This is a genomic window from Thermodesulfobacteriota bacterium (genome assembly GCA_040753795.1).
Lineage (GTDB): Bacteria > Desulfobacterota > Desulfobacteria > Desulfobacterales > Desulfosudaceae > JBFMDX01.
The window spans coordinates 230,687-288,357 of sequence record JBFMDX010000001.1 but is presented as its reverse complement, the minus strand read 5'-3'; the positions used below and the strand labels follow the sequence as shown (position 1 = coordinate 288,357).

Genomic DNA, 57,671 nt, shown 5'->3' with positions numbered 1-57,671 from the left:
CGGCATTCTTCAAAATTTTCCGGGCGTGCTCGTAACCCATTTTCAGCTTTTCCCGGTCCCCTTTCACCAGCCGTTTCCTGATGCCTTCATGATCGGTCAGGCATCCCCCCAGATCGTCTCTGACCTTAACCATGATCCGAACGACATTCTTATGGGAAAAACACCGGTGGGGCCGGAACCCGGACAGGGAGAAGATGGTGTTGAGCATGTTCGGCAGGGCCATATCGGTCATGACAAACCCTTCCTCACCAAAATGAATCCCGGCGGACATGGGAATCTCATTCTCATCCTTGACGCCATCCACATAGCCGGCCACGGAAATGAGCGGGTCAAAGAAGAAGTCATAGCCCGCCTCCCTGATGCCGCTCTGCCTCAGGATCAGAGGGGACCCGATGCCGCCGGCGCTGACGACGACTTTTTCCGCGAAGGCTTCACAGGCGGTGCCGCCCTGGGTATAGCGTACCCCCACGGCCCGACCGTCTTTGATGATCACTTCTCTGACCCGGGCGTTGTTGATCAGCTCAGCGCGATGTTTAACGGCATCATCGACAAAAATCCGGGCGTTCCATTTGACATCGTTGGGATCGCCATAATAAAAATTGCCGAACTTCTGGGTCTTCCGGTCCCATCGCTCCTGATACATGAACTTGTTGAGCTTCTTCCAGTCATACCCCAGTTCCCGGGCGCTCTTCATGATAAGCTTGGCTTTGGCGCCCATCACCTCATCAGACAGCGGCCCCACGGGAACTTCCTTCTTAATTTCATCGGCCTCTTTAGAGGCATCAATTCCGTAAGATTCCAACATCTTAAATGGGATATCAAAGCAGGTTCCGTAATAGAAGACGGAACTGCCTCCGGTGACAATACCCCGCACCATGCCGACCAGCTCGCTGGTAAACAGCATGCTCTTAAACGGGAAGCACTGCATCAGGGCATATTGCCAGAACACGCCGCGCAGGTTGGGATACGAGCCGCGCTCCAGCATCAATACGGATTTACCCGCCCGGGCTAACTCTCTGGCGACGGTCGCCCCTCCCGGACCGGTACCGACTACAATGACGTCATATCGTTTACTACTGGCGTTCATCTGAACCTCCTTTATTACTTACCAACGAAGTATATACGGAATTTACGACCAACATCTTGTCGATTGTCGACAATATTAACCGGGCAATCCCGCAAAGTCAAATAAAAAAAAATAAAATCCTTTTCCCTGATTCTTTTCCATCAGCGAACAGTTTTAAAACTATTTGATAATAGAATACAATCGTGGTAACTGCAAAGTTAAAAGATCAACCTTCTACAAAGGGGAGACGCATGTACGACAGAAGCAAATGTGTTTTATGCGGCCAGTGCCGCGACCGGTGCCTGTATATTGGCTATGAACCGGGAACCGGTGCTGCTGCATGGAAAAAACTGGTCAACGGCGAACCTGTCTCCTGGCTTTCCCAATGCATTACCTGCTTTGCCTGCAACGAATATTGTCCCCACGGTGCCCGACCGTTTGACCTGATCCTGCAACGGATGGAGGAAAGAGGCGATTATGTGGATCCGCAGCTGCTTTCCATGGCGCAACAGATGTTCACGCCGAGAAAGCCGTTCACTCCTCCCCAGGCCGGTCGCCAGGCCCTGTCGCTGTGCACGATTTACACCACCATCCCCTGGGCTTTTTCCGGATCGTTGTTTGAGGGCTTGACGCCGTTGAAGGGAACCCATTTTTTCTGCAACCTGATCTACCCCCACATGGGTAACGAAACCCTGATGCGCGAACGCCTTGCGCCGCTCATCGACCGATACGCCTCAACCGGCGTCGAAGAAATCGTTTTTGTCCATGATGACTGCTATGCCGTCATGACCGACGCGGCGGACCGCTTCGGTCTGAAGCTGCCGTTTAAGCCCGTTCATCTGTTCGAGCATCTCCGCGACCGGCTGCGGGCCCGCCAGGCCGACATTCAGCCCCTGAACCTGAAAGTCGCCTATCAGCGGCCCTGCGCCTCCCGACTGACCCCATGGAAGGAGCCCCTGCTGGACGAAATTTTCGAGTTGATCGGCCTCACCCGCGTGAACCGCCGTTATGACCGGGACAACGCCATGTGCTGCGGACAGGACATGCACGGTATCCAGAAGAGAGGCGACAAGTTCCCGGCCTTCAAAATGGAAAATATCCGTGATGCCCGCCAGGCCGGAGCCGAAGCCATGGTTTATCTCTGCCCCATGTGCCTGGACGCCCTGGGCAAACCGGCCCGTGAAAACGGGCTGCGCAACTACATGATTTCCGATCTGTGCCGGCTGGCCGTGGGTGAGACGCTGCCGGACGAGGCGAATCAAGTCCTATACGGCTGAAGCGACTTCACCAAACGAAATGCCGATGTCCCGGGCGGTCTGAATGCTGTCGCTGTCCAGGGGCACACCCCGGAAGGATCCGACCACCGTTTCCAGGGGAACGGCGTCGATTCGCGGGGGATTTAAGGCCACCATGTGACCGAACTTCTTTTCTTCCACCAGCCGCATGGCGGCCGCGCCGAACCGCAGGGCCAGCAGCCGGTCAAAGGTCGTCGGTGACCCGCCGCGCTGCAGATGGCCCAGCACCAGTGAGCGGGTGTCCTTGCCGGTCTTCTGGCTGATGGCCTCGGCCACGGCATTGCCGATTCCGCCCAGCAGCACGTCCTGGCGGCCCTTCTCGCCGCCGCCCCGGTGCGTGATCTGCCCGCCGACCGGCTTGGCACCCTCGGCCGCGACCACAATGGCGTAACGCGTCCCCTGCAGTTCGTCCTTCATGATATGATCGCAGACCACGTCGATATCAAACGGAATTTCCGGGATCAGAATGGCCCTGGCCCCGCCGGAAAGGCCGCTGTTCAGGGCGATCCAGCCGGCATGCCGGCCCATGACCTCCACCACCATGACCCGGTCGTGGGATTTGGCCGTGGAATGAAGACGGTCAATGGCCTCCGTGGCGATGCTGACGGCCGTATCAAAACCAAAGGTGGCCACCGTGCCGGCCATATCGTTGTCGATGGTTTTGGGCACCCCGATGACGGGTATGCCCTTTTTGAAAAAGTCATGGGCGATCTTCAGGCTGCCGTCCCCGCCCACGGCGATCAGGCAGTCAAACCCCAGGCGTTTGAAATTGCGCACCACCCGGTCAGAAACGTCCCGGGTTTCCACCTCCCCGGCCGCGTTTTCCACCGGCATCTCAAAGGGATTGCCCTTGTTGGTGGTGCCCAGAATGGTACCGCCGATACTGGAAATATTTTTCACCTTGTCCGGCGTCAGCTGCATGATTTCATCGGTATCCAGCAACCCCTGGTACCCCTGGCGGATGCCGTATACTTCCCAGTTGCGGTTCCAGGCCGACATAACCACCGCCTCGATGACCGCGTTTAGCCCCGGCGCGTCTCCGCCGCCGGTATTGATGGCAATGCGCATTCTTCCTGACATGATACTCCCTCCTCAATGAATTTATTTTAACATAATCAGTTGGAACAGAACCATACCGGCCATTGCCAGCATTGAAAAAACAAAACCGGCGGCCATGGCCGCCGCCATATAGATCAGCACCCGCACAAACAGCCGTTCAAAAACCGGCGTATTCGCGGGAAGGGCTTTCATAACACCGACGGTGATAAGCGCGTGGATGGGGATGAAAAGGATATACATGGGAACGGCAAGTAGTTGAATCCGGCTTTCCGCCTCCCCGGGGGCCAGGGCGGACGGCATTGCCCGGCCGGCCAGAAAAGCCGTCAGCAGCGTGGCCGCCGCGAAGCCAGCGGCCAGCGGCAGAAACCATTGCCAGCGGAACCCCCTTTTTTCAAACAGGGCCGCAAAAACCGCTATATATATTATCTGGATGAATCCGTATATCATCACATCGTCAGCGGTTAAAACAAAATGCAAAAAGAAGGAATCATTTAATTTCAATATCATAGCAGGCATGCCCTAAGGTGTCAACAACCCTTTGCAGGCTGACACACCGCTCCGTAAAATTCTTGACAAAAAACCGGCTTTATTCTATTGTTGAACTTTATTCAATAAATGAACCTCGTTGCAGCAATTTGATCTTGCTGCCGTAAAAAATTTTTATTACGAACCTTGAGACCGGAGGGCGCTTATGGATTTTGATCTTTCCAGGGAACAGACCATGGTTCGCAAGGAGGTCCGAGCCTTTGCCAGGGCGGAGATCGCGCCGATCGCCTCCGAGCTGGATGAAAAAGAAACTTTTTCCCCGGAACTGACCCGCAAGATGGGCGAGATCGGCCTGCTGGGCATGTTCGTGTCCGGCCAGTACGGCGGTCAGGCCATGGATTATCTTTCCTACATCATCGCCGTGGAGGAGATCGCCCGGGTGGACGGCTCCCAGGCAGCCACCATTGCCGCCGGGAATTCCCTGGGCATCGGACCGCTTTACTATTTCGGCAGCGAAGAGCAGAAGCAGAAATACCTGCCCAAACTCTGCCGGGGAGAAGGGCTGTGGGGTTTCGGACTGACCGAACCCTCGGCCGGTTCCGATGCCGGCGGCAGCAAGACCAATGCCGTCAGGGACGGCAATGAATGGGTCATCAACGGCTCCAAGATCTTTATCACCAACGCCGCCTGCGAACTCTCTCTGGGCGTGACCGTGCAGGCTATCACCGGCGTGCGGGACAACGGCAAGCCGGAATACAGCTGTTTTATCGTCGAGCACGGCACGCCGGGCTTTGAGGCCAGGGCCATGCACGGCAAGATGATGTGGCGCGCCTCCAACACGGCCGAGCTCTATTTTAACGACGTGCGGGTGCCGGATAAAAACCTGCTGGGCAAAAAAGGGGACGGGTTCCATCAGATGCTGGCCACCCTGGACGGCGGCCGGCTCTCCATCGGGGCCATGGGCCTGGGTGGGGCCGACGGCGCCTTTGAGCTGGCTTTAAAATACGCCCAGAAAAGAGAGCAGTTCGGTCAGCCCATCAGCAAGTTTCAGGCCATCGCCTTTAAGCTGGCCGACTGTGCCACGGAAATCGAGTGCGCCCGGAACCTGCTCTACAAAGCCTGCTGGCTGCGGAACAACCACCGGCCCTTTGCCAGGGAGGCGGCCATGGCCAAGCTCTACTGTTCCGAAACCATGGGCCGCGTCGTCGACCGGGCCGTGCAGATTCACGGCGGGTACGGTCTGATGAAGGATTATCAGGTGGAACGGTTTTACCGGGACCAGAAACTGCTGGACATCGGTGAAGGCACCTCGGAAATTCAGCGGCTGGTGATCTCCCGTTATATCGGATGCTAACGGGCGACATCCGTCGGAAAGACAATGAAAGGAAACACGCCATGGATAAGCCATATGAACCGCCGCATATCAGCGTCGACTATTTTGAAGACCTGACCGGTGAAATCAAATCGGGGGCAACCGCCGTCAGAGAGGAACGCGTCGGGGAACGCATCCAGCGGTTGCGGACGGACAAGGGCGTATCGCTGGAAGCCCTTGCGGATGCCACCGGCTGTTCAGCGGAAGAACTGGCGGCCTATGAAAACGGTACGGCCCAGCCTCAGCTCGGCGCCCTGATGAAACTTTCCCGTGCCCTGGACACGGTCTTCGGCAAACTGCTCTCCGGCGAGGGCGACAAGGATTTCGCCGTCATCCGCAAGGAAACCGGCATTCCCGTGGAGCGGTCGGCCACGGAAGGGCAGAAAAAGGTCTACAGCTATTTCAGCCTCGGCAGCCGTGTCAAGGGCCGGCACATGGAGCCGCTGATCGTCCACCTGGAGGAAAGCCCCCACGGCAAACCGTCGGTCCATGACGGCGAAGAGTTCATCCATGTACTGGAAGGCAGCGTCAGGTTGGTTATCGATCGGGAGACGCATGAACTGGAGCCGGGCGACAGCGTCTACTACAAATCAACCGTGCCCCATTTGATCGCCTCCGCCCGGGGCAAAGCGGTCATTCTGGCGGTATTATATGAATAACCAGCTTCTCTGGCAGCCGTCACAGGAAAGAATCGAATCCACCAACATGTTCCGGTTCATGGGCCGGATCAATGAAAAATACAAGACCGCCCTGGCCGCCTACCCGGAACTTTACCAGTGGTCCATCGACCATATCCCGGAATTCTGGGCCGAAGTGTGGGATTTTGCCGGCATCGTTCATTCCGCGTCCTACACCCGGGTGGTGGATGATCCGGCCCGCCTGCCCGGGGCCAAATGGTTTGCCGGCGCCAGGCTGAACTTTGCGGAAAACCTGCTGCGATACCGGTACGAGCGGCCGGCCATAATTTTTTCCTGCGAAGGCGGGCCGGTCCGGCGGCTGACCTATGCCGAACTTTACCGCCAGGTCGCCCGCACGGCCGCGGCCCTGTCCGCGGCGGGTGTTCGGGCCGGCGACCGGGTGGCCGGGTTCATGCCCAATATCCCGGAAACCATCATCGCCATGCTGGCCGCGTCCAGCCTCGGCGCCACCTGGTCCTCCTGCTCACCGGACTTCGGCGCCAAGGGCGTGCTGGACCGGTTCGGCCAGATCGCCCCGAAAGTCCTGTTCGCGGCCGACGGATATGTTTTCAAGGGGAAGGCCATCGACAGCCGTCCCCGGGTCGAGGAAATCACGGCCAGTCTGCCGGATTTGAAGCGCGTCGTCATCGTTCCCTACACCGCCGCGGAACCCGACATCAGCGGCATCCGCGACAGCGTGCTGCTGTCCGACTTCCAGGACAAAACGGCCGAGACGATGGACTTTGTCCAGCTGCCCTTTGATCATCCCCATTACATCATGTATTCCTCCGGCACCACCGGCCCGCCCAAGTCCCTGGTCCAGGGCGCGGGCGGCGTGCTCATTCAGCAGCTCAAGGAACTGCTCCTGCATACCGGCCTGAAACGCGAGGATAAGATTTTTTATTTCACCACCTGCGGCTGGATGATGTGGAACTGGCTGACCTGCTCCCTGGCCACCGGCGCCACGGTCATGCTCTTCGACGGCAACCCCTTTCACCCGGATCCGGGAGTACTGTGGCGTTATGCCCAGGACGAAGGGTTCACGGTCTTCGGCACCAGCGCCGGATACCTGAACGCCCTGGCGGCCACCGGGTTGAAACCGGCCGAAAAGTTTGATCTTACGCGGCTGAAAACCATGCTTTCCACCGGTTCTCCATTAAGCGACGAAGGATTTCGTTTCGTGTACCGGGACATCAAGGCCGACCTGCAACTCTCCTCCATTTCCGGGGGCACGGACATCAACAGCTGTTTCGTGCTGGGCAATCCCATCGGCCCGGTTTATGCCGGAGAAATCCAGTGCCGGGGCCTGGGCGTCAAGGTCAACGCCTGGAACGAGGACGGCCGGCGCGTTTATAACGAACCCGGCGAACTGGTCTGCGAGGCAGCCATCCCCTCCATGCCGGTCTTCTTCTGGAACGATCCGGACGGGAAGAAATATCATAGCGCCTATTTCGACCGTTTTCCCGGCGTCTGGACTCACGGGGACTTTATTTCCATCAATGACCACGGCGGCGCTGTCATTTACGGCCGCTCCGACGCCACCCTCAATCCCGGCGGCGTTCGCATTGGCACCGCTGAAATCTACCGCCAGGTGGAAGCCCTGGAAGAGGTCGAGGACAGCCTGGTCATCGGCCAGAACTGGAAGAACGACGTGAGGGTGATTCTCTTTGTCAAGCCGGCGCCGGGACACGTTCTGGACGATGCACTGAAACAGAAAATTCGGGAGGCCATCCGGGCAAACGCCTCGCCGCGGCATGTGCCGGCCAAAATCCTGGAGACGCCGGACATCCCCTACACGCTGAATATGAAAAAAGTGGAGCTGGCCGTCAAGCGGGTGGTGGAAGGCGGTAAGGCCACCAACCGGGATGCCCTGAAAAACCCGGAATGCCTTGATTATTTCGCCGGCCTGGAGGAGTTGCGCCGGGATTAGCCTTACTGTTAGTGATGGCGGGTATATGTGCCGGCGGATTTAAGGACAGGCTTAAATCCGCCGGCTTTTTTCAGGGCACCGCTAAAAATTGCCTTTTGGCTCGATGCCGGCGTTGCGCTCAAATTTTAATCCTCGGAGTACTTCGCCTTGACCTCGAACTAAAATTCTAATTTTTAGAGATACCCTTTACACGTAGCGAACTGTTTAACGCGAAGTAAACTTGTCGGTCGGCAGGTCGTCAACGGGAACGCCGGGCAGGTCTTCGGCCGCGTGACCGACGGCGATAATCGAGAGGACCCGCACATGTTCCGGGAGAGAAAGCAGCCGCTGAACATACTGCTCGGCGGTAAGATGCTCGTCGTGATGGCGCTGGCGGATCTGGACCCAGCAGCTGCCCAGGCCGATGGAAGCGGCGGCCAGATGGGCGATGACGGCCGCTATGGCGCAGTCCTCAATCCAGACATCCGACTGGGTGCTGTCCCCGCAGACCACGATACCCAGGGCCGCGTCCTTGAGGAAGCCGGCCCCGTGGGGCTTGGCCCGCGACAATTTTCCCAGCAGGCCTCGATCCTGGACCAGAACAAAGGACCACGGCCGGATCTCACGTGAAGACGGGGAACGCAGCAACGCCTCCTTGAGGATGTCCAGATGTTCCGGCGTGATCGGCCGGTCCCGGTGATACGCTCTGATGCTGCGACGTTTTCTAAGGGTTTCTATCAACGACGGTATTAGACCTTGAATTTTCCCATCAACTCCGTAATATGCGCGGCCATGCGGCGAAGCTCATCGGCGCTCTTCTTGACCTGCTGGCTGTTCTCGTTCATCTGCTGGGAATGGCCGCTTAAGGAAACCACCTTGCGGGATACGTCGCCGGAAACAATTGAATATTGAGCCACGCTGGTGTTAACCTCGGAAACGCCCTGGGATATCTGCGAGACATTGCTGGCGATCTCTTTGGTTGATGTGGACTGTTCCTCGATGGAGGTGGCGATGGTGGAGACGATTTCATCGACGCTGTTAATCACGTTGATAATACGGCCGATCTCGTCCACCGCCTCGACGGTGATGTTCTTGTTGTCCTCGATCTGCTTGATAATCTGCTGGGTGGCGGCGGCCGTCTGGCGGGCCAGATCCTTGATCTCACTGGCCACCACCGCGAACCCTTTGCCGGCGTCTCCGGCCCGGGCCGCCTCGATGGTGGCATTCAATGCCAGCAGATTGGTCTTTTTGGAGATTTCGGTAATCACCTCGGTGACGGACCCGATGTTGGTGGCGGCGGAATTCAGGGTGTCCAGCTTGCGGGAAACGTTTCCCGCCTGATTCACGGCGTTGGCCGTAATGCCCCGGGCAGTTTCGGTGTTGCTGGTGATTTCGTCCACCGTGGACGTCATCTCCTCAATGGACGAAGCGATCAAAGACACGTTCTGGGAGGTTTGCTCCATGGTGCTGGCGATGCTCGTCATCCGCCGGCTCATTTCCTCCGACGCCAGGGCCACGGAATTGGCATTGGCCGACATCTCCCCTGTTTCCGTGGTCATTTTATCAGATAGTCCGGACAGGTTATGAGACGCCTGGTTGAGCGAGCCCATACTGCCGGTCACGTCATTGACCAGCTCCCTGAACTTGTTCATAAAGGTCGTAAACCGGGTACTTAAGACCTCACCGATCTCGTCCTCCCGGCTGTACTTAATATCATCGGTTAAATCAACGGCTTCCTGGGAGATGCTCTTTAGCATCAGCGAGATGTTAGCGTTGGAGCCCAGCAACTCATCCTTCAAGGCGGTTATCCGGTCGGCCAGGCCCACGGAAAGCAGGGCCACGAAAAGCACCGACCCGACCTGGACCGCCCACTCGGTAAAGGCGTTGACCGGCAGCAGACCGAACGTTTTAAAGCAGTAAAGCAGTACGCCCAGAAACAGGAAACCGCAGCTGATAATAATAAACCGGGAGTTCCTTGTAATTCCGATGCTGATGGCGCCGGACGCGACCAGGGCCACGGTCATGATAATCACCAGAACGATGGCGATCTTGATGCTGTAAGCATAAGTGACCACAAGCGACAACAGAGCCCAGGCCAGGCTGGGACCGATAATGAAGAACTTCGTCACCTTGTCCACCAGGGTATCCGGATAGAGGTCTCTGATGTTCAAGAAGGTCCTTAAGAACAGGGTAATGAAGACCACCGACAGACACATAAACATGGGCAGACATTTGTTGGCCCACCACACGGAGTTCGGCCACAGGTACTGAAACGAAAAACCATTCAGCGTAAACTGGAACAGGGTGTAGGAAAGAATAAACAGGACCAGATAAATATAGCTTTTTTCGCGGATCAGCACATACAGCACCATATTATAGATGACCATGATCAGCATGGCGCCGTAATACAGCCAGAAAAAGGGATAGACCTTGTGAATCTTTTCAAGATAAGCCTTATGGGATTTCAGGACAGGCTCGAAGTTAAACGAGGTCGCGGTCTCAATGCGGACCAGATAAGTGCTCAATCCCGGCGCCTGTTTTATCAGAAAAACCAGATCCCGGTCTTCGATCTCACGCGTGCCGAAGGGATAGGCCGTGCCGCCTTTTATCGGCGGCGGATAGAGACCACCGGCCTGGGGGATGTAAAGCTCCACGTGGTTGAGCAGGGGATAGAGAATGGTGAAATACCAGTCTCTGGTTTCATCCAGGGTATTGTTGACCGTGAACCGGAACCAGTAGGCCGAGGAAGTAAAACCGAAACTCAAGGCCACCTTGTCGGACTGGGTCCATTTGGTCTTATCGCTCAGAATATCGGATAACTTCAATTGTCTGCCCGGGTCTTCGACATACTCGACCTGGTCCCCGAAAAAAACCGTACCGGTTGAATCGTCAAGGGGAACAGGCGCCGCCTGTGCCGGAGAAAAAGCACAGAAGCAGACGACGGCCATGGTCAGAAGCAGGGAATAGACCGCATGAGAGCTGTTTCGTGTTTTCATCATCGCATTATCCGTTCATCTGATTAACCGCTGCCGGCTCCGGCTATATTTTGAATGGCTTGTTTTTATTATCAAAAAAACACCCGGGTTTTGCAAGAGAAAACACCGGATCAGGTCCATTTTATCTCCGGCTCTTTTCTATCCGGCATACGGTGATAGGTAAACTTCGGGTAGCCCAGCATCATGGCGCCGAAATTGGCTTCTCCGGCCGTCAGGCCCAGGGCGTCTTTAAGCGGCTGCCACTGCATGGCGGCGGCATTGAAAAATCCGTTCCAGCAGGTGCCCAGTCCGAAGGCGGCGGCGGCCAGATCAAAATAGGTCATGGCAATGGTGCAGGCGCTTTGGGCGGAAATATCGGAAACATCGGCGTTGGCCAGGACCAGATGAGGCGCGCCCCGGCTGACCGTGTCCACCCCGAACTCCCAGGCCGCCACTACCAGATCCAGATGCATGGCGCCCGCCAGGCGGGGGTGCTTTTCGACCATGAAACGCATCCACTCGATCACCAGGCCGCTCAACCGCCGGACGTCTTCGGCCCGGTAAATCACCTGCCATTTGACCGGTTGCCGGTTATGGCCGGTCGGAGCGCAGCGGGCCACGCGGATCAGCCGTTCAATCACCGCCCTGTCTACCGGCTGCTTTTTGTAGTTCCGGATAGACCGCCGGTACCGCAAAAAATGCTCCGCCTGTTCGGGGGAAAGCAGCCACTGCCGGTTGACCGGCAGGCACGCTTCGGGTTTCAGCAGCCGGTGGGATAAAGCGCCGGTAGGACATACGGCCACGCAATGGCCGCAGTTGATGCACAGCGCGTCGGCGCCGGGAATCGGCACCGGCCACCCGGTGGCTTTCATATCAATGATCTTCAGCGGGCATTCGGCGGCACAGATTCCGTCTTTATTGCATTTGTCCCGGTTGACTTCAAATAACGGCATGGCTGAATTCCCCTTTCATCTGTCTATCACCCCGCCGGCCACACTATATCCGGTCGCTTCGACCCGGCCCTCACCGCCCGGACACGTCACGAATCAATATCGCCGCGCAGAGCCGACACCACCCGCTCCATGGCCCGGTCCACGTTCTCATAACTGTTAAATGCGGAAAAACGGATGTACCGGGAGCCGCAGCGACCGAAACCCGCTCCCGGCGTGCAAACCACGCCGGCCTTTGTCAGCAGGCGATCAAACAGCTTCCAGGAATCGGTTTTCCCTTCCACCCAGATATACGGCGCGTGCCGGCCGCCGACATAGGACAGGCCGATTTCATCCATGGCCCGGGTGATGCGGTCGGCGTTTTTCATGTAATAATCGATGGTCTCTCTGGCCTGGGATTTCCCCTCGTCACTGTAGATCGCCTCCGCCGCCCGCTGGACCGGATAGGAAACGCCGTTGAACTTGGTGGTATGCCGGCGATGCCACAACCCGTGCAGGAAATGGATGTTGCCCCGGGAATCAAAGGCGCGGCAATCTTTGGGAACCACGGTAAAGGCGCAGCGGGTGCCGGTGAATCCGGCGGTTTTGGAAAAACTGCGGAACTCCACGGCCACCTGGCGGGCGCCTTCTATCTCATAGATCGTGCGGGGAAGTGCGTCGTCCCGGATAAACGCTTCATAGGCGGCATCATACAAAATCAAGGCCTTGCTGGCAGCGGCGAAATCCACCCATCGGGCCAGCTCTTTTCGGGTAATGGTCGACCCGGTCGGGTTGTTGGGAAAACAGAGGTAAATCAGATCGACCGGATCGGCCGGCAGCTGGGGCAGAAAACCATTGTCCGCCGTGCAATCCATATAGACGATATTCCGGTAGCGCCCGTCCGCATAATCTCCGGTGCGACCGGCCATGACATTGGTGTCCAGGTAAACGGGATAAACCGGGTCCGGTATGGCGACGCGGATGTCGGTCGCAAGAATTTCCTGGAAATTACCGGTATCACATTTGGCCCCGTCGCTGATAAAAATCTCGTCGGCGCTGATGTCGGCGCCGCGAGCCTGATAATCGGCGACCGCGATCTTTTCCCGCAGAAACGCGTAGCCCTGTTCCGGACCGTATCCGCGGAATGTGGCCTCGCTGCCCATCTCGTCCACGGCCTTGTGAAACGCCTCCAGGCTGGCCCGGCACAGGGGACGGGTGGCGTCGCCGATACCCAGCCGGATGATTTCCGCTTCCGGATGAGCCTGCTGGTAGGCTCTCACCCGCGAAGCAATTTCCGAAAACAGGTAGGAGGCCTGAAGCTTCAGATAATGCTCATTGATGGTAATCATGGTTCCGTTGGCGCCTTTCTCTAATACGGTTTCGCTACTGGTAATTTTGCCGGTTATAATCAATTTCCTCGTATCTGTCAATTTTCAGGGCTTCACATTGCCATATCCCGCATGACGTGCTACAAACAGCAATATGAAATCGAAAGGCTCTCCATGTCATTAACCAGGAAACAGATTGTCCTGCTGGGGGCGATCCTGACGGCTGTTATGCTGGGCGGCTACGCCATCACTCACCGGGATCAGATCGTACAGATGATATCGCTGGTGAATGAAAATACGCCGGCGCCGCTGTTTATCGCGCTGATGATCATTCTGCCGATCTTCGGTGTTCCCATCAGTCTGTTCCTGCTGGTGCTGGGGATCAAGTTCGGGCTGACCGCCGGTCTGCTCCTGATGTTCCTGGTCATGCCGATCCACATGACCGTCTCTTTCGCGCTGACGAAGGTGGCCGGAGAACTGATTCAGAACGTATTGTTCCGGGGGAAATACGTCATTCCCCAGGTGCCGGCCGACCGGCGGGTCCGGTTTTCATTCCTGGTAGCGGCCCTGCCCCTGCTGCCGTACGCGGCCAAAAATTTTTTTCTGCCCCTGGCCGGCGTTCCCTTCCGGCTTTACCTGGGAATGAACTGGGCCTGCCAGGCCACCCTGGCCATACCTGCCGTGGTCCTGGGCAGTTCCATCGGCGACTTGAACCCGGCCATGTTCATGGCGGCAGTTGCCGGACTGCTGGCGATATATCTGATCATCGGTCGAATTGAAAAAAAATACGGAAAACACGTTGATTTCAAGGAAGAACTGATCACCGGATCGCGGCCGGACGACGGCCACACAAAAAATGCCGGCGGCCATGACGGCCGCGGCGAAAAGACGGACGACACCCCGTCACAGGAAAACCGGCCCGCGGTAAAGCGGGCATAAACCGCCGTTAAACGCTTTCGCTCCTTCGAAGGCTTTACCTCTAATCCGCCTGGTTTCTCAAAAACGTCGGGATATCCAGATCATCATTATCAATCACCAGGCCCTTGTAGCCGCGGTACGTCGCCCCGGAGCCCTCGCCGGCGGAGGCCTGCTTGCGGATAAAGGTCGGCTGGTCGAGTTTTGATACCGACAACGTATTCAGATCGGCCGCCGTCACGTCCCGGATCCTGCCCCGCTTCAGGTCCACGATCGGCTCCGCCGCCGCCGCGCCGATTCCCGTGGCGATAACCGTTATACGGATTTCATCTCCCAGGGAATCATCGATGGTCGTTCCCCAGATGATTTCCGTTTCATCGCCCACCTCCTCGTGGATGCGGTCCGAGGCTTCCTCCAGTTCCTGAAAACTCATGTCGCTGGAACTGGCGATGTTCAGCAGCACCCCCTTGGCACCGGCGATGGAGCATTCCTCCAGAAGCGGATGGGAGATGGACCGCTCGGCCGCCTCGATGGCCCGGTTGTCGCCGCTGGCCACGCCGATTCCCATCAGCGCCATGCCCGCCTTGGACATGATGGTCTTGACATCGGCAAAATCGAGATTGACCAGGCCGGGGACCATGATCAGGTCGGAAATTCCCCGCACGGAATGATGCAGAACCTCATCGGCCTTCCTGAACATGTCGATGACCGTGTCCTTCTTGGAGGCCAGGGTCCGCAGGCGATCGTTCCGAATGGTAATGACCGTATCGGCGATGCCTTTTAGGGCCGCCACGCCGGTTTCGGCCTGCTGGGCCCTTTTCTTGCCTTCAAAGGAAAACGGTTTGGTGACCACGGCCACAGTCAGTATCCCCAGTTCCTTGCAGATCTGGGCGATGACCGGCGAGGCCCCGGTGCCCGTACCGCCGCCGCACCCTTCGGTGATAAACACCATGTGGGCCCCCGACAGGGCGTCACGAAGTACGTCATGACTTTCCATGGCGGCCTGCCGGCCGATCTCAGGATTGGCGCCGGCGCCGAGCCCTTCCGTAATGTTGGTGCCGAGTTGAATTCTAACCTCGGCCTTTGACGCTTCCAGCACCTGGGCATCGGTATTGGCGACAATAAACTCCACGCCCTGCAGGTTGGCTTCGATCATGTTGTTGACGGCGTTTCCCCCCGCGCCGCCCACGCCAATGACCTTTATCCTCGCGTTCTTTTCTTTTTCCACATATGAAAACGACATGCGCACCTCCTCCTCGCTGGGATTTTAAATACAACATATATAGTGAAAAGATAAAATTGACAACAATATATTGTGGCCAATTTCTAAAAAATACCTTTTACCGCGATTTCATTGTTAATAAATTAAATTCAATATGTTTTGCATCCCTACCACTCCCGCCCGCAGAAAACGGTTCGCAGGGCGGCCGGTTCAGGCAATCTCCTTGAACCATCGCTTCATCCGGCTGATCAGCCGGTTGAAAATATTGGCGTCCCGGATTCGGAATTTCCGGGCCGATTCATTCCGTGCCCCGTAGAGGACCAGTCCGACACCGGTGGCATACATGGGATTGTTGACCACGTCCACCAGACCGCTGATGCCAATGGGACGGCCCAGCCGGGTCGGCTGGTTGATGATGGATTCGGCTATTTCACAGGCACCGTCCAGCAGAGCCGCTCCGCCGGTCAGCACGACGCCGGTGGTAATTTCATCCGCGGCGCCCTTGCTGATGATCTCCCGGTTGATCAGGGTAAAAATTTCCTCCATGCGCGGAGCGATGATTTCATTAAGGATATGCACCGGCACTTTTTCAGAATTCCGGCCGCCGGTCCGCTTGACTTCTATTTCACCGATGGCCCCCTCGCGCCCGGAAATGGGGCTGACAAACCGCTTCTTGATTTTTTCTGCTTCCGAATGCGGTGTCCGCAGACCGATGGCGATATCGTTCGTCAGGTTGTTGCCACCCAGGGACAGAACGAACGTATGCCGGATATTGCCGCCGCAGAAAACGGCCAGATCACTGGTCCCGCCGCCCATATCGATCAGCGCCGCTCCCAGCGTCTTCTCTTCATCCGTCAGCACCGCCTCGCCCGAGGCCAGGGATTCCAGGACGACATCACAGACATCGAGGCCGGCCCGATGGGCGCATTTGACGATGTTATGGGCCGAGGCAACCGCGCCGGTGACGATATGAATTTTGACCTCCAGGCGGACACCGGTCATGCCCACGGGATTCTGGATACCGGACTCATCGTCCACGATATATTCCTGTGGCAGGATATGGATAATTTCCCGGTCCATGGGAATGGCCACCGCGCTGGCCGCCTCTCTGACCCGCTCCAGATCGGCGCGGGTAATTTCACGGCCCTTGATGGCGATCACTCCCCGGCTGTTGAAACTGGATATATGGCCGCCGGCGATGCCCACATAGGCGTTGGAAATTTCACACCCGGCCATGAGTTCCGCTTCTTCCACCGCTTTTTTGATGGAGCCGACCGTTGACTCAATATCCACCACCACACCCTTGCGCAGCCCTTCTGAAGGGTGCATGCCGATTCCGATGATGTTGATCTTATCGCCTTCCTTCTCTCCGACAACCGCGCAAATCTTGGTGGTGCCGATATCAAGACCGACGATGATGTCCTGTTCCTTCATTGCTACCCCCTTTGCTGTTGGCGACATACGCCTCTGCGGTCACGGCCTTGACCACAACCCGGTCCGGATATTCAAAGCCGGCGGCGGCCAGACGGCCTGTCCCGGGCTGACTGGAACAATGGCTCAGCATATATCCCAATTGACGAAATTTGGTGATGTAACTGTCGTTGTCGTCGTCAAAACCGAGCCGAACCTCATCGATGGCGTCAAAAGCATATAGCGTCAGGCCGGTGTCCCGGTCGGCGATCACTTTGCGGATGCTCATGCCCGGAATCCGCTCTCCGAGAATGACGCCCATTTCAACCACATCCAGCGCGGCGTTTAAAGCCGGGCCGACCGCATGGCCCTTCTCGTCCAGATCGCCGCACTCAATACCGCTGATCACCGGCAGGGCGGACGGGTCCGTCGGTTCCAGCCGCTTGAAAACCTCCCGGTGGCTGTTGATCAGGAAACTCCCGCCCCAGTCCAGAATCGCCAGGGGCGTATGCTCCCGGATATCAATCACAATCGTCGACGGCAGCACCCGGCTGATCCGCACATCCGCGATCCAGGGATCGGCCTGCAGCCGGCGCCTGGCCACGGACAGGTTCACGGCCATGATGTTCATCCCCGTCGCGATGCCGGCCCGGTGAACGACCGCCTCCCGGTCGAGCAGAGACAATCCCTTGACCTGAACATCATTGATACGCAGGCAGTCGGACCGGATAAAAAAAGCATAACCGTACACAAAGCCGATACTCACCGCCAGCAGAACGACCAGTCCGGCCGTGACCTTCAGCGCCGGTATCGTTGCCGCATAGCGGGCACACCCGGCCGTTTTCTTTTTCCGGTTCTTCCGGGACACTTTTTTCAGCATTCCATTCCTGTGACCGTACTTATTCTCCGACAATTTTCACCTCCGGTTCCAGCCGGACGCCAAACCGCTCCGCCACTTCCCTCCTGACCTCGGCCATCAGGGTCAGAATGTCCGCGGCCGTGGCGCCGCCCGTGTTCACGATATAGTTGGCGTGTTTATCGGAAACAGCCGCGCCTCCGACACGCCTGCCTTTCAACCCTGCCCGGTCGATGAGCCGGCCGGCCGACTCGCCCTCCGCCGGATTTTTAAAAAAACAGCCCGCGCTTCGGACGCCCACGGGATGACTGCGCATGCGTTCATTCAGAATATCCCGCGCCTCCGCCCGCAGCCGGACCGGTTCTTCCCGGCGGCAGGACAGCCTGGCAGCGGTCACCAGAAACGGATCCGCCGCGTCCGGAGAAAATCCCCTCACCTCAAAATGCCGGTAACGGAAGACCATGTCGTCCCGTGCCGCCTTCATCAACCGGCCGTCCGATGTCAGTATCGTAACCGTCTCCAGAACGTCGCCCATGGCGCCCCGGGCCGTGCCGGCGTTCATGATGACCGCGCCGCCCACGGTTCCGGGAATTCCCAGCGCGAAATTCATTCCGGCCAATCCGTTGTCGATGGCGTACTGACAGAGGCTCTGGAGATTGACGCCGGCCCCGGCCCGAACCGTGACGACATCGCCGGCATCTCCATCGACCCGGATGTCCTTCAATCCTTTCTTCATGTCAATGACCACGCCGCGGATCCCCCGATCCAGGACCAGCAGGTTGGTGCCGCCGGCCACGGCGGTATAGGGGACGCCGGCCTCGACGCAGGCCAGCACCAGTTCCCGCAGCTGCTTTTCATCCTTCACCGACACAAACAGGTCGGCCGGACCGCCCACGCCGAAAGACGTGTGCCTGGCCATGGGTTCGTCCCGCTTCACCCTTCCCGGAAACCGGTGCAACGCCCAGGCTGTAAAATCATCGTTCGTCATACCCACCCCGGCCCGCAACCGTTATTTCTCCGGGGTTCCGGAAAGCAGGCTTTCCCCGGCTTTCCAGACATCACCGGCCCCCAGCGTCAAGACGATGTCCCCTTCCCGAAGGGTCTCACTTAAATAGTTACAGGCGATTTTCCGGTCTTCCGCATACCGTACGCTCTTATGCCCATGAGCCCGGATCCCCTCGCTCAGCGCATAACCGTCAGCCCCGGCGATCGGCTTCTCTCCGGCGGGATAAACCGGCAGAACGACCAGATCGTCACACTGATAAAAAGAGCGGGTGAACTCATCAAACAGGGCCCTGGTCCGCGTGTAACGGTGCGGCTGAAAAACGACCCGGATACGACGATCTTCCCAGTTTTCCCGGATGGCCTGCAGGGTCGCCTGGATCTCCGTGGGATGGTGGCCGTAATCGTCCACGATCACCGCGCCCCTGATTTCGCCCTTGACTTCCATTCGCCGGTGAACGCCGGCCCTGGTCTCCAGGGCCAGTTTGATCCGCTCGAACGGAATATCCAGTTCCATGCCTACCGCTACCGCCGCCAGCGCGTTCCTGACATTGTGAACCCCCAGAGCATTGAGCACGATATCACCCAGCTTGTCGCCAAAGTGATAAACGGAAAAACAGGCTTTCCCCTGTCCCAGCTTGATCTGGCGGGCCTGGAAATCGGCCTGCTGGCTGGTGCCGTAGGTAATGCATCGTTTCTGAATGGTCGGCAGCAGCGACTGCAGGGGTTCATTGTCCAGACAGACTACCGCCAGACCGTAAAACGGAATGCGGTTAATGAATTCCAGAAACACCCGCTTGATGCTTTCCAGACCGTCGTAATAGTCCAGGTGCTCACGGTCGATATTGGTGACCACGGCGATGGACGGCGTGAACTTTAAAAACGACCCGTCGCTTTCGTCCGCCTCGGCCACAATAAAATCGCCTTTGCCCAGCAGCGCATTGGTGCCGATACTGTTCAGACGGCCGCCGACCACCACCGTGGGATCCAGCCCGCCTTTTTCCAGGACGGAAGCGATCATGGAGGTGGTCGATGTCTTTCCATGGGCCCCGGCGACCACGATGCTGTATTTCAGGCGCATGATCTCCGCCAGCATTTCGGCCCGCGGGATTACCGGTACGCCGCCGGCCCGGGCGGCTTCCACTTCCGGGTTGTCCGGCCCAATGGCGGAGGAAACCACCACCACGTCCACCCCCTTGATGTTATTCCGGTCATGCTGATAAAATACCGTCCCGCCCAGATCCGCCAGCCGCTGGGTGATATTGCTGGTCCTGATATCGGAACCGGACACCGTATAACCGAGATTGAGCAGCAGTTCCGCGATGCCGCTCATGCCGATGCCGCCGATGCCGACAAAGAAAATATGGTAATTTTTTACGTACATGCCTGTTTGACCATTCTCCGCTTTTTTGTTTCCGCCATGAGCGTCAGGCACTCACCGGCGATAATCCGGCCCGCTTCGGGCCTTCCCGCCGCCCGCAGCCGCCGGCCCATGTCTTTGAGCTTGGCTCTGCTGGAGGCGTAATAAACGATCTTTTCGGCGATCCCCCGCTCCGTCAGCTCCCTTTCGGGAATCATTTCAGCGCCGCCGGCCTCGACCAGGGCCCGGGCATTTTCCGTCTGATGATCATCGGCCGCGTGGGGAAACGGCACCAGGATGCAGGGCTTCCCCATGCAGACAATTTCCGCCACCGTGGTCGCGCCGGCCCGGCAGATGAGCAGGTCCGCCCGGGCGTAACAGGCCGCCATATCGTCAATGAACGCCGCTACCCGGCAGGACACCCCGGCCTGCTGATAGATCCGACGGACCGCTTCCTCTTCAGCCTGGCCCGTCTGATGAATAAAGAAAAGGCCGGCCTTGTCGGTCAGGTAGGCCAGTGCTCCGGTCACCGCCTGGTTGATCCGGCTGGCCCCCTGGCTGCCGCCGATGATCAACACGGTAAAATCGGCCGTGTCCAAGGCTCCCGCCGGTGTTTCTCCGGCCATGGCCCGCAGGATCTCCTGGCGGACCGGATTGCCGGTCACCCGCACTTTTCCCGCCGGCCACCGCCCAGCCGTCTTTTCAAAGGAGATAAACACCCGGTCGGCCAAGCGGGACAGCATCCGGTTGCTGATTCCCGGCAGGGCATTCTGCTCATGCAGCGCGATGGGGATGCCCATCAACCATCCGCCGATCACCAGGGGTGCCGAAGAATAGCTGCCCATGCCGATGATCATGTCCGGCCTGAATTTCCGGATCACCGCAACCGCCGCGACAATCCCGGCGGCCAGTTTGATAACGGCCCTGCCCCTGGCCATCAGGCTCCGGCCCTTTATCCCCTCGGTCGGTATCCAATGATAATCGAAACCGGTTTTCGGCAGGACCCTCTTTTCGATGGCGGTGCCGGTGCTGACAAACAACAGGCGGCAGGCGGGCCTTTCTTCCCGCAAATGCTCGGCAATGGCGATACCGGGAAAGAGGTGACCGCCCGTGGCCCCGCCGGCGATGATAATGCCCGGCGCTGCCGGGATCTCTTTTTTTGTCACATCGTCATGCATCGCGCCTGTGTCCTATGCTCATCAGAATACCGGCGGCGGCCAGATTGAACACCAGCGACGTTCCGCCGTAACTGAGAAACGGCAGCGTAATCCCCTTGGTGGGCAGAATACCGACGGCCACGCCGGTGTTGACAAACACCTGAAAACTGATGGCGGCCGTCAGGCCCAGCGCCAGCAGAGCGCCAAACCGGTCCTGAGTGGCCCGGGCGATAATCACGCCTCTCCACAGCAGGATCATAAAGAGCGTCAGCACCAGGCACACGCCCCACAGCCCCAGTTCCTCCCCGATAACCGAAAAAATAAAGTCCGTGTGCGGTTCCGGCAGATAAAAAAGTTTCTGGTATCCCTGTCCGATTCCCGTCCCCCAGATCCCGCCGGTGCCGAAGGCCATGAAGGAATGAATGATCTGATAGCCGCCCTCGTTCTGGTATCGCCAGGGATCCAGGAAACAGATCAGCCGAACCAGCCGGTATTGCGCCTGCATCGCGTAATAGACGGCCGCCGGCAGCAGAAAGATAAACGACATGAACAGATGCATCAGCCGGGCCCCACCCACGAACAGCATGATCCAGGTAATCAGTCCGAACACCACCACCGATCCGAAATCCGGCTGAAACAGAATCAGGATGGCAAAAGCGCCCAGCACAAACACATGGGGCAGGAACCCGATGGAAAAATGGTTGAGGTTGTCCTGCTTTTTGTTCAGGGAATAGGCCAGATAAATGATCAGCGCGTATTTGGCCAGTTCCGACGGCTGGAAGGAAAAACCGCCGATGCGGAGCCAGCGGGTGGCCCCGTTGGCGGAGAAGCCGACCCCGGCGACAAAGACCAGCCCCAGCAGGATAAACGCCGCGGCCAGAATAACGTACGCCAGAACGCGGAGCACCCGGTAGTTAAGATACCGGAAAAAAATCATCAGGCTGATTCCGGCCAGGGCGAAGAGCACCTGCCTTTTCAGAAAATAAGCGCTGTCGCCGAACTTCTCCGCGGCCAGGTGAGAACTGGCGCTGTATACCATGACCACCCCGATACCCGTCAGCATCAACACCGGGAACAGCAGAAACACGTCAAAGTATAAAGGATAATCATTTCTTCTGGGCAGATTCATCCGTTTCCCCTTTTAATTCCCCCACGATACGCCGGAAGTCTTCCCCCCGCCGGGCGTAGCTTTCATAGGCATCAAAACTGGAGCAAGCCGGCGACAGCAGTACCGCGTCGCCTGCTTCGGCCAGGCTTCGGGCGCGGCGGACCGCCCCGGCCAGCGTCGCTTCGGATCGGAGTTGCGCGGCACCGTTGATCGCCAGCTGGATCTTCTCCTGGGCCGCACCGAAAAGCACCACCGCCCGGGCATGCTCCCGGATGACGTTCTTCAGGACGCCGTAATCGCAACCCTTGTCCTGGCCGCCCATCAGCAAAACCACCGGGCGGGGAAACCATTCCAGAGCCCGCCGCACGGCATCGGGATTGGTCGCCTTGGAATCATTGAAGTAGTCGACCCGATCCACCGTATCCACGAACTCCAGGCGATGAGGGAGCCCTTTGAATTCATCGATCGCGGCCTGAACGCCGGCCATGGTCCCGCCGGCGGAAAGCGCCGCCAGCACGGCCGCCGACACATTCTCCAGGTTATGCGGCGCCAGCAGGTAGGGCTGCCGGATATCGATCCCGCCGACGCGGTTTCCGTCCCGCCAGATATCGATTCCGCCATCACGGCTTACTGATCCGTTGCTGATCTTGTGGCCGCCATTGAAATAGCATTTTCTGCTGCGGGCCGTCTTGGCCGCCTGCAGCACATGAAAATCGGATCCGTTGAGCACGGCCGTGTCGTCCGTTTCCTGATGAGCGAAGATCCGGCCTTTGGAACGGACGTAGTCGTTAAACGTATCATACCGGTCCAGATGATCCTCGGCGATATTCAGCAGCACGGCTACCGATGGCCTTAACCCGTATGTGCCGTCCAGCTGGAAACTGCTGACTTCCACCACCGCCACATCGGCGTTTTCACCCTTGTCAATGAAGCCGATCAGGGGTTTGCCGATATTGCCGCCGACAAAAACATGCTTGCCGGATTGTTTCAGCATCTCCCCGACCAGGGTCGTCACGGTGGTCTTGCCGTTGGTGCCGGTGACGGCCACGATGGGCTTGCTGATCAGGGCTGCGGCCAGCTCGATTTCACCCATGACCGGGATCCCGGCTTCCGCCGCCCGACGCAGGGGAGTTATGGTCAGGGGCACGCCGGGGCTGGCAATAATGACGTCGACCGCCGCAAAGGATTCGTCCGAATGCCCGCCCAGTTCAAGTTTCACGCCCAGGTCCTCGACCTCGGCCAGGTGCGGTTTCAGCCGGTCTGCCGGTGCCCGGTCGGTAATGGTCACCTCGGCGCCCCTCCGTTTCAGAAACCGGGCCGCGGCCACGCCCGAGACGCCCATACCGACCACCAGAAATTTCCTGTTCTTTATCTCCATCCCCGCTCCGCCTATCTGATTTTCAGCGTACTCAAGGCGACCAGCGCCAGGCCGATGGCGATGATCCAGAATCTGACGATAATTTTCGGCTCTGCCAACCCTTTTAATTCAAAATGATGGTGCAGCGGCGCCATGCGGAAAATCCGTTTTCCCCCGGTGGCCTTGAAATACCCTACCTGGAAAATGACCGACAAGGCCTCCACCACAAAAATGCCGCCGACCAGGGCCAGCAGGATTTCCTGCCGGGTGATGACCGCAATGGTTCCCAGGGTCCCGCCCAGGGGCAGAGAGCCCACATCTCCCATGAAAATTTCCGCGGGATAGGCGTTGAACCAGAGGAACCCGGTCAGAGCGCCGGCGATGGCGCCGCAGCAGACCGCCACCTCCCCGCTTCCGGGCACATAAGCGACCTGCAGATATTGAGCGATAATCAGGTTCCCGGCCACGTAAGCAAACCCCATATACCCCATATAGGATATGATCAGCGGTCCCGCCGCCAGCCCGTCGAGCCCGTCCGTCAAATTGACGGCATTGGAGGCGCCGACGATGACAAACATGCCAAAAAGCACATAAAACAGGCCCAGGTCCGGCGTTACCGATTTTAAAAACGGCACCAGCAGCCGGGTGCTGAAACCGGGCGCCTGGAGAATCGCCAGGCAGACCAGCGCGGCCATAAGGCTCTGCAGCGAAAACTTGACCCATCCGGAAAGGCCCTTGTTCCTTTTTTTTACCGTCTTGCGGTAGTCATCGGCAAACCCCACGGCCGCGAACCCCAGCGTGGCGAATATCACGATCAGGACATACCGGTTGGTCAGATCGGCCCAGAGCAGACTGGATCCCAGACCGGCCAGAATGATAAGGATGCCTCCCATGGTGGGCGTCCCGGCCTTCTGCTGATGCCGTTCGGGACCGCATTCCCGGATATACTGACCGATCTGCATTTCGGCCATCAGCCGGATGGTCCTGGGGCCCAGCAAATAGGCGATCAGGAAACCGGTCATGGCCGCGTACATGGTCCGGAAGGTGATGTACTGAAAGATATTAAAAAACGAGACATATTCGCGGAGCGGATAAAGTAAATGATAAAACATCCCGCTATCTCCCCGGCTTTTCTTCTTCGGGTCCGCCGCCTTTTCCGACAATGGCGGCAGCAACCGTTTCCATGGCCATGGCCCTGGATCCCTTGACCAGCACCCAGTCGCCGGACCGGACGTTTTTGGACAAGGCCTTGATGATCTGCTCCCGGGTCCCGGTCACAATCTTATCTCTGGTCATTCCCGCCTCCATGGCGCCGGCCGCGACGGCTCTGGCAAAATCACCGACCGCAAAAATCATGGCCGCGCCGCTTTCCGCCGCCCATCCGCCGATCTTCTGATGCATGACGGCCGACTGGTCGCCCAGCTCGTACATGTCACCGAAAACCAGCAGGCCGCGACGCCTTCCCCGCAATCCTTTCAGAGCGGCAATGGCGGCCCGCATGGATCCGGGATTGGCATTATAGGTATCATCCACGACAAAAAACCCGGCTCGGGTGGGGATGACGTTCATCCGGCCGGGAACGGGAACAAACCGCTCCAGCCCGCTGGCAATGATTTGCGCGGGGATATCCATCAGTTTTCCCACTGCCGCCGCGGCCAGGGCATTGGACACCAGATGCCGACCGCTGACCTTTAACTGCACGGGGACCGCGTCGTCCTGGTCCGACAGTACCAGATCAAAGGCGCAGTCCCTATCCGTCTGCCGGAAACGCACCGCCCTGACGTCGCCCTGGTCGCCCTGGCCGAAGGTCACCACCCGGCCGCCGGCTTTCTCCGCCAGCTTCAGCACCCGGGGGTCATCAGCGTTCAGCACGGCCGCGCCATTGTTGCCCATGGTTTCAATGAGCTCCCCCTTGGCCCGGGCCACGCCTTCAATGTTCCCCAGGCCGGCCAGATGGCCTTCGCCGATGTTCAGGACCACGCCGATGTCCGGCTCGCATATCCGGGTCAACCGCGCGATTTCACCGGGCGCGTTCATGCCCAGTTCCAGCACCCCGACCTGATGCGAGGCCTCCAGACGCAGCAGCGTCAGCGGCAGGCCGATCTCGTTGTTGAAATTCCCTGCCGTGGCCAGTACCTGGTAGCGCTGCTCCAGCACCCGGGCTGTCATCTCCTTGGTAGAGGTCTTGCCGTTGGTCCCGGTGATGGCCACGACAATCAGGCCCGCCTGCCGCCGCCGATAGCGGGCCATGGCGCCCAGGGCCTTAACCGTATCGGTCACCGCCACGCACAGACCGCCCGACGATCTGATTCGCTCGGCCACCGTCGACCGTCGGGACTTATCAATCACAAAACCGGCAACGCCTTTCTTCAACACTTCATCGATAAAATCGTGACCGTCATGTTTCTGCCCCTTTACCGCCACGAACAGATGCGACGGGCTGATGGAGCGGGAATCAATCGACACACCGCTGAAAAAATAATCCCCGGCCCCGCAGACCAGCTCCCCTTCGGCAGCCGCCAGCACGTCCGGACCCGTCCATGCCACATATTTTCCCATTCTCACTCACCCGCGCGCTGCATTTCACATCGCGCACCGTCCGGCCGGAATTCAGTTTCAAGCAGACGCAGCGCGTTGCGGGCTTCCAGCCGATCATCAAAGTTTATGGTCCTGTCCCTGAATATCTGGCAGGCCTCGCTGCCTTTCCCGGCAATGACAACGGTATCATCCGGCCGGGAGGCCAGAACCGCCGCCGCGATTCCGCGACTCCTGTCCGGTTCCACCAGATAACGCTTGCCGCCGTTGCAACGGCCGAGTTCCCGGACATCCGACACGGCCGAAGCCGTTTCGCCGATACCGGCGAGAATGTCGCGGATAATATCCTCCGGCTCTTCGCTGCGGGGATTGTCGGAAGTAATCACCACCCGATCCGCTCCGTCCATGGCAATCCGCCCCATCTCCGGGCGTTTCTTCCGGTCCCGGTCACCGCCGCAGCCGAACACGCAGAACAGGCGCCCGGAGGTTATGGCCCGGATGGTGCCAAGAACATTGGCCAGGGCGTCCGGCGTGTGGGCGTAATCCACGAAAACATGCCGGTTCACCAGATTGGGAACTCTTTCCAGTCTCCCGGGTACGCCCTGGAACGCTTCTATACCGGCACGGATGTCTTCGTTGGCGATTCCCAGGGCGACGACCGCGCCGACGGCGCAGAGAATATTTTCACAGTTATAGTGCCCGCAAAGAGGGGACGAAAAAGACAAGGCGCCCGCCGGCGTGACAATATCGCCGGCAATGCCCCCGGGCGTCAGCCGGACATTCCGGGGAAACACCTGGCAATCGCCGGTTTCCCCGACCCGGATCAGCTGAACATGTTGAAGCCGTCCGCACAGGTCCCGTCCCCGGGCATCGTTGCAGTTGATTACCGCCGCAGCCTTTTTCGCGCCGGCGCCGTCGCCCAGGTAAGCCGTAAACAGCAGCTGCTTGCAGGCCCAATAGTCTTCCATGGTGCCGTGATAGTCGAGGTGATCCTGGGTCAGGTTGGTAAAGACCGCCGCGTCATAAGCGCAGCCGGCGACTCTCTTCTGATCCAGGGCATGAGACGACACCTCCATGACCACATGGGTGACGCCGGCGCCTTCCATCTCGGCCAGAATGCGTTGCAAATCAACGGCGTCCGGGGTGGTCAGGGGGTTGACAAATGTCTTTCCCCGATAACGGAAGTTCCCGGTGCCGATGACGCCGGCAACGGCGCCGCCGGCCGTTAAAATGCTTTCGATCAGCGCAACCGTTGTTGTCTTCCCGTTGGTCCCCGTCACCCCGATCATCTTCAGCCTTTCCGCCGGCCGTCCGTAAAAGTCTGCGGCCAGAAGCGCCAGCGCTTTCCTGGAATCATCCACCTCGGCCACAATGGCGTCGTTGATATCGGATTTCTCGGCGACTACTGCCACCGCGCCCCGGGCCAGCGCTTCGCCTGTAAAATCATGACCGTCGGCATGCCGGCCCCGGACAGCCACGAAAACGCCGCCCGGCCGGACCTGATCGGCCCGGCAGTGGATGGAAGTCACTTCCGGATCAGATATCACCCCGCCGCTGGCCAGGCCCTTACCGGTAACCCGCCGGGGAGACACGGCGGCAAGCAGGACAGACAGTCTCATCCGTTTCCTCCCCCGTCAGCCTGCACCATCAAATTTTTTCCGGCATGGTCCGTCTCCGGCAGCACCCCGAAATAGTTAAGGGTTTCACGGACAATTTGCTTGAAAGCCGGTGCCGCCACAACGCTGGCGTAATAAGCCTTTCTCGGCGAGTCCACAATCACCATGACGGCGACGCGGGGGTTGTGTTGCGGGGCAAACCCCAGAAAGGAGGAGATGTAATCCCGGTTCGAATACCGGCCGTCCTTATCCAGTTTCTGAGCGGTACCGGTTTTACCGCAGACCGAATACCCCTCAACAGCGGCGTTCACGCCGGTTCCGCCTTCGGTGGTCACGCCCGTCATCATTTCTTTTAAATGTTCAGCGGTGGTTTCTGATATCACCCTCCGGACGATTTCCCGGTCCCGTCGCCGGGCGACCTGCCCGTCTGGAGACACGACCGAGCTGACCACGTAAGGCTTCATCAGTAATCCGCCGTTGGCGATGGCGGAAACGGCGGTCACCAGCTGGACGGCTGTGGCCGATATTCCCTGTCCGAAAGCGATGGTACTCATATCCACATCCGTCCACTGGGTATAATAGGACAACCGGCCTTCGGCATTGCCCGGGCACTCGACTTCCGGTTTGGTGTTGAACCCGAAGTTCCGCAGGATTTCCCACAGCATTTTCCGTCCGATTTTTTCACTGATCTTGACCGCGCCGATATTGCTGGACGTCTTGATAATGTCCCTCACGGTCATCCAGCCGTGACGGTGGGTATCGTTGATGGTGTGACCATGGATACGATAAGCGCCGTTCTCACAGTCAAAAACCGTATCCGGCGTGCACATACCGGATTCGATGGACCCGGCCGCAAGGAAAACCTTCATGACTGAACCCGGCTCAAAGGCATCGGCCACGACCCGGTTCCGCCAGAGATCCCGGTGATAATCGCCGAACCGGTTCAGGTCAAAGAAAGGATAATTGGCCATGGCCAGTATTTCCCCCGTGTTGGGATCCATCACGATGGCCATGCCGTGGTCCGCGTCGGAATCCACTACTGCCTTCTCCAGGGCGGTCTCGGCGATGTACTGAATGGCGCCGTCGATGGTCAGGACAACGTTATGACCGTCCACGCTGCCGGAAAGTTCTTCCCCGGCGCCCAGACGGCGCTTCTTGGCGTCCATCAGAATCGTCTGGCGTACGGAAGCGCCCCGGAGATATTCATCCCAGGTAAATTCGATCCCTTCCAGCCCGTTGCCGTCGATACCAGTAAACCCGATCAGTTGCGCCGCCATGGCGTTGCCGGGGTAGACTCGCCTCTGTTCCGGGACATAGGCGATCGCTTCAGGCGCCAGATTGAGCTGCTTGACCGCCGAGACTTCATCGGCCATGGCGGCCCGTTTTAACCAGACAAACGGCTGCCGGGAGATCAGCTTGCTCCTGACCGCCTTGGTTTCCATATTCAGCGCCCGGGCCAGCTTCGGAGCAACCTCGACGGAGTTGGGGATCAGGGAGGGATGAATGCCGATGGAAGTGGCGTCGACGGTGACGGCCAGTTCCGTATGATTCCGGTCATAAATGGTGCCCCGTTTGCCCGAAGTGACAAGGGTCCGCGTGTACTGGCCGGATGCCCTGGATGCCAGCATGTCGCCGCAGACTACCTGCAGGTAAACGACCCGACCGGCAATACCGCAATAAAGCAGGGTAAAAAAGATTCCCACCAGCAGAATGCGGAGCCTGATCTTGCCCGGTTTAAATTTCTTTCGGCTGTATCTCATGGCATAACCATTACCTGATCGGTTCCCGGGATCACCATGCCCAGTTCATCTCTGGCAATCCCGATAATTCTCGCCGGCGATTTGAGCCGGACGATTTCGATCCGCAACTCTTTTTTCTCGGCCGCCAGGCTGTTTTCCTGTTTCTCAAGCCGCCCGATGTCAAGCTTCAATCGCCGGGACTGTACGGTAAACCAGGTGTAAAAATAAATTTCGAGGATACACGCTACCAGTACCGCCACCCAGGCGACGGTAATTTTGACACTGTATCGATCCCCCCTCATTTCCCGTCCTCCACCCGCCTTCAGATTTTCTCCGCTACCCGCAGCCGGGCGCTCCGAGCCATGGGATTGGCGGCGAGCTCCTCTCGGCCGGGAGCCATGGCCCGTCTCGTAATGACACGAAACTCTTTTTTCTTGTTGCAGCAGCACACGGGAAAATCAGGCGGACAGACACAGGCCGTCTCCCACAGCCGCATCTGCCGTTTGACGATCCTGTCTTCAAGCGAATGGAAGGTAATAACGCAAAGCCTGGCATTGGTCTTCAGACAGTCCGCCACGCCGGCCAGAAATTTTTTCAGGTTGTCCAGTTCACCGTTAACGGCGATTCTCAAGGCCATGAACACCCGGGTGGCCGGATGAATCTTCAGCGAACGGCGGGATCCGGCCGGATAAGCCTTCTCCACGATACGGGCCAGCTGGGTGCTGGAAGAAATCGCCTCGGTCCGGCGGACGCGGACTAGCTCCCGGGCGATTTTTGTCGCGAACCTCTCCTCCCCGAATTCCCTGAAAATCCCGGCCAGGCGGGCTTCGCTGTCGTGATTGACGATGGCGTCGGCCGTCAGCGGCTGGCGCACGTCCATGCGCATATCGAGGGGTTCGTCCCGGTTGAATGAAAAGCCGCGGCCGCTGCCCTGCAGCTGATGCAGGGAAACGCCCAGATCAAGCAGTACGCCGTCAACGGCTTCGACGCCCGCTTCTTGGAGTATGAAAGGAAGGTTGGAAAAATTGTCATGGACCAGGCAAACGTCTTTCGGTTTCCAGTCCTGCAGCTTCTGGCGCGCCGTCATCAGGGCGTCTTCATCCCGGTCGATTCCGATCAGCAGCCCGCCAGGTAAAATCCGCCCGGCGATCAACCGGGAATGACCGGCCCCGCCTATGGTACAGTCGACGATCACCATCCCCTTGCCGCAGTTGAGGGAATCCACCGCCTCGTTGAGCATAACCGGTGTATGACCGTACCACATGGTTTAAAGCCCTATATCTCGGATTACACGCTGATACTCCTCGCTGTCTACCTGTTTGTCGAAATTGATCCGCTGCGCTTCGTATTTCTCACGGTCCCAGACTTTAAAATAATAAACCAGGCCGACAATGACGATATCTTCCTTTATACCCGCCAGTTCCCGCAGGTCCGCCGGGATCAGCACCCGCCATTGCTTATCGATCTTGCACTCCGACACCTGCCCCAGATAATTATCGATAAGCCGCTGGTACTGCCCGGCCATGGTTTCATTCTCCAGCAGTTTCTTCTCTCTTTTTTCCCATTCCGCCTCGGGATAGACGTGCAGGGCGTTAGCGTAATAGGTAATCATCAGGAGATTGTCGCTGTTGCCGGGATAGTCGTGAAAACAGTCCCGGAAGCGTTTCGGAATAATAAAGCGCCCCTTGGGATCAACCGTGTTGGTGGTCATCCCTCTTAATTTCTTGTTTTTGCTGTCCATTCCTATTCCTTCACCTAGCATCCCCTTTGCATCCACTTTATAGCAAAAAATATTCTTGTCAAGCAAAAAAAATGGGAAAAACAATAATTTTTCTAATAAATTATGGGCATAATGGCATGTCATGAAAGGGCCGCAGAAATGAAAAAGGGTCGAGGGAAAGAAGAAGATCCCTTTAACACATATTTTTTTATTGCCAAAACAGACCGAAAAACGAATATTGTTTTTAATTTTTTTTCTATTTTTTATGGACAGCATGGCCCGTCATGACGGACACACATAAAAAAATCAGGGCGCTGGGACTTTCCTCCGGGGGACTGGACAGCATTCTGTCCGCGCTGGTCCTGCGCGACCAGGGCATCGCGGTGGAATGGATCAGCTTTGAAACACCGTTCTTTACGGCCGATAACGCCAGGAAGGCGGCCCTGGCCACCGGCATTCCCCTCACCGTGAAAAACATTACGTCGGAATACCTGGGCATGTTGAAAAACCCGCCCTGCGGATACGGCCAGAACATGAATCCCTGCATGGATTGTCACGCCCTGATGGCCAATATCGCCGGGCAAATCATGCGGGAAAACGGTTTTGATTTTATTTTCAGCGGCGAAGTGGCGGGGCAGCGGCCCATGTCCCAGGTCGGACACGCGCTGCGTTATGTAGAAAAACGGTCGGGTGTGGACGGCTATCTGTTGCGTCCCTTGAGCGCCAGAGTGCTGCCGGAAACCATACCGGAAAAGGAAGGACTGGTGGACAGAAACCGCCTGCACGGCATCACCGGCCGTTCCCGCAAGCCGCAGATGGAGATGGCCGCGCGTTACGGCGTCAGCGATTATCCCTCACCCGCCGGCGGCTGTCTGCTGACCGACGAAAACTATTCCAAGCGGTTGAGAGACCTGTTTGACCACCAGCCCGCCTTTTCCGACAGCGACCTGGCGGCACTCGCCTTCGGCCGGCATTTCCGCCTCAGTCCGGAAGCCAAATTAATCGTGGGCAAAAACAAGGCCGACAATCAGCGTCTCTCGGAAATCGCGTCGGCCGGGACGTTCACCACCCTGAAAATCAAAGATTTGCCGGGACCGACCTGCCTGCTGGCAGGGACACCGGATGAAGCGATGCTGATGCTGGCGGCGGGGATATGCGCCGGATACGGCAAGGTAGTGGAACAGCCCGTTCAGATTATGGTCGCCGCCGGCCGGGAAACGCGGGCCCTTCCCATCCTGGGGATAGCGCCGGACAGAGTGCGGCATCTGCTGCTCTGATTAATGGAAGTCTTATCGCCCCTGATCAAGAACTAAGCAAAACCCGGATATGCCCTTTTGAACCCCGGTCTTCGCCCTCCAGGGATTTCAACTGCCAGCCGTAGCTGAAGTCCACGCTGAGATACCGGTCGATATGATACCGGCACCCGGCCCCGGCGCTCCGGACAATGGTGGTGGGGTCCTCATCCGGCAGCGGATCCACGTTCTCCCCCATGCCGTAATCACAGAAAAGGAAGGGCTGAAAGGGATCCTTCCATTCCCGGTCCGCCAGCATCCGGGCCGGGAATATCAGCGGCAGCAGCAGTTCCGCCCGCAGCAGATAACCGGTATCGGCATAGACCGCATCGTCATCATAGCCCCGCACCCCGAACTGCCCGCTGAACTGAACCTGTTCACTTCCCAGGAGATTGCGGTTGGACAGCTGCCCCGTGGCCGACAAATCCAGGGAAAACGCCGCCGGCAGCGTCAGGGAACGGGTCAGGCGAAGGTTGGCATAGGTGTAGTCCGCCTCGGCCCCCGCCCGGGTGATGTCGAAATACTCGTCCTTGTTGTAATGCCCCAGATCGCCAGGGCTGTAGGTGAGCCGTCCCGTGAAACCGGTCGCGCCAAGGGAATCGGGCAGATTGCCGCTGTAGACCAGGCTTGCCTGCATAATGTAGGTCGTGTTGTCCGTAACCGGCTCGTCGCTGAACTCCATGTTGTTGTCGCTGTTCTTGTAATCGAACAGCAGCGACAGGCCCTGCGTATAGGCCCCGCAGGCCTGCAGATCGTGATCATACTGCAGGTTCAGTTCGGACGATTTGCCGTCCTGATTGAAAGGCTCGGGCATACGGCTGTGAATCGTCGAGTACACCCCCGACAGCGTCAAGGCATCCCGCCAGGGCAGGGGAACGAGATAGGAGCCGCTGTGGGCGGCATAATCCTCGAACTCGGTATTGGTGGTGAACTGATAGTTCAGCTGGTGGCCCAGGCCGAAGGCATTGCCCCAGTTGAGTCCGGTCTCCGCCCGGTTTTTACCGGTGGTGTCCGTGCCGGCGTTGTTGTAGCCGGCATATACCCTCAACGGCAGCCGCTCGTTGACCCGGAATTCAAAGTCCGTAGTGCCGGGTTCACCGCCCGGCGCCATGAAGAAATTGCCGGCTCTAAAGGGGTTGCGGTTGATCCAGTCCGCGTCCCCGTTCAGCACCGACTTACGGACGGGATCGCCTGGCTTGAGGCGCATGGACGACCGGTAGAGGTCTTCGGAAAAGTACCGGGCCCCATCGATGCGGATGGCGCCGGCCCGGCTTTCCCTGACCATCACCTGGACAACGCCGGAGGTGATATCCTGTTCGGGCAGGGTGATGCTCACAAAGGGGGTGTCGGTCCGGGAGTAGTGCAGATAAAGGTCCATCACCAGACGCTGGAGCGCGGCCATGGAAACCGGTTTTCCCAGATACCGCTCCTGCAGCATGGCCCGGGCCTCCGGATCGGCCAGAAGGGGAACCCGGCCGGCGTCCAGTCCGCCTTCGGGGATGGCGGGACTGGGCTGGACCTGATCGGCGGCGGTCACAAAAACGAGGCCCAGCAGCGCTTCCACCATGACGGTTTCATCAGCCGGGGCAGGGGAGACCTGTGCCGGGGCCGGGGGAATGATCTCCCCTTCGGGCGGGGCCACCTGCGGCGCCACGGGTTCGGGTTTCAAGTCCCGCAGATCCTGGGCCGACAAAACCGGAACAAAAAAAGCGCCGCAGAGCAGCGCCAGAAGAAAAGCGGCTCCCATAAGGAACCGCATCCTGAGATTACCGTTTGACAACCTGTTCACCCGTTTCTTTCCCCCTGTGGCAGCATCACGTTGAATGACGGCGGCGGAGTGAAATTAAATCCCTGGTTGCTCATTCCCAGTATCAGCATCATGCCGTAAAGCTGGGACTGGGCATTGGTATCACCGTAAAGCAACGTGTCAATATCAAAATTTTGGGCGTTTTCGACGAGATGTTCGTAATAATCCTCAAGCTGGGCCCGCTCGGCCACTTGAATACCCCGGGATACGCCGACCGTCACGGCAAATAGAGCCCCGCCGATAATGGGCATGGCGGCACCGGCCGCCGATATGCTGGAAGCAATGACGCTGGCGGAAGTGGCGGTATGCCCGGCCAGGGCCCCGGCCGTCCAGGCACTGAAGAAGGCTGGCATGATCACTCCCATACTTGTCATAGCGGTGGCGGTGAACCCGAAGGTTGTCAGGGTGGCAATGCTGATGGCGCCGGTAACATAAGCCGCCGTGGCATTGGTGACAAAATCCTCGTCCGGCATGGAGACATCGCCCAAGAGTGACATCATTCTTCCCTGCTTGCGCCCCTGCGCGTAGCGCCAGGCGTTGAATTCCGCTACCGCCTGCTCGGCAATCTTCACCTTCATGTCGCGAATCTGATTTTCCAGGGTGGTCTTGATGATCTGTTGCTGGTTGTACAGCTCGGTGCCCGGCTGGAGCGGCATTTTCAGAAACTCCAGCAGAGCGTTGGCAATGAGCCCGCAATTGGCCTTGTCGCACAGCCACAGGTCGATGTTGTCCACCTCCAGCCCCATCCGCCGGATAAAATTACGGGCCACGTAGCGCATGGCTTCGGCCGCCGCCCAGGGCACACCGAAGGGGCTGGGCCAGGACCACTGGGCGTAGGAGAACTGATTGTTAGGATTATAGGTATTGACCTGGACGGTCGACAGATCAATAACGACTTCAAGTGGAATGATCACGCTTTCGGGCCGGACCGTCAGGGTGCCCGGATCAAAATCAATGGTGTAGTTGGCGGCGGTCAGGGGCCCGTCCTGAACGATGTACTGGTAGGTGTTGCCGTCTTCGGAGGGCGGCATCGTCTGCCCGTTATAATTTTCTACCGCCACCAGGTTCAGCCCCTCGACCACGTCAGGCCGGTCGCTGTAACGCAGCCCGGTTATCGTGGCCGTAAAAGGCGGGTAGCTCTCGTTTTTATAAATAGCGGCATCGTTGGCGGTCACCGTCAAGGGCGCCGGCGTGACGGTAAGGATTCCATCGTGCCGGGTGATGACGTAATTGGCAGCCGCGCCACCGATCACATGGATCAGGTGGTCACCGGCGGTCAGCCCTTCGGCGGAATACGTCGGCTCTTCAGACAGGCTGTCGCCGGGCAGCAGTCCGCCGGTCGAATAACCGTAAACCGGGGCGTCGCCGTAAACGGCGGTGATATCACTGGCGAACAGATCCAGGGGCCGGGCCATGACCTGCAGCCGGCCACCCACATAGACCAGCGAGTAGTAGGGGGGCGCAATCGCCCCGCCGGCGGTGACGGGATAGGTTCCCACCGGTGAACGGTCTACGGCCGGGGTGGTAATCCACAGATTGGAAACCACCGACGGGGTGTCCCCTTCCGCCAGTCCGTCGTATCGGGCCGTAAAGACCGGGTTCGGGTCGCCGTAAATCCTGCTGGCGTCGTTGACGGTGATGACCAGCTGATAGGGCGCCCTGATGGTGAGAATGCCGTCGACGTAGGACACCGTGTAGTTGGGCGCCCAGGCAAAGCCCGGTGTGATGGGATACGCGCCGGGGGGCGAACCGGTATTGGCCGTGGTTTGCAAGCTCAGGCCGCTGACCGCCGTGGCCGTGGGATTACCATCGGCATCCATATCCCATGATTGTAAGCCGGTATAGGTCGCCGTGAATGGCGGATTGGGATCGCCGATGCGGCGGCTGTAGTTATCGGCGGTGATGGTCAGGGGCGCGGGCGTCACCGTCAGCTGGCCGGGCCAGATGGCCGTCACGTTGTAATTCTGAGAGGTAATGCCGGCCCAGTTGCCGTTCCAGATGATGGAGTAGGTGCCGACATCCGACTGTTCATCCACGTCCGGAACACCTGGAAGCGATGTCGATGCGTAAAGCGTGATTCCGTCGATCACGCCGGGGTTGGGGTTGCCGGAAGCGTCCTGGTCCCAGCTCATCAGGCCGCTGTATGCGGCCGGGAAGGTCGCCGGGTTCGCCTCCCCGTACAAACGTTCGTAGTTTTGAACGGTAATGTTCACCGGGGCCTTGCCGATGGAAAACGTCGCCGGCGTGGTATCGAGAATGAAATGATATCCCATGGGACCGCTCAGGGTGCCCAGGCCGGTAAGGTTGACGGCGTAATCGCCCGCCGGCGTCTGCTGATCCACGGCGGTAGACAGCACCGGGTTGCCGGACAGGCTGTCCCCGTCGACCACGCCGGCGGCGGACCACTGCAGGGGCGGATTGACGTCCCCATAGGTCTTGAACGCAGCCAGGGGAGATATGGTGACATCAGGCCGCAGACTGTAGACAAACCAGCTGCCGGCCGGCAGCGACCCCAGGTCGGCGTAATCCTTGTCGTAAATGCGGCCCTGCATGCCGGTCCAGGTCACGGCGTTTCCGTAGGTGTCCAGACGCGGATCGGTGGAGAGGATCTTGATATTGCTGACACAGGGCAGTTGGCTGGTCACCGAGCCCACGGTTACGGGGCTGCCGGCATTGATAAAGTTCCCGCCGGCGGCCAGTACGAGCTGCTCGTCATAAACGTCGGGCCGGAACCCGATAAAATTATTGAGGGTGAGGTTCCCGGCGCTGCGCACGGTCAGATTGCCGTCGATCATGATCCATCCCGGCGCCGGTGTCTCGATAGCCACGTTACCGCCGGTTACAAAAGTGATGTTGGCGGGCAGATTCTGCGGTGTCGCCCCGAAAGCCGGCCACTGGCCGCTGCCGTCGCCCAGCAGAATGGTGCCGATCTGGTTGGCCGGGTTGTCGACGTTAAAGGCCACCCGGCCGCCGAAGCTGTTTATCCGGCCGATCATCTGGAAGGCATTGGCCGAAATCTGGGAATGGATCTGAAAGTTGCCGGTTGAAAAAACCGGTTCCACCAGGATCTTGCCGGCCTGAATAACAAGGTTTCCGTCGGCGCTGCTGGCATCGGCCGTGATCGCCTTTGACTTGAGATAAACTTCGCTGCCGGCGTTGGTGGCGGTAATCAGGGTGTTGGCGCCCTGGAGCGGCTCGCGCACGATCCATAAATGGTTGCCCGCGTCCAGCGTCAGTCGGGTGGCGGCGTTCCAGGCGATTTCACCGCCTTCAAAGATGACCGTGTTGTCGGCGGCAATGGTGACATTGGCTGTTGCCAGGCTGGTGGAAATGTCGGCGGGGTTCCATAGAGCAGTGGGGGTTCCGCCCGGGGTATGGACATAGCTGGCGCCGATATTGGCGTCGGTGGGGTCGAGCAGCAGGGTCCCCCAATCTCCCCGGGGCGCCCGCAGGTCGGCCGATCCCTCATAAACAAGAGACTTGCCCGACACCTCGGCGGAGCCGGCGTTGCCGGAAAATTCCCCGCCGGTGGCGGAAATACGGCCGTAAAATTCGGTGACCTCGTCGGACCAGACCACCACCTGACCGCCATCGCCGCTGGAAACAGCATCGGCCCTTATGTCAACTTCCGGCGCCACTGATACCTGCCGGGCATTGTCAATCTGCGAATCCTTACCCTGATACCCGCCGCCGACTTGCACCGCGCCACCGCCGGCATCTCCGGAGGCATCGATCAGGGTTCCGTCGGCCAGGGAAATTTCATCGGCCGTCAGGGTCACCGTGCCGCCTTTCGCTCCCGGCGCCGGCGCCGAGACGTCCAGCGCGCCGCTGACCGTAATCGCGGAGGCGACATCACCTTCGGCATGGAGCCGGATGGTTCCCCCGTTGCCGTTCTCGTCAGCCGCCGTGATAGTGCCCGAATGAACGATGGCGCCGCCTTCGGCCTTGAGCAGAACGCGGCCGTCCTGGCTGGCAATGCCGGTGGCCCGGACAACACCGGAGTTATTGACCGCCAGGGCATAGACATTGCCGCCCACCGCCTGGAGCTCAGCCCGGGCCGCCTCGATCAGGCCGGAGTTGTCAATGCCGGCGGCCGGGCCACCGGCTTCAGGCAGGCCGGTCCGGACAACCAGCCGCTGGTCTCCGGAGTTCATCAGCAGCACTTCACCGCCCGCCGCCAGGCCTACCGTCCCGTTAGGAGCGGTGAGGATCCCCTCGTTTTTCACCTGGCGGCCAATCAGCAGGATGTCCCCGTTTTCGGCCGCGATGCTGCCCAGGTTGACTACCCCCCCGGCGGAGCCGCCGGAAAAAAGCAGGTCACCCCCCTGCATAAAGGACGCGTCCGGCAGGTCCAGGGTGGAGGCGGTAAACCCGCCGGTCTGAATGCGGCCTTCCGGCCCGACAACCACGCCGTTGGGATTGATCAGAAACACCCGGCCGTTGGCCTGGAGGTTTCCGTTGATGTCGGACGAAAGCGCGCCGGTTACCCGGTTCAGGACGGCCGAACGCGGCGAGGGCTGATTAAAGCGGGTCACTTCTCCGGAATCAATGGAAAAGCGCTGCCAGTTGATGACCGCCCGGTCGGAAATCTGATTGACCGTGGTCAGGCCCGGCTGCTGGTGGATGGACGCCCGGCCGGCCACGGTCCGGCCGTTTTCAGGGTTGGCCAGAACAAACGGCGGCAGGCATACGAGCAGGAAAAAAGTAACCAGGATGAAATTCAATACGGTAAAGGTGCCGGGGGTGGAAAAGAGAGCGGCCCGTGATATTTCTGTCACCAGCGAACGGCCGGTCCGGAAAAACAGAGACATCTTCACTTCTACTCCGCCCCGAAAGGATATCGCCGGGGATTAATGAAAAAATAAATTATTCATTATTTTGTATCTTATGAATGCGCCTTCTGTCAATCCATGTTTTGAAAACCCTTGTTTTCATCACGACGGCGGACCATCCGGCCCGGGGAACATGGACGGCCTTCACTTGCCGGCCGTGAGGAGCGCTTCGATTTCCCTGCAGACCGCGTCGGCCGCCTGGCCGGGATCAGCGGCGTCGCGGATGGGTCGGCCGATAACGATATAATCCGCCCCGTTTCTGACGGCTTCGGCCGGCGTCATGACCCGGCGCTGGTCATCACCGGCCACCGCTCCGAAGGAGGGACGGACGCCCGGCGTTACGGCCATAAATCCTTGACCGTGCGCCGCTTTAACGGCCGCCGCCTCCAACGGCGAACAGACCACCCCGTCCAGCCCGCATTCGGCCGCCATGGCGGCCCGTTTTGCTACCAGCAGCGAAACATCCCGCGCGTAAATGTCGGCGAAGCCCGCCTCCAGGACGTCTTCGGCAGTGACGCTGGTCAGCACGGTCACTCCCAACACTCCCACCCGGCCGTCGGCGCCGTCCAACGCCGCCCGGAGCATGTCCTTCTGACCGGCGCAATGCACCGTGGTCAGCCTCACCCCCATGTCGGCGATGTTTTTCATGGCCCGGAAGACCGTGGCCGGGATGTCATGGAGTTTCAAATCCAGAAAGATATCGGCATCGCCACTGGTCCTTATCTCGTCAATGACCTGGCGGCCGTCCCGGACAAACAGTTCCAACCCGACCTTGAACAGACCGACCCGGCCGCGAAGCATCCGGATATACCTCCGGGCCTTGTCAGCATCAGGCACATCCAGGGCGAAAATCAGATAATCCCTGGCGGTTTTCTTTCGGTCTCCTCGTTGTAAGGTCATACAGGCACCACAGCGTTTAATATGTCACCGAATATAACACCGCCCCACTTTTCCGGCGGCAATTTCCCGGAACCTATCCAGTTCCCAGTCCGCGAACGGCTCCCTGCCCGCGAAAAACTCCGGGGCAAGCATCCGCTTTGTGCGGCACCGCTGCAGGACATACAGCGGCGCGCCGGCCGCGAGATCGGAAATTTTTTCCATAATGGCCTCATCCACAAACGGCCGGGCGCAGGTGGTTCTGAATTCATAGGGCAAACCGGAATGCTTGATGATCTTGATGCTGGAACGGATCCGGTCGCAGTCGAAGTTCTTTCCGGCCAGCAGGGTGTAATTGGCGGGCCGGGTCTTGATGTCCATGGCGATATAATCGATCACGCCCGCGTCCAGCAATTTGTCCAGCATGGCCGGCCGGCTGCCGTTGGTGTCCAGCTTGACGGCCATCCCCTTCTCCTTGATCCTCCGGCACAGGGACAGGATCCCGTCATCCAGGGTGGGCTCTCCGCCGGTGACGACCACCCCGTCCAGAAAACCCCGGCGAAGGGAGAGGAAATCGAAAAACTGGTCCAGGGACATGAAAGGATCGCCGGCCACGGAAATCAGGTCCGGATTATGACAATAAGGGCAACGGAAGTTGCAGCCGGCGCAGAACAGCACACAGCTGACCTTCCCGGGGTAATCGATAACGGTGGTTTTCTGCAGGCCGCCAATAAGCATGATCAGCCGCCCATATTCCGCTTACTGCACGATGGAGAGCGTCTGCTCATAGGTCTTCTTGTCCTCGGCAGACGCCGTCGCCATGACGGGTATGTCATGCCGGACGCCGGCGTCAAAGACCTTGCGCATGACGAATTCGGCCTGCTTGCCGTCGTTCCACTGGGTCACCGGCCGCAGATATCCCACCACCCGGGAGTATACCTCGGTCTCGCATCCGCAGGCGGCGCAGACCGGCTGTTCGCCGCTCATGTAGCCGTGTTCCGGGCAGATGCTGAAGGTCGGCGTCAGGGTAAAATAAGGCAAATGGAAGTTCTCGGCGATTTTCCGGATCAGGGCCTTGGCGCCCTCGGTATCCTCCACCTGTTCTCCCAGGAACACATGGAAAACCGTACCGCCGGTATACTTGGTCTGAAGCTTGTCCTGAAGCATCAGCGCTTCAAAAATATCATCCGTGTAATTTACCGGCAGCTGGGTGGAATTGGTATAGAAAGGAAAGCTGCTGGGATCGCCGCATTCGTTGGCGCAGATGATGTCCGGATAGCGCTGCTTGTCCAGCATGGCCAGCCGAAAGGCGGTTCCTTCGGCCGGGGTGGCTTCCAGATTGAAGATGTCCTTGGTTTCCTTCTGGATCCCGGAAAGCGTGTCCCGCAAAAAGTCCATGACCTCTAGGGAGAAGGCCTGACCGGCGCCATTGGCGATATCCACCCCGAGAAAATTGAGGCAGGCCTCGTTCATGCCGACAATGCCAATGGTGGAAAAATGGTTCTTCCAGTAGGATCCGGAGGATTCCTTGATTTTGGTCAGATAAAATTTCGCGTAGGGGTATAAATTACTTTCGGTAAATGCTTCCAGCACTTTGCGCTTGATCACCAGGCTGTCTTTGGCCAGGGTCACCAGTTCCGCCAGTCGGTTGAAGAAGTCCTCCCGGGTTCTGGCCTCATAGGCGATCCGGGGAAGGTTGATGGTCACCACGCCGATGGATCCGGTCAGGGGGTTGGCGCCAAAAAGGCCACCGCCCCGCTTGTTGAGCTCACGGTTGTCCAGTCGCAGCCGGCAGCACATGGAGCGGGCGTCTTCGGGCGACATATCGGAATTGATGAAATTGGAGAAATAGGGAATGCCGTACTTGGCCGTCATTCGCCAGATGGCGTCAAGGTTGGGGTTGTCCCAGTCAAAATCCTTGGTGATATTATAGGTCGGGATCGGGAAGGTAAACACCCGCCCTCTGGCGTCGCCCGCCATCATGACTTCGGCAAAAGCCCGGTTGATGAGATCCATTTCCACCTGAAACTGGCCGTAGGTTTCTTTCTCGCTGTATTTGCCGCCGATGATGACCGGCTGGTCGCGGAGCGTCCCCGGAACCTTCAGATCCATGGTAAGATTGGTAAACGGCGTCTGAAAGCCCACCCGGGTAGGAATATTGATGTTGAAGACGAACTCCTGAAGGGCCTGCTTGACCTCCTCATAATCCAGCTTGTCATGGCGCACAAACGGCGCCAGCAGGGTGTCAAAGTTGGAAATCGCCTGGGCGCCGGCGGCTTCTCCCTGAAGCGTGTAGAAAAAATTGACGATCTGCCCCAAGGCCGACCGGAAATGCTTGGGCGGCGAACTCTCCACCTTGCCTTTCACCCCACGGAACCCCTGAAGCAGAAGGTCCTGCAGGTCCCAGCCCACGCAATACACGGACAGCAGGCTCAGGTCATGGATATGGATATCGCCGCTCTTGTGCGCCTCCCGGACCTTGGGCGGATAGACCCGGTTGAGCCAGTATTCCGAGGTGACGTCCGACGAGATGTAGTTGTTCAGCCCCTGGAGCGAGTAGCTCATATTGCTGTTTTCTTTGATTTTCCAGTCAGCGTTATCGATATAGCTTTCCACCAGCTTGACGCTGGCCCGGGTAGCGATCTGCCGGATCTGGGCGTGCTGTTCCCGGTAAAGGATATAGGCCTTGGCGCTCTTTAAAAAAGGAGAGTCCAGCAGGACCCGCTCGACAATGTCCTGAATCTCCTCCACCTCGGGTATCGGGCCCAGCCCCATCTGCTCGGCCATGGCCAGTACCTTGAGCGTCAGTTTTCTCGCCACCTGAATGTCGAATTCACCCGTTGCTTCACCGGCTTTGGCGATGGCGTTGGTAATCTTCCGTGAATCAAACCCGCACACCCTGCCGTCTCGCTTCTTGATGCTTTCAAACAATTGGGGCCTCCTTATGACCGGCTGCATAATGAATAATATTGATAGCAATCAGTACCATCAACGGCTCTGATCCGATTCATTGCATAAATCCAAAAGGTAGTCGAAATGATTTTTTGTCTGGAATGGACTTCAACCTATCCCAACATATTGTGATCTGTCAACCAAAAAATTCAATATATGGTATTTTTTCCCCAAAAAGGAAAAGAATGGAAAAGCGGCGGGTTATCCCCAAAGGCATCAGAAAAGGCTTCAAGTTTCTTGTCGCCCGGCCGGCCGGTGCGCCTCATCTCTGCCGCCTGAACGAAGCGCCCGGGCAGACATCAAGGCGCGGAAAACAATAAAATACATAATTTATCAAAACAGTTAAATACCGTTTCCGGCGTAAAACCGGTATCCGGATCCCGACCGAAAGGATTTATGAGGGCCAACCGCCATATTAATAAGGAAAGCAGCGACGGGGGAGATTAACTATGTCGCCCTACCGACTATTCCGGACGGTTCAACCGAAGAGAAAACAGGCAACTTCCGAAAAAATTCATAACCCTGCCGGCAAAGCGCAAAGCCCAAGATCAAGGCGCGCCAATCCCGAGGAGTGAGGCGTACTGTTTGTACGCAGCAGTGACGAGGGATACAGCGCAACGCCGATATCGGGCTTTGCGCTTTGCCGGTATACCGATTTCAAATCAAAGATGATCTCAAGGCGGCCAGGAGGAGGCGGCGCAGGCGTATTGATAATACGTCGAGGAGCCGACGACGCAGCCAACGCAGAGAGGGCTTTGATTTGAAATCGGTATCAGCCTTTAATGACGATTAATGGCCGTATCCGCGCCACCTTCGTGGACACGCCGGCCCGATGGACCACGTCCACCACCGCGTCCACGTCCTTGTAGGCCTCGGGCATCTCTTCGGCCACGGTGGCTCGGCCGGCGCAGCGCAGGGTCACGCCTCTCTGGGCCATTTCGTCGAACAGATTCCGTCCCCGGGCCGATTTTTTGGCAGCTGTCCGGCTCAGCACCCGGCCGGCGCCATGACAGGTGGAACCGAAAGTGTCGGTCAGGGCGTTCTGGCCGCCCACCAGCACATAAGAAGCCGTGCCCATGTCGCCGGGGATCAGCACCGGCTGGCCCACGTCCTGGTACTCATGGCACAGTGAGGGATGCCCGGCGGGCAAAGCCCGGGTGGCGCCTTTGCGGTGGACGCACACCAGCCGCTTCTTCCCGTCCACCAGGTGCTCCTCTTTCTTGGCGATATTGTGGCAGACGTCGTAAATCTGGCGGAGCCCGACCTCGGCCGGTCCTTTTCGAAACACCCGGCAGAAGACTTCGCGGGCCTCGTGCAGCAGCACCTGGCGGTTGATCCAGGCGAAATTGGCGGCGCAGGCCATGGCCGCGAAATAGCGCCGGCCCTCGTCGGAGTCGATGGGCGCGCAGGCCAGCTGCCGGTCCGGCAGATCGATGGGCATCCGGCGGACGGCTTTGGCCATGACCGCCAGATAATCGTCGCAGACCTGGTGGCCAAGGCCCCGGGAACCGGAATGAAACATCAGCGTCACCTGGTCCTGGTGCAGGCCCATGCGGACGGCCGCCCGCTGGTCGAATATCTCTTCGATTACACCGACTTCGATAAAATGGTTGCCCGACCCCAGGGTGCCGAGCTGCTTTTTCCCCCGTTCCAGGGCCCGGTCGCTGACCGCCTCGGGGTCGGCCCCGGCCATGCAGCCGCCATCCTCGGTGCGGTCGATATCCCCCTCCTCGCCCAACCCCCGTTTGATTGCCCAGGGCGCGCCGGTTGCCATGGCCCGTCGTTCCTCGACATAGGAAAGATTCAGGCCGCCGGTGGCGCCCACGCCGCAGGGAATGGCGGCGATAAGGGCGTCGGCCAGGTCTTCGGCCCGGGCGGTCACCTCCGGCAGATCCAGGCGGCAGGCGGCCAGTCTCACCCCGCAGTTGATGTCATAGCCCACCCCGCCCGGCGAGATGATGCCCTCGGCCATGTCAAAGGCCGCCACCCCGCCGATGGGAAAGCCGTAGCCCCAGTGAATGTCGGGCATGGCCAGGGAGGCCGACAGGATGCCGGGCAGGGTGGCCACGTTGGCCACCTGCTGGCAGGCTTCTTCCCGGCGAAGCTGTTCGACCAGTTCCCTGCTGCTGTAAATAATCCCGGGCACCCGCATGGCCCCGGTCCGGGGAATTTCCCAGCGGTTTTCATCTATTTGCTTTAGTTCCATGTTTTCACCCTTAACGCACTGCGTATAAACATTCACTCTCTATATGGGGTCGCTATAGCACAAAAACGAATCTATGGTTTTCCGAGGAACCGTTTTCCTTCGCGCCTTGACCCTTTTGGGGCCGGTTGAAACCGGCGGCTGAATTTCTCGAACTCGGGCTGACGCCCTCAAACAGCGAGAAATTCTTGACGCCGCCGCTTCCAACCGGCTTTTTCCCAAAAGCGTCAAATGGCGCTCAAAAAACAGGTTCCCGGAAAACCTTTCAAAACCCGATAACCCTGGCAGTCTTTTTGAGCGTCGTTATGCATCATTCCGGAACCACTCGCTATAAGCGCCAGAATGCATATTGAGTCAGCCTTCACGAAACGTTCCAGGTCAAGGCGCGCGAAGCCCGACGAATGAAGCTCTACTGGCAGTACGCCGAACGAGGAGGGCTGAAGCGCAACGCTGACATGGGGCGTTTACCGAAGCCATCAGGCCTAATGAGCGTCAGCCCAGTTCCGGCCAGTTGCAATATTCACCTTCAGATGAACGGCCAGGTCGCAGACATGCTCCATGATATCACGGACCAGGCTGATGACCGTGTCGATCTCTTCGGGCGGACTCTCCAGCACCAGCTCGTCATGGACCGACAAGAGCATGGCGGCCGCCAGTTTTCTTCTGGTCAGCTCCTTTTCCACCGCGATCATGGCCAGCTTGATGATATCCGCGGCCGTGCCCTGGATAGGGGTGTTGATGGCCGCCCGCTCGGCAAACCCGCGCACGGCAAAGTTTGAATTGTCGATGTCCGGCAGGTGCCGGATCCGGCCGAACAGGGTCCGGGTCTGCTTGTTTTTCCGGGCGCTTTCAATGGCCCCGTCCATGAACTGCCTGACCCCGCGGTAACGGTCCAGGTAACTGTCGATGTAATTTTTAGCCATCTTCTGGCTGATGCCCAGATCCCGGGATAAACCGAAAGCACTGATACCATAGACAATCCCGAAATTGATGGCCTTGGCCTGGCGCCGCACGTCCTCGGTGATCATCTCCGGAAAGACCTGGAACACCTCGCTGGCCGTGCGGGTGTGGATGTCCTCGTCCTTTTCAAAGGCCTCGATCAGAATGGGGTCCTGGGAATAATGGGCCAGGATGCGCAGCTCGATCTGGGAATAGTCGGCGGAAATGAACTCCCAGCCGGGCCGCGGGATAAAGGCCCGGCGGATCAGCCGGCCCTCCTCGGTGCGGATGGGGATGTTCTGCAGGTTGGGCTCGGTGCTGCTCAGCCGTCCGGTGGCCGTGGCCGTCTGGTTAAACGAGGTATGAATGCGGCCGGTGTCCGGGTTGATCAACCCGAACAGGGCGTCGGCATAGGTGGATTTGAGCTTGGACAGGGTGCGGTGCCGCAACAGGGCCGCCGGCAGTTCGTGATGCTCGGCCAGGGTCTCCAGCACATCGGCGTCGGTGGAGTAGCCGGTCTTTTTTTTCGTCTTCTTCTGGGTGGGCAGTTTCAGTTTTTCAAACAGGATCACCCCCAGTTGCTGGGGGGAGTTGATGTTGAACGCTTCCCCGGCCAGACCGTAGATCTCCTTTTCCAGCTGTTCCAGCTGTCCCTCGAACTGCTTGGACAGGGCCAGCAGGGCCTCCGGATCGACCAGGACACCGCGCATCTCCATGGCCGTCAGCACCGGCACCAGGGGCATTTCAATCTTTTCGAACAATTCGGTCAGGCCGGCTTCCTGAAGTCTTTCCGATAGCAGCCGATAGACGCAGAAGGTGATGTCCGCGTCCTCGCCGGAATAGGTCGCGGCCTTATCGATGGCGACTTTGGAAAAGCAGATCGCGTCCCGGCCGGTGCCGGTCACCTCCGCATAAGAGATCATGCGGTGGTCCAGGTAATCCAGGGCGAGTTGATCCAGGCCGTATCCCCGACGGGCGGGATTGAGGAGGTAAGCCGCCACCATGGTGTCGAACATGGGGCCCCGGACAGTCAGGCCGTACCGGGCCAGAATCGTCAGGTCATATTTGATGTTCTGACCGACCTTCAGAATATTCGGATTTTCCAGCGCCGGCCGCAGCCGGGCGGCAATTGTTTCAAGGTCAAGCTGTTCTGGCGCGCCGTCATAATCATGGCCCACCGGAATATAAAAAGCCTCATCCGCTTTCAGGGAAAACGACAGGCCCACCAGCCGGACGGTCATGGTGTCAAGGCCGGTGGTCTCCGTGTCCAGGGAAAAGGCGGGGGCCCGGCCCAGGCGGTCCGTCAGCCGGTCCAGGTCTTCCACTCTCAGAATCGCGGTGTATTGCTTGCCCGAAAGGTCGCTCTCCCGGGGGAACTCCTTCTGCAGGGCGGCAAACTCCAGTTCGCCGAACAGGTCCGACAGAGCATTGTTGTCCGGTTCGGCCACCATGAACGCTTTGGCGTCATAGGTCACCGGCGCGGCGGTGTCGATGGTCACCAGTTGCCGGCTCAAATAAGCCTGATCCTTGAAACTGATCAGGTTTTCCTTTTGTTTCTTTTTCGTGATCTCGTCCACCCGGCTATAAATACTGTCCAGGGAGCCGAATTCCTGGATCAGGCCCAGAGCCGTTTTCTCACCAATGCCCGGTACGCCGGGGACATTGTCGGAGGTGTCCCCGGACAGGGCCATGGCGTCGATGACCTGGGATGGCTCGATGCCGAGTTTCTTTTTCACGGCCTCCGCATCGACGCTGATCTCTTTGAGGGGATCCCAGATGGTGACATGGTCGGTGACCAGCTGGGCGAAATCCTTATCCCCGGAGACGATGACCACCTCAAACCCGGCCGCCACCGCCTGCCGGGCCAGGGTGCCGATGAGGTCGTCGGCTTCAAATCCCGGCATCTCCAGCATGGGAATGCGGAAACCTTCCACGATCTTTTTGATATAGGGAATCTGCACGGCCATGTCCTCGGGCATGGCCGCCCGGTTGGCCTTGTATTCCTTATAGATGTCATGACGGAACGTCGGGCCCCGGGCGTCAAACAGGACCACGGCATACTGCGGCTGCCGTTCCTTCATGAACTTGATCAGCATGCGGGTAAAAGAAAAAGCCGCGTTGGTGGGCAGCCCCCGGGAATTGGACAGGCTGCGCACGGCATGATACCCGCGGTGAATATAGGCAGTGCCGTCGATCAGGTAAACAATACGTTTTTTTGGCATCAGAAAACTCCCGGTTGTGCGGATTATCCCGTCAGATGATTGAGGATATATCATGGCAACAGATGGGTGGCAAGAAAACCCGAACCGGGGAAAACCGTTCGGCGCCGCTTTTGTTTGACATGCTGCGGATCTGTCCATAAAGTCCTTGCAGATGGTTTCCGGGATATCGGATTTCCGGAATCTTTACCTCATTATTATAAAAGGATACCTCGCCATCATGTTCGGCACCATACTCATCTCCATCATGACCCTCATGCAACTCTATGTTTTCCTGCGGGCCGCTTCAGTGCCCCTGGTCAGACGGCATGTTTCCAGACAAACCCTTCTGATTGCGGCCGTCGTCGCCTGGGCAATTTTATTTTCCGGCCGCACTTTGGGGCACGATGGAACCGGACCCGCTGCCGCGATTCTGGAATTTTCCGGCATGACCCTGATGGGCGTAATTTTCCTGTCCTTTATAACAATGCTGGCCGCGGATCTGACCACCCTCGGCGGTCTGATCCTGAAGCAATGGGCCCCGCGGATGCGGGGCTGGGCGCTGGCCGCCGGGGTCATCCTCTCCATCATCGCCCTGGTCCAGGGAATGCGGCCGCCGGTGGTCACCCGGCATGAGGTGCGCCTGACCGGCCTGCCCGCGGCTCTGGACGGCACCGTGCTGGCGGTCGTTTCCGATACGCATCTCGGTTCCCTGATCGGCGAGCGATGGCTGGCCGGACGGATAGAGCAGATCAACGAATTGAACCCGGACATGATCATACTGCTGGGCGACATATTTGAAGGCCACGGCGGCAGCGAGGAGGCCTTTGCCCGTCTTTTCCGACAGCTTGCCCCGCCCCTGGGTGTATGGGCAGTCACGGGCAATCATGAGTTTCACGGTCGCAACAACCAGGGAATCCGGCGCATGGAACAGGCCGGGTTCCGTTTATTGCGCGATCAGTGGGCGCAAACCGCTCCCGGACTGATCGTGGCCGGGGTGGACGACCTGACCACCCGCCGCCGGGATACCCCCCCCGGTGATCCGGTTGCCGCCGCGCTTTCCGGCCGGCCGGCCGGGGCCGCCATCCTTCTCTCCCACAGTCCGCTGGAATATGAAAAAGCGGCCGCCCTCGGCGCCGGGCTCATGCTCAGCGGCCACACCCACGACGGCCAGATCTGGCCCTTCAACCATCTGGAACGGCTCGTCTACCCTCTTCTGTCCGGCCGTTTTCAGGTCGACAACATGACCCTGATCGTCTGCCGCGGCACCGGCACCTGGGGCCCGCGCATGCGTCTCTGGCTGCCGGGGGAGATTCTGGCGATAACCCTGCGCAGTGGCGGATGATCGTCGCCTGAAAGCCAGCCATTATTTAATGGTGAAATCATATATCCCGGTCCACCGGTCCAGGCCGCCGGACTCCCGGCGAGCCAGCAGCTCCCGGCAACGGTCCCGGTAAAACTTCAGCGGCAGGCGCAGGGGCCGGCCGGTCCGCCCCCCCATCTCCGCTCTTTTCCGGATGGCGTCATAAATGGACAGGGCCGATTCAAAATCACCCCGCTGATAACAGGCAAAGGCCTTATCCAGGTCCGGTCCCACGGCCTGTTTGAGACGGAGCGCTTCCGCGTCCAGATGGTCGTATACCTCATAGATGCGGGTCGGCGCCTGCCGCCCCTTGACCTGGACCATGTCCAGAAACTGCAGGCGGTAATTACCGGAAAGCTGGGTTTTGAATTCCTCGGAAATAATGATGTCGGCCTGGTAGTAACGGGTCAGGGCTTCCAGGCGACTGGCGGCATTGACAATGTCGCCGATGACCGTGTAATCCATCTTGTTTTCCGAGCCGATGTTGCCCACCACCACCTGGCCGTAATTGATGCCGATGCCGCAATGGAAAAAGCGCTCCCTGTAGACGGGACTGCCGCCGTTGAGCGACCGCAGACCGCCGCACATGCGGACGGCCGCCCGCAGGCAGCTGTCCGGGTCGGTGAACACGGCCATGAGACCGTCGCCGATGAGTTTGTCGATCTCTCCGTTCTCACTGATGATATGCCGGTTCATTTCATTAAAATATCGGTTCAGCATGTCCACGATTTCCATCGAACTCCGCTTCTCCGACCAGCGGGTAAAATCGTTGATGTCGGCAAAAAGAACCGACACCATGCGATGAGTGGAGGGAAAACAGGTGGGATCATCCCCGGCGGCAATAATATCCACCAGGGACTTGCGGGTGTAAACCTGAACGATCTCCATCCGCCGGATGATCTCCCGCCGTTCCGCCAGCAGCCGCTTTTTCTCCTCCAGCAGGTCCCGGGCAATCCGTTCCGCCTGCTCGATCTTGGCCTCGTTGGCACTGATGGTCCGGGATAGCCGCTGTTTGAGGGTATGAACCCGGTTGCGGGCATAACGGGCATGACGGTAAAGAAGAAGACCGCTGCTGACGGCGACCAGGCCCAGGGCCAGCCAGACCGGCCGGCCGGGTCCGGTCAGGGCATAAAGCCCGGCCAGGCCGCCGTTGGCCAGGATCAGGGGAATGGCGGGGACCGGCAGCAGACGGCGTGGCCAGGCAATGGTGAAAGTCACTTCGCCTGAACTCACGCCCGACAACCGAGTCACCTCGGGGGGCACGTCCAGCCGCAGGAATTTCCTGATGATCAGCCGGTAGGCCGCGATAATGGCCTCGTCGCCATTGCGGGTGGCGGACGCGAAGTATTTGTCGGTCTTGTCGGCGTTCCAGTCCGGCCGCCGGGTCAGCTCAAAAGTAGCGCGGTTGCCGCCGGCATAGTCCACCCGGACGTGATAAGCGCGGGTAGACCGGTTTAGCATGTAGGTCAACAGATGAATCAGCATGCCGTCCGGCGCAAAGGAAAACCCTTCCAGTTCGTAATGGTCGAAGCTCTCCTCCACGATCCGGGTGGTGCTGCTGACGTTGGCGATGATCTTGACAAACTCGATCAGGTAATACCAGAACTCCGAGCACAGCCAGATATTCTTAATATTGACAATGACATTCTTGAAGCTGATGCCCGTCTTCTCCCGGCACAGCGCCTCGGCCCAGTCGTACAGGTCGGAAAAATCCACGCCTGCCTCGGTATAGTGGTCCAGCATGGCCCGGATCATGCTGAAAGTGGAGTCTTTTTCCGGCCCGCCGTAGGGGATATAGCGCAGCGGTCCCTTTTCCCAGATCTTGTGATGCTCGGACAATTGTGCCGTCGAGTATTCACCGAAATGCCAGTCAAACCGGCCGATGAACTGCTTGCAGAACATCTGGAAGTAGAAATAATACTCATGGGTATACCAGCGGTCTTCATCCAGCAGACCGGCACGGGTGATGAAGAACCGGTCGCCGGGGACGTGACGGTTGAGCCGATCGACCAGGTCCGGGGTGCTGCCCCGGCATTGTTCAAAATAGAGGAGGGTTTCCCGGACCGCGGTTCCGGCAATGCCGTATACTTCGGTTGATTCTTTTTCAGAAGGCGGGCGATAACAGCCCTGTGAATCCACCGTCCATGGCGCGTGCCGCATCCCGCGGCCGGCAAGCATGATGCCCTGGTTGTCCATAACCTTTGACTTCCCTGTCGTGTTGCTTTGTTTCCGCCCGGCGTTCCGGCTTCCCTGCCGGCAGGCGAAATTGTTGAAAAGAGTAGTCGATGAAACCCCGGCTGTCAACCGCAAAGACATCATATTAAAACGGCCGAAAGATCATCCGGCAGGAGCCGTCATTCCCTTTGTCGGGTGCCATGAGCGTACACCGTCGTTGGGTGCCACGGACGAAGACTGCCGCAGACGGGCTTGCCCGTGCAAGGCCATCTACGCCACGAACACACGGACAAGCTCAGGTCCGAATGCCCAGGCGGTGTTCATTAGAGTAAAGGAGCAGGAAAATCCAACAATGATGTCGCAAAAGGTCGTTTCGTTCGCTCCTCGATCCTTTTGGGCGGGATCAAGGGCCTTCGCTAATTTTCTCGAACTCGGGCTGCGCCCTCAGACAGCGAGAAAATTTTAACGCGAAGGCCCTTGATCCCTTTTCTCCCAAAATGATCGAAGTCGCTCACCAAACACCCTTTTTGCGACGGCAACAAAAGCCCTCATAGCTACCTGCTTCCTGATAAATTAATTGTAATTCATCAAAATTCTGGGCAAAATGTTATTTAGGGGAGGAAAGACATGAAGATCATTATTATCATTCTGGTAGGTTTCGCCATTGTTGCCTTTAATGCTACTTCTTATAGTGGCGTGGATGATAAGCAGGATGATGGCCTGTCGAGAACTGCAGTCTATTTTAAGCCTGGGACCTTTGAACTGGCTAAACAAAATATAGAGGAACTAATCAGCGGCCTGAGTAAAACAAAACGATACCAGATTTACGGATACACTGGCGAGGAAGATAAAGGGACGGAAGAAGAGTTGCTATCCATGGCCGCACACCGAGCCAATGTTGTAAGAGATATTTTGATCCAGAATGGTTTCTCCCAGTCGAGACTGACTACCATGCCTTACAACAAAGGCAAAGAATGCAAGGCTGTCCTTGTTGAAATGGGGGAATGAATCTTCTTGCCGGAATCAACGATGGCTTGCCCCCGATCAAAACGTTCTCGCCGCGAATCCTTTTGTGAGCGACCGTTGGTCATTTTAGGAGGCAAGGGTTCAATGACCCCGGCGTATAGAATTTCTCGCTGTTTGAGGGCGCAGTCCGGACATTTTTAGCAATACGGAACAGCCCAAGTTTGAGAAATTCAGCCGGGGTCATTGAACCCGCCCAAAATGATCAGGGGAGCGAGCAAAACGGATTGCGGCGAGTACATCATTCTTCTTCTGGATAGCCCGATCAAGTTCACCATCCGACCTGATCGGATGGTTTGGCCATGACGAAACGGAAAGTCATATGCCGAAGATCCGACGATGCAGCCAACGAAAAGAGCGCTTTGATTTGAAGTCGGTATTCTGGACAAGACCGACCAAGAGATGGTATTCTGATTCCGGAGGTGATTGAAAATGGCAAATACCTACACAGCGGTTACCAAGCAGGATGGGGGCTGGTGGATCGGATGGATTGAGGAAGTGCCGGGCGTGAACTGCCAGGAGCTGACGCGTGAGGCCCTGCTGGCCAGCCTGAAAACGACATTGGCGGAAGCCATCGAACTTAACCGCGAGGATGCAATTCGAGCGGCCGCCCCGGACTTTACCGAAGAACCGGTCACGGTATGAAACGCACGGAGTTGCTCAAGCATTTGCGCGAGCATGGGTGCCTCTTCATTCGCGAGGGCGGAAGCCATTCATGGTGGAGCAATCCGGACCGGAATCGCCGATCCTCTATTCCCAGACACACCGAGATCAATGATAACCTCGCCCGCAAGATCTGCAAAGACCTGGGCATCCCCTTCACTCAATAACGACACACATTGTTGTCCAGGATGGCCCGATCAAGTTTACCATCCGCCCAAAATGATCAGGGGAGCGAACAAAACGGATTCGCGGCGATCACATCATTCTTTTTCTGATTTTGTCTTTTCCAGGAGCTTATCAAGCGGCGTCGAGAAGGCCCGGTCAAGGTCGCCGCGCTTGTAGTTCCATATTCCTTCCTTGTTCATTTCCATGTCCATGCCGCCTCTCTGGTAGTCCCAGATGCCGTCATGGTCGATGTCCCGCTCCATGGGTCGGCTGCCAAAATCCATAACCCCATCGTTGTCCTCATCCCGGTCGGTCCCCCCCCGGGACGCGTCCCAGACGCCGTCGTAATCCATGTCCCGGTCCGTGCCGCCGCTGGTATAATCGAAAAGTTCGTTTTTGTTCACGTCCCGGTCCACCCCGCCCCGGCCGTAATCCCAGACGCCGTCGCCGTCCATATCCCGGTCCGTTCCGCCCCGGTCCTTGTCCCAAACGCCGTCGTTGTCGATATCCCGGTCGGTCCCGCCCTGCCCGCGCTCCCAGAGGCCGTCATTGTCCATGTCCCGGTCGTAGCCGTTCTTTCTGTAGTCCCAGAGCAGCCGGCCGGCGGAAACAAAATCCGCCGCCCCGGTCATAACAAGAAACATTATCATAATGATGACAACTGTTTTTTTCATGACGGTCTCCACTCCCTTGTTATGAATTCGATAAGCCGGGCCACCGGCTCCGGATGCTTTAATTATCTGATACCGGGATCTTCCATGGCATCCCAGGCAAAAACGTCCGATTGCAGCAGCAGATCACCGGCCCGGACGCTTCGTACCGACTCGACATGGCGCATGTTCATCAGAGCCATGCTCAAGCCGGCGGCCGCCAGCATGGGAATAAAGGTCTGTTCCATGCGAATCCGTCTCGGATAAACGGCCGGGCCGGTGGTCAGGTTGGAAATCCCGGCAATGGTGCGAACGGGAAACCCGAACAAATCGGCCAGGCGGGGAATGACGCCCAACACCGCCCGGTTGTGCCGCAGGCCGTTGTCCCAGATCAGGGGCGCGACCACCGGGTCGATGATCAGCCGCTCCCGGCCGAGACCCGATTGTTCGAAGGCTTCCAGCAGGGCCGATGCCACGGCCAGGCACTCGTCCTCATCCACCGGCACCCGGCTGTCGGGATAGAGCAGGTAACCGATGATGTCGACGTCATGGGCCACGGCCAGGGGCAGGATCTCCGCCAGCTTGACGGGCTCCAGGGAAAAACCGTTGATGACGGCCGGATTGCGGGCAACCTTCAGGCCGGCGGCCAGGGCCCGGGGGTTGGTGGTATCCAGCAGCAGGGGCTTGTCCGTGGCCGACTGCACCGCCTCCACCAGGAAGGTCATCTTGTCTTCCGGCTCCCGGGTCAGCGGGCCGGGGTTGATGTCGATGGCATCGGCCCCGGCCTTCAGGCTTTGCGTCACCATGGCGCGGATCGCCTCCGCGTCCCGGTGCTCGATGGCCTGGGCAACGCGCCGGCTGGTCACCTGCAGGTTATCGGCCACGATCATCATTTGGACGACATCCCCTGAATCAGGGCCAGCGCGTTGCGGCCCAGAATTTCATGATTATAGCCGCCCTCCAGGATGGCAAAGCAGCCGCCCTGGTTTCGGACGGCCGCCGCCCGGACCAGCCGGCCGATCTCGGTGAAATCTTCCGTCTCCAGCACGCTGCCCCAGTCCTGGCGGTGATTGTCGAACCCGGCGGAAATGCCGATGAGGTCGGCCCGGCAGGCGGCCATCTCGCGCCGGACCTCCTCCAGGTAGCTGTCCCGCTTCATGGACTCGACGTTATAGACGGTGACCCAGTCCTTATCCCCGAGGATGTTGACCGTGCCGTCGCCGTAGTGCAGATCGATGTCCAGTACGTAGGCAATGGCGATCATCTTCCGGCGCTTCAGGGAGGTCAGGGCCACGGCCATGTTATTGAAATAGCAGAAGCCCCAGCAGGAGCCGGCCGAGGCGTGATGCCCCGGCGGCCGGATCAGCGCGAAGCAGGGCTCGGCCAGGCCGGTCTCGGCCGCCTGGACAGCACCGCCGGCGGCGAGCATGGCCATGGGGTAAACGCCCTCGTCTCGGACATGATCGATGTGCCGCGCGGTATGCACGGCCGCCACGTCATCATGGTCGGCGAATTCCGCCTCCACGAAGGCGACGTGGGGCGCGATCTCCCGGACGATGGCCTGCATCCTCCCGGCCGCCGCGGCCGGGTCGTCGGCATAGACCTGATAAAAATCGTTGTGGAAAAACACCTTCATCATCCCGGCCCCCCGCCCCACCGCAGCTTGGCCTTGAGCACGTCAAAATACCGCTGCCCCGGCAGGATGATCATGTTGACCGGATGCGGCGCCTTTTCGATGATCACCGTGTCCCGTTCGTCGATTTCGTGCCCTTCCTGCCCGTCCAGGGTGACCATGATATCCCTGGGTTTCTTGGCCAGGCTCAACTCGATACGGGCGCTTTCCGGCACGACCAGGGGCCGGTTGGTGAGCGTAAACGGACAAATCGGCGTCAGCACGATGCCCGCCACCGAGGGATGGATGATCGGGCCGCCGGCCGCAAGGGAGTAAGCTGTTGATCCGGTGGGGGTGGAAATGATCAGGCCGTCGCCGGGATAGGTGGTCAGGTAATGGCCGTTGATGCTGGCCTTGATGTGGGCCAATCGGGCCAGGGCGCCCTTGTTGATGACCACGTCGTTTAACACCGTCTGCCGGACCCGTTCAGCACCGTTTTTGACAATGGTAACCTGCAGGCGCATCCGCTGCTGAATGGTAAAGTTGCCGCCGACTATCTTTTCGGCCGCGGAGATCAGGTCGTCCTCGACCGTCTCCGCCAAAAACCCCACCTGGCCGAACTTGATGCCGATCATGGGGATGTCCAGGTCACCGATCCAGCGGGCAGCGCTTAAAAAAGTGCCGTCTCCGCCCAGAACGAACACGCAGGAAAGCGCGGCCGAAGCCGGCTGTCCGGACTCAGGTGTCTTGCGAACCACCCCCACACCCCGCTCCCGCAGCCATTGCTCCAGCGCATCGGCATTGGCGACGGCTTCGGGATCGGATTTTACCACCAGGCCCATGGTCGTCATGGTCGCGCGCACCCTTCGTCCACATTCCGCCCCGCCGGATAACTGCCCAGGATTTTCAGGCTGTGGCATTTGCCGGACAGCTCCCGCATCAGGCCGGAATATTCATCGTCGTTCAGGTCGCATTCAACGTCGGCAAAAAACAGGTACTGCCACTGGTCCGTCTTCAGCGGGCGGGACTCCAGTTTCTTCATGTTGATGTTGCCACGGGCCAGCACCGACAGGACGTCGGACAGGGCTCCCGACCGGTCCGGCAGGGTAAACAGCAGCGATGTCTTGTCCCGGCCGCTGACCGCGGGCATGTCCGGGCCGATGGTCACAAACCGCGTCCAGTTGTCCGGCATATCCTCGATCCGGGCGGCCAGAATCTTCAGGGAGAACATGTCCGCCAGCCGGCTGTGACCGATGGCGGCATATTCCCTGCGCCCGGCCGCCCGGCGGGCGGCCGCGGCCGTACTCGACACGGGCACGCACTCGGCCCGCGGCAGGTGCGCGTCCAGCCAGGCAGCGCACTGCTCCAGGGCCCGGGGATGGGAGTAGACCGTTTGGACCGCTTCCAGCCCGTCCCCCGCGCTCAACAGGCAATGACTGACGCGGCAGTAAATTTCCGCCTGGATAAATACCGGGTAGCGCAGAAAGAAATCCAGGTTCTGCCCCACGCTGCCGTGCAGCGAGTTCTCCAGGGGCACCACGCCCAGCGCCGCTTCTCTGGCGGCCACTGCCGCGAACACGTCGGCCAGGCTGCCGCGGGGCTCAAAATCCGTACTGCCGCCCAGCAGCTCCACGCCGGCAAAATAGGAAAAGGTCCCTTCCGGTCCCAGGTAAACGACCTTATCCGGGCGCTGGAGCTTGCGGGAGGAAGAGAGGATTTCCCGGTAAATGGCCCGCAGGTGGTCTTCCGGCAGAGCCCCGGGATTGCTGCCGACCAGTTGCTGAAGCACCTCCTTCTCGCGGAACGGCTTGAAGATGGCGTCATCCGT

45 protein-coding genes (2 of these 45 running past the window's edge) are annotated in these 57,671 nt (G+C 58.8%); 10 read left to right on the top strand and 35 right to left on the bottom strand.

The genetic code is table 11. The features are described 5' to 3' along the window. Nucleotides 1–1,087, bottom strand: the 5' portion of a protein-coding gene (locus AB1724_01265; GenBank protein ID MEW6076420.1) for a GMC family oxidoreductase. It extends 212 nt beyond the left edge of the window; only the first 1,087 of its 1,299 coding nucleotides appear in the window; it begins with the start codon at nucleotides 1,085–1,087; the stop codon falls past the left edge of the window. A gap of 230 nt (nucleotides 1,088–1,317) precedes the next feature. Here AB1724_01265 and AB1724_01260 point away from each other — a divergent pair, with 230 nt between their 5' ends. Then, nucleotides 1,318–2,343: a (Fe-S)-binding protein gene (locus tag AB1724_01260; protein ID MEW6076419.1), complete on the top strand. Its 1,026-nt coding sequence runs from the start codon at nucleotides 1,318–1,320 to the stop codon at nucleotides 2,341–2,343. Here AB1724_01260 and AB1724_01255 read toward each other — a convergent pair. Next, a complete protein-coding gene (locus AB1724_01255; GenBank protein MEW6076418.1) occupies nucleotides 2,332–3,441 on the bottom strand; it encodes an ATP-dependent 6-phosphofructokinase in 1,110 nt (369 codons plus the stop codon). The genes AB1724_01260 and AB1724_01255 overlap by 12 nt on opposite strands. 21 nt (nucleotides 3,442–3,462) lie before the next feature. Further along, nucleotides 3,463–3,867 (bottom strand): hypothetical protein, encoded by a 405-nt coding sequence (locus tag AB1724_01250; GenBank protein ID MEW6076417.1) that lies wholly within the window; start codon nucleotides 3,865–3,867, stop codon nucleotides 3,463–3,465. 244 nt (nucleotides 3,868–4,111) lie between these two features. On the opposite strand from AB1724_01250, the gene AB1724_01245 reads away from it, so the two are divergent. Genes AB1724_01245 through AB1724_01235 form a run of 3 tightly spaced genes read left to right on the top strand, consistent with a single transcriptional unit; the run spans nucleotide 4,112 to nucleotide 7,885 of the window. After that, complete coding sequence (locus tag AB1724_01245; GenBank protein MEW6076416.1) at nucleotides 4,112–5,260, top strand: acyl-CoA dehydrogenase family protein; 1,149 nt, start codon at nucleotides 4,112–4,114, stop codon at nucleotides 5,258–5,260. 41 nt (nucleotides 5,261–5,301) lie between these two features. Continuing rightward, the gene (locus AB1724_01240) at nucleotides 5,302–5,937 is read left to right on the top strand and encodes an XRE family transcriptional regulator (GenBank protein ID MEW6076415.1); all 636 of its coding nucleotides are present in this window, start codon (nucleotides 5,302–5,304) and stop codon (nucleotides 5,935–5,937) included. Continuing rightward, a complete protein-coding gene (locus AB1724_01235) occupies nucleotides 5,930–7,885 on the top strand; it encodes an acetoacetate--CoA ligase (GenBank protein MEW6076414.1) in 1,956 nt (651 codons plus the stop codon). Before AB1724_01240 ends, AB1724_01235 begins: the two co-directional genes overlap by 8 nt. Before the next feature lie 204 nt (nucleotides 7,886–8,089). Here the strand turns inward: AB1724_01235 and AB1724_01230 are convergent, their stop codons facing one another. The 4 genes from AB1724_01230 to AB1724_01215 all read right to left on the bottom strand — a co-directional run bounded on the left by AB1724_01230 (nucleotide 8,090) and on the right by AB1724_01215 (nucleotide 13,117). Further along, complete coding sequence (locus AB1724_01230; protein MEW6076413.1) at nucleotides 8,090–8,605, bottom strand: nitroreductase family protein; 516 nt, start codon at nucleotides 8,603–8,605, stop codon at nucleotides 8,090–8,092. An 8-nt stretch (nucleotides 8,606–8,613) separates the two neighbouring features. Continuing rightward, a complete protein-coding gene (locus AB1724_01225) occupies nucleotides 8,614–10,863 on the bottom strand; it encodes a 7TM diverse intracellular signaling domain-containing protein (protein MEW6076412.1) in 2,250 nt (749 codons plus the stop codon). Between the two features lie 107 nt (nucleotides 10,864–10,970). After that, nucleotides 10,971–11,792, bottom strand: coding sequence for a nitroreductase family protein (locus AB1724_01220; protein ID MEW6076411.1), 822 nt, complete (start codon nucleotides 11,790–11,792; stop codon nucleotides 10,971–10,973). An 86-nt stretch (nucleotides 11,793–11,878) separates the two neighbouring features. After that, nucleotides 11,879–13,117, bottom strand: coding sequence for an LL-diaminopimelate aminotransferase (locus AB1724_01215; protein MEW6076410.1), 1,239 nt, complete (start codon nucleotides 13,115–13,117; stop codon nucleotides 11,879–11,881). A 153-nt stretch (nucleotides 13,118–13,270) separates the two neighbouring features. On the opposite strand from AB1724_01215, the gene AB1724_01210 reads away from it, so the two are divergent. Further along, nucleotides 13,271–14,035, top strand: coding sequence for a hypothetical protein (locus tag AB1724_01210; GenBank protein ID MEW6076409.1), 765 nt, complete (start codon nucleotides 13,271–13,273; stop codon nucleotides 14,033–14,035). 40 nt (nucleotides 14,036–14,075) lie between these two features. On the opposite strand, the gene ftsZ is transcribed toward AB1724_01210, so the two are convergent. From ftsZ to AB1724_01135, 15 genes are all read right to left on the bottom strand, one after another. After that, the gene (gene ftsZ, locus AB1724_01205; protein ID MEW6076408.1) at nucleotides 14,076–15,254 is read right to left on the bottom strand and encodes a cell division protein FtsZ; all 1,179 of its coding nucleotides are present in this window, start codon (nucleotides 15,252–15,254) and stop codon (nucleotides 14,076–14,078) included. Nucleotides 15,255–15,443: 189 nt separating this feature from the next. After that, entirely contained in the window at nucleotides 15,444–16,667 is a 1,224-nt protein-coding gene (gene ftsA, locus AB1724_01200) for a cell division protein FtsA (GenBank protein MEW6076407.1), read from the bottom strand. After that, on the bottom strand, nucleotides 16,636–17,523 hold the full coding sequence (locus AB1724_01195; GenBank protein MEW6076406.1) for an FtsQ-type POTRA domain-containing protein: 888 nt from the start codon (nucleotides 17,521–17,523) through the stop codon (nucleotides 16,636–16,638). The genes ftsA and AB1724_01195 overlap by 32 nt, the downstream gene beginning before the upstream one ends. Before the next feature lie 19 nt (nucleotides 17,524–17,542). After that, a complete protein-coding gene (gene murB, locus AB1724_01190; protein ID MEW6076405.1) occupies nucleotides 17,543–18,487 on the bottom strand; it encodes a UDP-N-acetylmuramate dehydrogenase in 945 nt (314 codons plus the stop codon). Nucleotides 18,488–18,508: 21 nt separating this feature from the next. Continuing rightward, nucleotides 18,509–19,885, bottom strand: a complete 1,377-nt coding sequence (murC, locus tag AB1724_01185; GenBank protein ID MEW6076404.1) for a UDP-N-acetylmuramate--L-alanine ligase — start codon at nucleotides 19,883–19,885, stop codon at nucleotides 18,509–18,511. After that, the gene (gene murG, locus AB1724_01180) at nucleotides 19,876–21,039 is read right to left on the bottom strand and encodes an undecaprenyldiphospho-muramoylpentapeptide beta-N-acetylglucosaminyltransferase (protein MEW6076403.1); all 1,164 of its coding nucleotides are present in this window, start codon (nucleotides 21,037–21,039) and stop codon (nucleotides 19,876–19,878) included. The genes murC and murG overlap by 10 nt, the downstream gene beginning before the upstream one ends. After that, nucleotides 21,032–22,147: a putative lipid II flippase FtsW gene (gene ftsW / locus AB1724_01175; protein MEW6076402.1), complete on the bottom strand. Its 1,116-nt coding sequence runs from the start codon at nucleotides 22,145–22,147 to the stop codon at nucleotides 21,032–21,034. The genes murG and ftsW overlap by 8 nt, the downstream gene beginning before the upstream one ends. Beyond that, the gene (gene murD, locus AB1724_01170) at nucleotides 22,125–23,504 is read right to left on the bottom strand and encodes a UDP-N-acetylmuramoyl-L-alanine--D-glutamate ligase (GenBank protein ID MEW6076401.1); all 1,380 of its coding nucleotides are present in this window, start codon (nucleotides 23,502–23,504) and stop codon (nucleotides 22,125–22,127) included. The genes ftsW and murD overlap by 23 nt, the downstream gene beginning before the upstream one ends. A gap of 11 nt (nucleotides 23,505–23,515) precedes the next feature. Then, a complete protein-coding gene (gene mraY / locus AB1724_01165; protein ID MEW6076400.1) occupies nucleotides 23,516–24,595 on the bottom strand; it encodes a phospho-N-acetylmuramoyl-pentapeptide-transferase in 1,080 nt (359 codons plus the stop codon). Nucleotides 24,596–24,599: 4 nt separating this feature from the next. Then, the gene (murF, locus tag AB1724_01160) at nucleotides 24,600–26,030 is read right to left on the bottom strand and encodes a UDP-N-acetylmuramoyl-tripeptide--D-alanyl-D-alanine ligase (GenBank protein ID MEW6076399.1); all 1,431 of its coding nucleotides are present in this window, start codon (nucleotides 26,028–26,030) and stop codon (nucleotides 24,600–24,602) included. Nucleotides 26,031–26,044: 14 nt separating this feature from the next. Further along, complete coding sequence (locus AB1724_01155; protein MEW6076398.1) at nucleotides 26,045–27,637, bottom strand: UDP-N-acetylmuramoyl-L-alanyl-D-glutamate--2,6-diaminopimelate ligase; 1,593 nt, start codon at nucleotides 27,635–27,637, stop codon at nucleotides 26,045–26,047. Then, entirely contained in the window at nucleotides 27,634–29,394 is a 1,761-nt protein-coding gene (locus AB1724_01150; protein ID MEW6076397.1) for a penicillin-binding protein 2, read from the bottom strand. The genes AB1724_01155 and AB1724_01150 overlap by 4 nt, the downstream gene beginning before the upstream one ends. Next, nucleotides 29,391–29,675, bottom strand: coding sequence for a cell division protein FtsL (gene ftsL / locus AB1724_01145; GenBank protein MEW6076396.1), 285 nt, complete (start codon nucleotides 29,673–29,675; stop codon nucleotides 29,391–29,393). Before ftsL ends, AB1724_01150 begins: the two co-directional genes overlap by 4 nt. 20 nt (nucleotides 29,676–29,695) lie before the next feature. Continuing rightward, nucleotides 29,696–30,637, bottom strand: coding sequence for a 16S rRNA (cytosine(1402)-N(4))-methyltransferase RsmH (rsmH, locus tag AB1724_01140; GenBank protein ID MEW6076395.1), 942 nt, complete (start codon nucleotides 30,635–30,637; stop codon nucleotides 29,696–29,698). A 3-nt stretch (nucleotides 30,638–30,640) separates the two neighbouring features. Beyond that, nucleotides 30,641–31,114, bottom strand: coding sequence for a hypothetical protein (locus AB1724_01135; protein ID MEW6076394.1), 474 nt, complete (start codon nucleotides 31,112–31,114; stop codon nucleotides 30,641–30,643). A gap of 263 nt (nucleotides 31,115–31,377) precedes the next feature. On the opposite strand from AB1724_01135, the gene AB1724_01130 reads away from it, so the two are divergent. Further along, nucleotides 31,378–32,370: a tRNA 4-thiouridine(8) synthase ThiI gene (locus tag AB1724_01130; GenBank protein ID MEW6076393.1), complete on the top strand. Its 993-nt coding sequence runs from the start codon at nucleotides 31,378–31,380 to the stop codon at nucleotides 32,368–32,370. Between the two features lie 25 nt (nucleotides 32,371–32,395). Here AB1724_01130 and AB1724_01125 read toward each other — a convergent pair whose 3' ends face one another. The 7 genes from AB1724_01125 to polA all read right to left on the bottom strand — a co-directional run bounded on the left by AB1724_01125 (nucleotide 32,396) and on the right by polA (nucleotide 48,216). Continuing rightward, the gene (locus tag AB1724_01125; GenBank protein ID MEW6076392.1) at nucleotides 32,396–34,132 is read right to left on the bottom strand and encodes a ShlB/FhaC/HecB family hemolysin secretion/activation protein; all 1,737 of its coding nucleotides are present in this window, start codon (nucleotides 34,130–34,132) and stop codon (nucleotides 32,396–32,398) included. Between the two features lie 38 nt (nucleotides 34,133–34,170). Then, nucleotides 34,171–39,003 carry an MBG domain-containing protein gene (locus AB1724_01120; protein ID MEW6076391.1) on the bottom strand — a complete coding sequence of 1,611 codons (4,833 nt, stop codon included), beginning with the start codon at nucleotides 39,001–39,003 and terminating at the stop codon, nucleotides 34,171–34,173. A gap of 165 nt (nucleotides 39,004–39,168) precedes the next feature. Next, nucleotides 39,169–39,924: an orotidine-5'-phosphate decarboxylase gene (gene pyrF / locus AB1724_01115; protein ID MEW6076390.1), complete on the bottom strand. Its 756-nt coding sequence runs from the start codon at nucleotides 39,922–39,924 to the stop codon at nucleotides 39,169–39,171. A 24-nt stretch (nucleotides 39,925–39,948) separates the two neighbouring features. Then, nucleotides 39,949–40,638, bottom strand: a complete 690-nt coding sequence (locus AB1724_01110; GenBank protein MEW6076389.1) for an anaerobic ribonucleoside-triphosphate reductase activating protein — start codon at nucleotides 40,636–40,638, stop codon at nucleotides 39,949–39,951. A gap of 21 nt (nucleotides 40,639–40,659) precedes the next feature. Next, entirely contained in the window at nucleotides 40,660–42,831 is a 2,172-nt protein-coding gene (locus AB1724_01105; GenBank protein ID MEW6076388.1) for a ribonucleoside triphosphate reductase, read from the bottom strand. Nucleotides 42,832–43,624: 793 nt separating this feature from the next. After that, nucleotides 43,625–45,058 carry an RtcB family protein gene (locus AB1724_01100; GenBank protein MEW6076387.1) on the bottom strand — a complete coding sequence of 478 codons (1,434 nt, stop codon included), beginning with the start codon at nucleotides 45,056–45,058 and terminating at the stop codon, nucleotides 43,625–43,627. Between the two features lie 479 nt (nucleotides 45,059–45,537). Then, entirely contained in the window at nucleotides 45,538–48,216 is a 2,679-nt protein-coding gene (gene polA, locus AB1724_01095) for a DNA polymerase I (protein ID MEW6076386.1), read from the bottom strand. Nucleotides 48,217–48,433: 217 nt separating this feature from the next. Here polA and AB1724_01090 point away from each other — a divergent pair, with 217 nt between their 5' ends. Continuing rightward, on the top strand, nucleotides 48,434–49,537 hold the full coding sequence (locus AB1724_01090) for a metallophosphoesterase (protein ID MEW6076385.1): 1,104 nt from the start codon (nucleotides 48,434–48,436) through the stop codon (nucleotides 49,535–49,537). Between the two features lie 21 nt (nucleotides 49,538–49,558). Here AB1724_01090 and AB1724_01085 read toward each other — a convergent pair whose 3' ends face one another. Further along, on the bottom strand, nucleotides 49,559–51,751 hold the full coding sequence (locus AB1724_01085) for an adenylate/guanylate cyclase domain-containing protein (GenBank protein MEW6076384.1): 2,193 nt from the start codon (nucleotides 51,749–51,751) through the stop codon (nucleotides 49,559–49,561). Nucleotides 51,752–52,357: 606 nt separating this feature from the next. On the opposite strand from AB1724_01085, the gene AB1724_01080 reads away from it, so the two are divergent. The 3 genes from AB1724_01080 to AB1724_01070 all read left to right on the top strand — a co-directional run bounded on the left by AB1724_01080 (nucleotide 52,358) and on the right by AB1724_01070 (nucleotide 53,583). After that, the gene (locus tag AB1724_01080; GenBank protein ID MEW6076383.1) at nucleotides 52,358–52,738 is read left to right on the top strand and encodes an OmpA family protein; all 381 of its coding nucleotides are present in this window, start codon (nucleotides 52,358–52,360) and stop codon (nucleotides 52,736–52,738) included. A 447-nt stretch (nucleotides 52,739–53,185) separates the two neighbouring features. Beyond that, nucleotides 53,186–53,398 (top strand): type II toxin-antitoxin system HicB family antitoxin, encoded by a 213-nt coding sequence (locus AB1724_01075; protein MEW6076382.1) that lies wholly within the window; start codon nucleotides 53,186–53,188, stop codon nucleotides 53,396–53,398. Continuing rightward, a complete protein-coding gene (locus tag AB1724_01070) occupies nucleotides 53,395–53,583 on the top strand; it encodes a type II toxin-antitoxin system HicA family toxin (GenBank protein MEW6076381.1) in 189 nt (62 codons plus the stop codon). The genes AB1724_01075 and AB1724_01070 overlap by 4 nt, the downstream gene beginning before the upstream one ends. A 93-nt stretch (nucleotides 53,584–53,676) precedes the next feature. On the opposite strand, the gene AB1724_01065 is transcribed toward AB1724_01070, so the two are convergent. From AB1724_01065 to pheA, 5 genes are all read right to left on the bottom strand, one after another. Further along, nucleotides 53,677–54,255, bottom strand: coding sequence for a hypothetical protein (locus AB1724_01065; GenBank protein ID MEW6076380.1), 579 nt, complete (start codon nucleotides 54,253–54,255; stop codon nucleotides 53,677–53,679). A gap of 62 nt (nucleotides 54,256–54,317) precedes the next feature. Further along, a complete protein-coding gene (locus AB1724_01060; protein ID MEW6076379.1) occupies nucleotides 54,318–55,124 on the bottom strand; it encodes a dihydropteroate synthase in 807 nt (268 codons plus the stop codon). After that, entirely contained in the window at nucleotides 55,121–55,870 is a 750-nt protein-coding gene (locus AB1724_01055) for a histone deacetylase family protein (GenBank protein ID MEW6076378.1), read from the bottom strand. The genes AB1724_01060 and AB1724_01055 overlap by 4 nt, the downstream gene beginning before the upstream one ends. Next, entirely contained in the window at nucleotides 55,867–56,694 is an 828-nt protein-coding gene (locus AB1724_01050) for an NAD(+)/NADH kinase (GenBank protein MEW6076377.1), read from the bottom strand. The genes AB1724_01055 and AB1724_01050 overlap by 4 nt, the downstream gene beginning before the upstream one ends. Next, nucleotides 56,691–57,671: the 3' portion of a prephenate dehydratase gene (pheA, locus tag AB1724_01045; protein ID MEW6076376.1), read on the bottom strand. 153 nt of this gene lie beyond the right edge of the window; only the last 981 of its 1,134 coding nucleotides appear in the window; the start codon falls outside the window, past its right edge; its stop codon occupies nucleotides 56,691–56,693. The genes AB1724_01050 and pheA overlap by 4 nt, the downstream gene beginning before the upstream one ends.

Coding starts and splice junctions, on each gene's coding strand:
- AB1724_01260 (MEW6076419.1), top strand. CDS start 1,318: ATGTACGACAGAAGCAAATGTGTTTTATGCGGCCAGTGCCGCGACCGG.
- AB1724_01255 (MEW6076418.1), bottom strand. CDS start 3,441: ATGTCAGGAAGAATGCGCATTGCCATCAATACCGGCGGCGGAGACGCG.
- AB1724_01250 (MEW6076417.1), bottom strand. CDS start 3,867: ATGATATACGGATTCATCCAGATAATATATATAGCGGTTTTTGCGGCC.
- AB1724_01245 (MEW6076416.1), top strand. CDS start 4,112: ATGGATTTTGATCTTTCCAGGGAACAGACCATGGTTCGCAAGGAGGTC.
- AB1724_01240 (MEW6076415.1), top strand. CDS start 5,302: ATGGATAAGCCATATGAACCGCCGCATATCAGCGTCGACTATTTTGAA.
- AB1724_01235 (MEW6076414.1), top strand. CDS start 5,930: ATGAATAACCAGCTTCTCTGGCAGCCGTCACAGGAAAGAATCGAATCC.
- AB1724_01225 (MEW6076412.1), bottom strand. CDS start 10,863: ATGATGAAAACACGAAACAGCTCTCATGCGGTCTATTCCCTGCTTCTG.
- AB1724_01220 (MEW6076411.1), bottom strand. CDS start 11,792: ATGCCGTTATTTGAAGTCAACCGGGACAAATGCAATAAAGACGGAATC.
- AB1724_01215 (MEW6076410.1), bottom strand. CDS start 13,117: ATGATTACCATCAATGAGCATTATCTGAAGCTTCAGGCCTCCTACCTG.
- AB1724_01210 (MEW6076409.1), top strand. CDS start 13,271: ATGTCATTAACCAGGAAACAGATTGTCCTGCTGGGGGCGATCCTGACG.
- ftsZ (MEW6076408.1), bottom strand. CDS start 15,254: ATGTCGTTTTCATATGTGGAAAAAGAAAAGAACGCGAGGATAAAGGTC.
- ftsA (MEW6076407.1), bottom strand. CDS start 16,667: ATGAAGGAACAGGACATCATCGTCGGTCTTGATATCGGCACCACCAAG.
- AB1724_01195 (MEW6076406.1), bottom strand. CDS start 17,523: ATGCTGAAAAAAGTGTCCCGGAAGAACCGGAAAAAGAAAACGGCCGGG.
- murB (MEW6076405.1), bottom strand. CDS start 18,487: ATGACGAACGATGATTTTACAGCCTGGGCGTTGCACCGGTTTCCGGGA.
- murC (MEW6076404.1), bottom strand. CDS start 19,885: ATGTACGTAAAAAATTACCATATTTTCTTTGTCGGCATCGGCGGCATC.
- murG (MEW6076403.1), bottom strand. CDS start 21,039: ATGCATGACGATGTGACAAAAAAAGAGATCCCGGCAGCGCCGGGCATT.
- ftsW (MEW6076402.1), bottom strand. CDS start 22,147: ATGAATCTGCCCAGAAGAAATGATTATCCTTTATACTTTGACGTGTTT.
- murD (MEW6076401.1), bottom strand. CDS start 23,504: ATGGAGATAAAGAACAGGAAATTTCTGGTGGTCGGTATGGGCGTCTCG.
- mraY (MEW6076400.1), bottom strand. CDS start 24,595: ATGTTTTATCATTTACTTTATCCGCTCCGCGAATATGTCTCGTTTTTT.
- AB1724_01155 (MEW6076398.1), bottom strand. CDS start 27,637: ATGAGACTGTCTGTCCTGCTTGCCGCCGTGTCTCCCCGGCGGGTTACC.
- AB1724_01150 (MEW6076397.1), bottom strand. CDS start 29,394: ATGAGATACAGCCGAAAGAAATTTAAACCGGGCAAGATCAGGCTCCGC.
- ftsL (MEW6076396.1), bottom strand. CDS start 29,675: ATGAGGGGGGATCGATACAGTGTCAAAATTACCGTCGCCTGGGTGGCG.
- rsmH (MEW6076395.1), bottom strand. CDS start 30,637: ATGTGGTACGGTCATACACCGGTTATGCTCAACGAGGCGGTGGATTCC.
- AB1724_01135 (MEW6076394.1), bottom strand. CDS start 31,114: ATGGACAGCAAAAACAAGAAATTAAGAGGGATGACCACCAACACGGTT.
- AB1724_01130 (MEW6076393.1), top strand. CDS start 31,378: ATGACGGACACACATAAAAAAATCAGGGCGCTGGGACTTTCCTCCGGG.
- AB1724_01125 (MEW6076392.1), bottom strand. CDS start 34,132: ATGGGAGCCGCTTTTCTTCTGGCGCTGCTCTGCGGCGCTTTTTTTGTT.
- AB1724_01120 (MEW6076391.1), bottom strand. CDS start 39,003: ATGTCTCTGTTTTTCCGGACCGGCCGTTCGCTGGTGACAGAAATATCA.
- pyrF (MEW6076390.1), bottom strand. CDS start 39,924: ATGACCTTACAACGAGGAGACCGAAAGAAAACCGCCAGGGATTATCTG.
- AB1724_01110 (MEW6076389.1), bottom strand. CDS start 40,638: ATGCTTATTGGCGGCCTGCAGAAAACCACCGTTATCGATTACCCCGGG.
- AB1724_01100 (MEW6076387.1), bottom strand. CDS start 45,058: ATGGAACTAAAGCAAATAGATGAAAACCGCTGGGAAATTCCCCGGACC.
- polA (MEW6076386.1), bottom strand. CDS start 48,216: ATGCCAAAAAAACGTATTGTTTACCTGATCGACGGCACTGCCTATATT.
- AB1724_01090 (MEW6076385.1), top strand. CDS start 48,434: ATGTTCGGCACCATACTCATCTCCATCATGACCCTCATGCAACTCTAT.
- AB1724_01085 (MEW6076384.1), bottom strand. CDS start 51,751: ATGGACAACCAGGGCATCATGCTTGCCGGCCGCGGGATGCGGCACGCG.
- AB1724_01080 (MEW6076383.1), top strand. CDS start 52,358: ATGAAGATCATTATTATCATTCTGGTAGGTTTCGCCATTGTTGCCTTT.
- AB1724_01075 (MEW6076382.1), top strand. CDS start 53,186: ATGGCAAATACCTACACAGCGGTTACCAAGCAGGATGGGGGCTGGTGG.
- AB1724_01070 (MEW6076381.1), top strand. CDS start 53,395: ATGAAACGCACGGAGTTGCTCAAGCATTTGCGCGAGCATGGGTGCCTC.
- AB1724_01065 (MEW6076380.1), bottom strand. CDS start 54,255: ATGAAAAAAACAGTTGTCATCATTATGATAATGTTTCTTGTTATGACC.
- AB1724_01060 (MEW6076379.1), bottom strand. CDS start 55,124: ATGATGATCGTGGCCGATAACCTGCAGGTGACCAGCCGGCGCGTTGCC.
- AB1724_01055 (MEW6076378.1), bottom strand. CDS start 55,870: ATGATGAAGGTGTTTTTCCACAACGATTTTTATCAGGTCTATGCCGAC.
- AB1724_01050 (MEW6076377.1), bottom strand. CDS start 56,694: ATGACGACCATGGGCCTGGTGGTAAAATCCGATCCCGAAGCCGTCGCC.